This is a genomic window from Marilutibacter maris (assembly GCF_003233695.1).
In the GTDB taxonomy this organism is placed as follows: Bacteria; Pseudomonadota; Gammaproteobacteria; order Xanthomonadales; family Xanthomonadaceae; genus Marilutibacter; species Marilutibacter maris.
Genome location: NZ_CP029843.1, coordinates 3,909,629 through 3,966,244, shown reverse-complemented (window position 1 = coordinate 3,966,244; position 56,616 = coordinate 3,909,629). Strand labels below are relative to the sequence as shown.

At 70.4% G+C, this 56,616-nt stretch carries 49 protein-coding genes (2 of these 49 only partly in view); 32 read left to right on the top strand and 17 right to left on the bottom strand.

All coding sequences use genetic code 11. The features are described from left to right. Both C9I47_RS17110 and C9I47_RS17105 read right to left on the bottom strand, forming a co-directional pair. Positions 1-170: the 5' portion of a hypothetical protein gene (locus C9I47_RS17110; RefSeq protein ID WP_111267824.1), read on the bottom strand. Its footprint begins 106 nt before the window's first position; 170 of the gene's 276 nt are visible here — the first part of the coding sequence; it begins with the start codon at positions 168-170; its stop codon lies off the left edge, out of view. Positions 171-254: 84 nt separating this feature from the next. Next, positions 255-1,916 (bottom strand): hypothetical protein, encoded by a 1,662-nt coding sequence (locus C9I47_RS17105; RefSeq protein WP_111267823.1) that lies wholly within the window; start codon positions 1,914-1,916, stop codon positions 255-257. Positions 1,917-2,164: 248 nt separating this feature from the next. Here C9I47_RS17105 and C9I47_RS17100 point away from each other — a divergent pair, with 248 nt between their 5' ends. The 4 genes from C9I47_RS17100 to C9I47_RS17085 all read left to right on the top strand — a co-directional run bounded on the left by C9I47_RS17100 (position 2,165) and on the right by C9I47_RS17085 (position 3,835). Next, positions 2,165-2,350, top strand: coding sequence for a hypothetical protein (locus tag C9I47_RS17100; RefSeq protein WP_111267822.1), 186 nt, complete (start codon positions 2,165-2,167; stop codon positions 2,348-2,350). Beyond that, positions 2,350-2,841 carry a YfbM family protein gene (locus tag C9I47_RS17095; protein ID WP_111267821.1) on the top strand — a complete coding sequence of 164 codons (492 nt, stop codon included), beginning with the start codon at positions 2,350-2,352 and terminating at the stop codon, positions 2,839-2,841. The genes C9I47_RS17100 and C9I47_RS17095 overlap by 1 nt, the downstream gene beginning before the upstream one ends. Next, on the top strand, positions 2,841-3,311 hold the full coding sequence (locus tag C9I47_RS17090) for an energy transducer TonB (RefSeq protein WP_145985556.1): 471 nt from the start codon (positions 2,841-2,843) through the stop codon (positions 3,309-3,311). Before C9I47_RS17095 ends, C9I47_RS17090 begins: the two co-directional genes overlap by 1 nt. A 308-nt stretch (positions 3,312-3,619) precedes the next feature. Continuing rightward, entirely contained in the window at positions 3,620-3,835 is a 216-nt protein-coding gene (locus C9I47_RS17085; RefSeq protein WP_145985555.1) for a hypothetical protein, read from the top strand. A gap of 304 nt (positions 3,836-4,139) precedes the next feature. Here the strand turns inward: C9I47_RS17085 and nagA are convergent, their stop codons facing one another. The 3 genes from nagA to C9I47_RS17070 all read right to left on the bottom strand — a co-directional run bounded on the left by nagA (position 4,140) and on the right by C9I47_RS17070 (position 7,235). After that, the gene (nagA, locus tag C9I47_RS17080) at positions 4,140-5,273 is read right to left on the bottom strand and encodes an N-acetylglucosamine-6-phosphate deacetylase (RefSeq protein WP_111267818.1); all 1,134 of its coding nucleotides are present in this window, start codon (positions 5,271-5,273) and stop codon (positions 4,140-4,142) included. Between the two features lie 122 nt (positions 5,274-5,395). Then, a complete protein-coding gene (locus tag C9I47_RS17075) occupies positions 5,396-6,409 on the bottom strand; it encodes an SIS domain-containing protein (RefSeq protein WP_111268228.1) in 1,014 nt (337 codons plus the stop codon). 67 nt (positions 6,410-6,476) lie between these two features. Beyond that, a complete protein-coding gene (locus C9I47_RS17070) occupies positions 6,477-7,235 on the bottom strand; it encodes a GntR family transcriptional regulator (protein WP_111267817.1) in 759 nt (252 codons plus the stop codon). A 224-nt stretch (positions 7,236-7,459) separates the two neighbouring features. Between C9I47_RS17070 and zwf the strand changes: the two genes are divergently transcribed. The 5 genes from zwf (at position 7,460) to C9I47_RS17045 (ending at position 12,993) form a co-directional block, all read left to right on the top strand. Continuing rightward, a complete protein-coding gene (gene zwf, locus C9I47_RS17065; protein ID WP_111267816.1) occupies positions 7,460-8,926 on the top strand; it encodes a glucose-6-phosphate dehydrogenase in 1,467 nt (488 codons plus the stop codon). Beyond that, positions 8,916-9,689, top strand: a complete 774-nt coding sequence (gene pgl, locus C9I47_RS17060; RefSeq protein ID WP_223250203.1) for a 6-phosphogluconolactonase — start codon at positions 8,916-8,918, stop codon at positions 9,687-9,689. The genes zwf and pgl overlap by 11 nt, the downstream gene beginning before the upstream one ends. A 166-nt stretch (positions 9,690-9,855) precedes the next feature. Next, on the top strand, positions 9,856-11,715 hold the full coding sequence (gene edd / locus C9I47_RS17055) for a phosphogluconate dehydratase (RefSeq protein WP_111268226.1): 1,860 nt from the start codon (positions 9,856-9,858) through the stop codon (positions 11,713-11,715). Further along, positions 11,712-12,356 (top strand): bifunctional 4-hydroxy-2-oxoglutarate aldolase/2-dehydro-3-deoxy-phosphogluconate aldolase, encoded by a 645-nt coding sequence (eda, locus tag C9I47_RS17050; protein ID WP_111267815.1) that lies wholly within the window; start codon positions 11,712-11,714, stop codon positions 12,354-12,356. Before edd ends, eda begins: the two co-directional genes overlap by 4 nt. Before the next feature lie 340 nt (positions 12,357-12,696). Next, entirely contained in the window at positions 12,697-12,993 is a 297-nt protein-coding gene (locus C9I47_RS17045; RefSeq protein WP_111267814.1) for a hypothetical protein, read from the top strand. A gap of 29 nt (positions 12,994-13,022) precedes the next feature. Here the strand turns inward: C9I47_RS17045 and C9I47_RS17040 are convergent, their stop codons facing one another. Beyond that, the gene (locus tag C9I47_RS17040; RefSeq protein ID WP_111268225.1) at positions 13,023-14,063 is read right to left on the bottom strand and encodes a LacI family DNA-binding transcriptional regulator; all 1,041 of its coding nucleotides are present in this window, start codon (positions 14,061-14,063) and stop codon (positions 13,023-13,025) included. A gap of 73 nt (positions 14,064-14,136) precedes the next feature. Further along, positions 14,137-15,444 carry a sugar MFS transporter gene (locus C9I47_RS17035; protein WP_111267813.1) on the bottom strand — a complete coding sequence of 436 codons (1,308 nt, stop codon included), beginning with the start codon at positions 15,442-15,444 and terminating at the stop codon, positions 14,137-14,139. Between the two features lie 399 nt (positions 15,445-15,843). Here C9I47_RS17035 and C9I47_RS17030 point away from each other — a divergent pair, with 399 nt between their 5' ends. From C9I47_RS17030 to C9I47_RS16985, 8 genes are all read left to right on the top strand, one after another. Continuing rightward, complete coding sequence (locus tag C9I47_RS17030; protein WP_111267812.1) at positions 15,844-16,854, top strand: glucokinase; 1,011 nt, start codon at positions 15,844-15,846, stop codon at positions 16,852-16,854. Between the two features lie 118 nt (positions 16,855-16,972). After that, on the top strand, positions 16,973-19,717 hold the full coding sequence (locus tag C9I47_RS17025; protein ID WP_111267811.1) for a TonB-dependent receptor: 2,745 nt from the start codon (positions 16,973-16,975) through the stop codon (positions 19,715-19,717). Between the two features lie 187 nt (positions 19,718-19,904). Beyond that, entirely contained in the window at positions 19,905-22,313 is a 2,409-nt protein-coding gene (locus C9I47_RS17020; RefSeq protein ID WP_111268224.1) for a beta-N-acetylhexosaminidase, read from the top strand. A 118-nt stretch (positions 22,314-22,431) separates the two neighbouring features. Further along, positions 22,432-23,061, top strand: coding sequence for a tetratricopeptide repeat protein (locus C9I47_RS17015; protein ID WP_223250202.1), 630 nt, complete (start codon positions 22,432-22,434; stop codon positions 23,059-23,061). A 161-nt stretch (positions 23,062-23,222) separates the two neighbouring features. Next, positions 23,223-24,968 (top strand): gamma-glutamyltransferase, encoded by a 1,746-nt coding sequence (gene ggt / locus C9I47_RS17010; RefSeq protein WP_111267810.1) that lies wholly within the window; start codon positions 23,223-23,225, stop codon positions 24,966-24,968. A 31-nt stretch (positions 24,969-24,999) separates the two neighbouring features. Then, positions 25,000-25,716: a 2OG-Fe(II) oxygenase gene (locus C9I47_RS17005; RefSeq protein WP_111267809.1), complete on the top strand. Its 717-nt coding sequence runs from the start codon at positions 25,000-25,002 to the stop codon at positions 25,714-25,716. Continuing rightward, entirely contained in the window at positions 25,713-27,344 is a 1,632-nt protein-coding gene (locus C9I47_RS17785; RefSeq protein WP_190238549.1) for a tetratricopeptide repeat protein, read from the top strand. Before C9I47_RS17005 ends, C9I47_RS17785 begins: the two co-directional genes overlap by 4 nt. Before the next feature lie 153 nt (positions 27,345-27,497). Then, entirely contained in the window at positions 27,498-28,181 is a 684-nt protein-coding gene (locus C9I47_RS16985) for an SEL1-like repeat protein (RefSeq protein ID WP_111267808.1), read from the top strand. Between the two features lie 22 nt (positions 28,182-28,203). Here C9I47_RS16985 and C9I47_RS16980 read toward each other — a convergent pair whose 3' ends face one another. After that, positions 28,204-29,685, bottom strand: coding sequence for an AAA family ATPase (locus C9I47_RS16980; protein ID WP_111267807.1), 1,482 nt, complete (start codon positions 29,683-29,685; stop codon positions 28,204-28,206). A 149-nt stretch (positions 29,686-29,834) separates the two neighbouring features. Here C9I47_RS16980 and C9I47_RS16975 point away from each other — a divergent pair, with 149 nt between their 5' ends. The 5 genes from C9I47_RS16975 to C9I47_RS16955 all read left to right on the top strand — a co-directional run bounded on the left by C9I47_RS16975 (position 29,835) and on the right by C9I47_RS16955 (position 34,825). Beyond that, complete coding sequence (locus tag C9I47_RS16975) at positions 29,835-30,752, top strand: AEC family transporter (RefSeq protein ID WP_111267806.1); 918 nt, start codon at positions 29,835-29,837, stop codon at positions 30,750-30,752. A 236-nt stretch (positions 30,753-30,988) separates the two neighbouring features. Continuing rightward, entirely contained in the window at positions 30,989-31,618 is a 630-nt protein-coding gene (locus C9I47_RS16970; protein WP_111267805.1) for a ParA family protein, read from the top strand. 68 nt (positions 31,619-31,686) lie between these two features. Then, positions 31,687-32,163 (top strand): SixA phosphatase family protein, encoded by a 477-nt coding sequence (locus tag C9I47_RS16965; protein ID WP_111267804.1) that lies wholly within the window; start codon positions 31,687-31,689, stop codon positions 32,161-32,163. Next, complete coding sequence (locus tag C9I47_RS16960; RefSeq protein ID WP_223250201.1) at positions 32,160-32,849, top strand: YceI family protein; 690 nt, start codon at positions 32,160-32,162, stop codon at positions 32,847-32,849. The genes C9I47_RS16965 and C9I47_RS16960 overlap by 4 nt, the downstream gene beginning before the upstream one ends. Further along, positions 32,846-34,825: a phospholipase D family protein gene (locus tag C9I47_RS16955; protein WP_223250200.1), complete on the top strand. Its 1,980-nt coding sequence runs from the start codon at positions 32,846-32,848 to the stop codon at positions 34,823-34,825. The genes C9I47_RS16960 and C9I47_RS16955 overlap by 4 nt, the downstream gene beginning before the upstream one ends. Before the next feature lie 187 nt (positions 34,826-35,012). Here the strand turns inward: C9I47_RS16955 and C9I47_RS16950 are convergent, their stop codons facing one another. Further along, a complete protein-coding gene (locus C9I47_RS16950; RefSeq protein ID WP_111267802.1) occupies positions 35,013-35,582 on the bottom strand; it encodes a hypothetical protein in 570 nt (189 codons plus the stop codon). 313 nt (positions 35,583-35,895) lie between these two features. Here C9I47_RS16950 and C9I47_RS16945 point away from each other — a divergent pair, with 313 nt between their 5' ends. The 5 genes from C9I47_RS16945 (at position 35,896) to C9I47_RS16920 (ending at position 41,589) form a co-directional block, all read left to right on the top strand. Continuing rightward, positions 35,896-36,087, top strand: coding sequence for a hypothetical protein (locus tag C9I47_RS16945; protein ID WP_111267801.1), 192 nt, complete (start codon positions 35,896-35,898; stop codon positions 36,085-36,087). A gap of 326 nt (positions 36,088-36,413) precedes the next feature. Beyond that, the gene (locus C9I47_RS16940) at positions 36,414-36,773 is read left to right on the top strand and encodes a hotdog fold thioesterase (RefSeq protein ID WP_223250398.1); all 360 of its coding nucleotides are present in this window, start codon (positions 36,414-36,416) and stop codon (positions 36,771-36,773) included. Between the two features lie 48 nt (positions 36,774-36,821). Continuing rightward, a complete protein-coding gene (locus tag C9I47_RS16935) occupies positions 36,822-37,637 on the top strand; it encodes a lysophospholipid acyltransferase family protein (RefSeq protein WP_407067488.1) in 816 nt (271 codons plus the stop codon). Between the two features lie 123 nt (positions 37,638-37,760). Then, entirely contained in the window at positions 37,761-38,753 is a 993-nt protein-coding gene (locus tag C9I47_RS16930; RefSeq protein ID WP_111268220.1) for a YheT family hydrolase, read from the top strand. Between the two features lie 2,377 nt (positions 38,754-41,130). Further along, complete coding sequence (locus C9I47_RS16920) at positions 41,131-41,589, top strand: hypothetical protein (RefSeq protein ID WP_111267798.1); 459 nt, start codon at positions 41,131-41,133, stop codon at positions 41,587-41,589. 19 nt (positions 41,590-41,608) lie between these two features. Here the strand turns inward: C9I47_RS16920 and C9I47_RS16915 are convergent, their stop codons facing one another. The 3 genes from C9I47_RS16915 to C9I47_RS16905 are packed head-to-tail and all read right to left on the bottom strand — an operon-like array spanning position 41,609 to position 44,455. Continuing rightward, on the bottom strand, positions 41,609-42,433 hold the full coding sequence (locus C9I47_RS16915; protein ID WP_111267797.1) for a glycosyltransferase family 2 protein: 825 nt from the start codon (positions 42,431-42,433) through the stop codon (positions 41,609-41,611). Next, positions 42,426-43,253: a beta-ketoacyl synthase chain length factor gene (locus tag C9I47_RS16910; protein ID WP_111267796.1), complete on the bottom strand. Its 828-nt coding sequence runs from the start codon at positions 43,251-43,253 to the stop codon at positions 42,426-42,428. Before C9I47_RS16910 ends, C9I47_RS16915 begins: the two co-directional genes overlap by 8 nt. Next, positions 43,250-44,455, bottom strand: coding sequence for a beta-ketoacyl-[acyl-carrier-protein] synthase family protein (locus tag C9I47_RS16905; protein WP_111268219.1), 1,206 nt, complete (start codon positions 44,453-44,455; stop codon positions 43,250-43,252). Before C9I47_RS16905 ends, C9I47_RS16910 begins: the two co-directional genes overlap by 4 nt. A gap of 196 nt (positions 44,456-44,651) precedes the next feature. Between C9I47_RS16905 and C9I47_RS16900 the strand changes: the two genes are divergently transcribed. Further along, positions 44,652-45,389 (top strand): YdcF family protein, encoded by a 738-nt coding sequence (locus tag C9I47_RS16900; RefSeq protein ID WP_111267795.1) that lies wholly within the window; start codon positions 44,652-44,654, stop codon positions 45,387-45,389. Between the two features lie 18 nt (positions 45,390-45,407). On the opposite strand, the gene C9I47_RS16895 is transcribed toward C9I47_RS16900, so the two are convergent. The 3 genes from C9I47_RS16895 to C9I47_RS16885 form a co-directional block, all read right to left on the bottom strand. After that, positions 45,408-47,213, bottom strand: a complete 1,806-nt coding sequence (locus C9I47_RS16895; protein ID WP_111267794.1) for a DUF885 domain-containing protein — start codon at positions 47,211-47,213, stop codon at positions 45,408-45,410. A gap of 80 nt (positions 47,214-47,293) precedes the next feature. After that, on the bottom strand, positions 47,294-49,537 hold the full coding sequence (locus tag C9I47_RS16890) for a S9 family peptidase (RefSeq protein ID WP_111268218.1): 2,244 nt from the start codon (positions 49,535-49,537) through the stop codon (positions 47,294-47,296). A 189-nt stretch (positions 49,538-49,726) separates the two neighbouring features. Continuing rightward, positions 49,727-50,422, bottom strand: a complete 696-nt coding sequence (locus C9I47_RS16885) for a glutathione S-transferase C-terminal domain-containing protein (protein WP_111267793.1) — start codon at positions 50,420-50,422, stop codon at positions 49,727-49,729. A gap of 169 nt (positions 50,423-50,591) precedes the next feature. On the opposite strand from C9I47_RS16885, the gene C9I47_RS16880 reads away from it, so the two are divergent. Next, complete coding sequence (locus tag C9I47_RS16880; RefSeq protein ID WP_111268217.1) at positions 50,592-51,203, top strand: TIGR00645 family protein; 612 nt, start codon at positions 50,592-50,594, stop codon at positions 51,201-51,203. A 63-nt stretch (positions 51,204-51,266) separates the two neighbouring features. On the opposite strand, the gene C9I47_RS16875 is transcribed toward C9I47_RS16880, so the two are convergent. Continuing rightward, positions 51,267-52,190 carry a M61 family metallopeptidase gene (locus C9I47_RS16875; RefSeq protein WP_145985553.1) on the bottom strand — a complete coding sequence of 308 codons (924 nt, stop codon included), beginning with the start codon at positions 52,188-52,190 and terminating at the stop codon, positions 51,267-51,269. Positions 52,191-52,311: 121 nt separating this feature from the next. Between C9I47_RS16875 and uvrD the strand changes: the two genes are divergently transcribed. Then, complete coding sequence (uvrD, locus tag C9I47_RS16870; protein WP_111267791.1) at positions 52,312-54,504, top strand: DNA helicase II; 2,193 nt, start codon at positions 52,312-52,314, stop codon at positions 54,502-54,504. 189 nt (positions 54,505-54,693) lie between these two features. Further along, positions 54,694-55,086, top strand: a complete 393-nt coding sequence (locus C9I47_RS16865; RefSeq protein ID WP_111267790.1) for an HU family DNA-binding protein — start codon at positions 54,694-54,696, stop codon at positions 55,084-55,086. Positions 55,087-55,223: 137 nt separating this feature from the next. Here the strand turns inward: C9I47_RS16865 and C9I47_RS16860 are convergent, their stop codons facing one another. Then, positions 55,224-55,514, bottom strand: a complete 291-nt coding sequence (locus tag C9I47_RS16860; protein WP_111268216.1) for a DUF2782 domain-containing protein — start codon at positions 55,512-55,514, stop codon at positions 55,224-55,226. 142 nt (positions 55,515-55,656) lie between these two features. On the opposite strand from C9I47_RS16860, the gene polA reads away from it, so the two are divergent. Next, positions 55,657-56,616 carry the start of a DNA polymerase I gene (gene polA, locus C9I47_RS16855; protein ID WP_111267789.1) on the top strand. It continues 1,866 nt past the right edge of the window, so only the first 960 of its 2,826 coding nucleotides appear in the window; it begins with the start codon at positions 55,657-55,659; the stop codon falls past the right edge of the window.

Here is a 56,616-nt window from a genome sequence, read left to right as displayed (position 1 = left end):
CCCCAGTGCATGTCCTGGTCGTGCTTGAAGTGATGCCAGTGCCAGTAGATCAGCAGGCTCGCCGCCAGGAATGCCGCCGCGTGCTTCCAGTCGTGCCCGGACAGCAGAAGCGCCAGCTTGGCCGTCGTCGCCAGGACGAAATAGATGTCGAGGATCTTGATCGGCGGCATTGGCTAGCAGGGGCGGGGTGGAAACCGGGAGCAGGGTAGACCCTCCCGAGGGGCCGGGAAAGTCGCAGGCCCATGGTCTTCCGGCTACTGGCTCTGCTGCAGCATCATGAACGGCGGACCGTTGTCCCAGAGCCGGGTCGGGGTGGTGTAGGCGATCCGCATCGAGGCCTGACAGCGGCCGTCGCCGTAGCAGTCGCGGCGCTGCGGCAGCGCGAACTGGAACGACAGCGGCGTGGACTGGTAGCGATCCCACCACGCGCTCCTGGCATTGGCGCGATCGATGCGCGGTATCTGCGAGACATAGCGGACCGGGATGTCCTTGGCCTGGCGATAGGCGACCGGGAGCACCAGTTGCTCGCCCGCCTCGATGCGCTCGATCGGCAGGGTGACCTTCTCGAACAGGCCGGCCGAGTCGCTGACGTGCAGGCCGACCTGCTCGGCGGCGGCGCTGCCGGCATTGCGGACGGTGACCTCGAAATACGGTTCGCTGACGTGGCGCGTGCACCAGCGGGTGGCGGCGGCGCGCTGGCGGGCGATGTCCTGGGCCGCTTCCAGCAGCGCTTCCTTGGTCCTGTCGCGGATCTGCCGGCGCGCCTCGTCGGCCGCCATCTCGGCCAGCGGGCCGGAGGCCGGAGTCGGGATTTGTGCGGCCATCTGTACGGCCAGGTAGTCGGCGCCGCCCTCCATCAGCGCGTCGACGTTGGGGATCGAAGGCGGCAGGCCGGCCGCCGCCAGCGCCGAATCCAGGGCCAGCGACACCACGCTCTCGGGCACGAAGGGCAGCAGCGAGGCCATCACCGAGACGACCATCTTCTTGAGGTCGGAATAGGCTTCCGATGCCCAGTTGACCAGATCGACGACGGCGCCCGGCGCCTCGCCGATCACGTCGAGCGCATCCTTGCCCTCGTCGCGCGGGATCGGTTCGCAACCGGCCGGCCAGTTCTCGGTGGTCACCGACGGCACATAGCGGAACGCGGCGACCCGCAGGTCGAACGGGACGCTGGAGACGACCTCGAAACTCGACATGTCGGTCGCCGGGACCGGGGCCGCGGCCCAGATCACCGGCAGGCCGGGTGAGGGCCGTCCCGACACCGCCCCGCTGGCGTTCACCGGTATCGCACGCACGTAGAAACGCGGCGGATTGAGCAGGCGCAGCGAGGCGAGGGCGCCGCTGACCGCGCCGCGCGAGAGGGCGGGGGTGCCGGCCGACGGCGCATCCGGCGGGGTGCCGGGAACGGCGACCCGGCGTTCCAGCCCGGAGCGACCTGCGACCGCCGCCGCCGGGCTCATCCGTGCCGCGCCGGCCTTGGGGGCGTTGGCGAGTCCGGCCTTGCGCGCGACCTCGGCGAAATCGACCTCGAACACCCGCTGATCGCTGTCGCCGCTGAGCAGCAGCCCGACCGGGTGGTCGACATCGCCATGGAACGGTGCGCGGGCGACCTGCCAGCGCACCCGGGCGATCTTTGCGTCGCGGCCGAGATTGCTTTCGAAGGCGACGCCATGCGCGCGACCGGCCGGGTCGACGTAGACGCTGTCGATCTGGCGACGGATCTCGCCGGATTGATGGAAGGCCAGCGTCGCCTCGGGTACCTGCGCGCGCAGCGCTTCGATCGCGGCCGGAGACAGCCGCAGCGTGGGCGGGCCGGTCGGTCGCGGCGGTGGCGCGGCGATGCCGGCGGAGCACGTCAGTACCAGGGCCAGGGCCGCCCAGGTGCGAGGCCCTGTACGACGGGAGATCGAGCTCACGGTTCCGTGGCGAAATCCATGGCGAAACATCGGCGGCTCCTTCCGGATCCCTTGCGGACGCCTCGTGGCCCCGGGCGCGTGGCGATGGCCGGGGCCGGGCTCGCCAAGGGTAGCGCGCGCTGTCGGCCACCGGCACTGCGGGGCCGTATGCGCCGACGAGCGGTGTTCCGCGACATCGGTGTGCATGGGATGTCTGCGAGGTGCGTGTTCCTTGGCGCTCGCAATCGCCGTCCGGGCGGCGTCGGTTCGTGCTGTCGGCGTGCACCCCCGCGATCGAAACGATCGCCCAGGGCCATCTGCAGTTGCTTGCGATCCATCTGGTCTGGCACCTTCAGCGCCTCGGTGCGCTGTCGGCGGAGGTGGCCAACCGCCGCCTGCGCGAGTGGGGCGCGGCCGGTCCGGACCGGAATGTCTTTCAACAAGGAGAAGTCTGATGGGAATGGCAGGATGCTTTGCCGCGGTCGACACGAAGACGCTTGCCGAGCTGGAGGCCGATCCGGGCCGGATCGAGGGGTATCTCTATCCGGACAATGGCGACGGCGATCCGGACAATTCCATCGACGTCGACAAGGCCTGGCACGGTATCCACTACCTGCTCCACGGCAGCGCCGATCCCGGCGACGGGCCATTGGGCCAGGCGATCCTGGGTGGCGAGCCGATCGGCGATGACATGGGCTACGGTCCGGCACGGCTGCTGCGGGCGGAGCGGGTGAGGACGATCGCCGATGCGCTGATAGACGTGTCGGAGCTGCGCGCGCGCTATGCGCCGCAGGCCATGGAGGCGGCCGGTGTCTACCCGGACAGCATCTGGGTCAGGGACGGCGACGAGGCGCTGGACTATCTGCTCGAACACTACCGCGAGCTGCTGCAGTTCTATCGCGATGCTGCCGGACGCGGCGACGGGGTGCTGCTGTGGATCTGTTGATGTCCGCAACGAAGCGACCCATCCGGGCGTCGGGCATGGCCTTCGCCGTGTTGTGCAGCGTGTCGCTAGCGGCCTTCGACAGCGACGCGCAGGCGCTGTCGGAGAGCGGATGCAAGGATTACGTCGGCCCCGAACTGCTTGAGCTGGACACCTCGGCGATCGAAGCGGCCGAACGCCAGTGGCCTGCGGCGCCCAAAGCGGTGACCCTGCTCGAGGTCGTGGTGACGCCGGATTCTGCGCCCGGGTTCCAGGCGGTCAGGGTCGCGCGTTCCAGCGGCTCCAGGAGCCTGGACAGGGACGCACTGCGGATTGCAGGCAGTTCGACCTATGTGCAGGCGACCTGTGGCGGCAAACCGGTCGATGGGCGTTTCACTCTGTCGGTCGCGCTGCCGTACCGGGGTTGCGAGGACGTGGTGAACGGGGTGGTCGTGAAAGGCACCGGCTGCCGGCCCGAGGCAAGCGCGGATTGAGCACGCCCGCGATAGGTAGGAGCGGCGTGAGCCGCGACCGGGCGTTCAATGAAAGCCTCATCGCGGCTTACGCCGCTCCTACGAAGAGCGTTTGCCTTCGCCATGAACCCATCCCCCTGAGTCAGGGGGCGATTCGTGCCGCAGGCGCGAATGGGGGAGTGGAAGCGCAACGGCGGGGCCCATGGTTTGCGCAGCAAACTTTGGGGATTTCCGGGCGCCGCCCGGGGATCGCGGCTTACGCTGCTCCTACGGGAGCCGTGTCCGGGTTGTTGTTCGGCTAGGATCGGATCCGATACCCCGTTGATGACATGGAACGTATGGCTCTCGATGACCTGTTCGATCTGGGCGACCTGCTGCTGCAATGGCGGCTCTATCTGGGGTTGGCGATCACCTTCGGGGTGTGCTGGGGCATCTATACGCTGATTCCTGAAGAACCTGTGTGCTGGATCCTGATCGTGCCGGTCGGCCTGGTCGGCCTGTGGTTGAGTTTGAAATGGGAGCACCGGGCCAGTCTGGGCCGGTAGCCGCGATGTCGGCGAAGGTCGCAGAGGCGTGGGGTCTGTAGGGGACCGTAGGAGCGGCGTAAGCCGCGACCGGCCTTCCCATGAAAGCTCCATCGCGGCTTACGCCGCTCCTACGAAGAGCATTTGCCTTCGCCATGAACCCATCCCCCTGAGTCAGCGGGTGATTCGCATCGCAGGCGCGAATGGGGGTGTGGAAGCGCAACGGCGGGGCCCATGCTTTGCGCAGCGAACTTTGGGGATTCCCGGGCGCGGCCCGGGGATCGGGGCTCTCGCCGCTCCTACGAAGAGGTGCGTCCGGTGGCGTTCAGGCCTGGCCGCCGATCCAGGTGCCCTGCACGGTGATGTCGTCGTCCAGCATCGCCAGGTCGGCGCGACAGCCGACCGCGATGCGGCCGTGGTCGGCATCGAGGCCGAGGAAATCGGCCGGGTATTGCGAGGCCATCCGGCAGGCCTCGTCCAGCGGCAGGCCGAGGCGTCTGACCGTGTTGCGTACGGCGCTGGCCATGTCCAGCGCGGAGCCGGCGAGGGTGCCGTCGGCGGTGCTGCACAGGCCGTCGCGGCAGGTCATGGTCTCGCCGTAGAGCTCGAAGGTGTCGCGTTCGCCGCCGACCGGGGGCATCGCGTCGGTGACCAGGATCATCTTGCCGCGCGGACGGGCGGCGATCGCGATCCGCAGGCTGGCGTCGTGGACGTGGTGGCCGTCGACGATCAGCCCGCACCAGGCGTTGGGGTCGTCGAGCGCGGCGCCGACGCCGCCGGGCTCGCGGCTGTTCATCGGCGTCATCGCGTTGAACAGGTGGGTCACGCCGCGGATGCCGGCGTCCAGGCCGGCGCGCATCGTCGCGTAGTCGGCGGCGGTGTGGCCGGCGCTGAGGATCACCCCGCGCGCGCTCAGTGCGCGCAGGGTGGCCGCGTCGAAGCGTTCCGGGGCCACGGTCAGCACGGTACGGCCGTTGTCGAGCGAGGCGATCCGGTCGAGTTCGGCCGGGTCGGGAGTATGGAACTTTTCCGGGTCGTGCACGCCCTTGCGCGCCTCGGCCAGGTACGGGCCTTCCAGGTGGATGCCGAGTATCCCCGGGACGCCGGCCTGGATCGCCCCGCGCACCGCGGCGATCGCCTCGACCATCACCGCCACGTCGTCGCTGATCAGGGTCGGCAACATGCCGGTGGTGCCGAAACGCCGGTGCGCTTCGGCGATCCGGCGCACGCCGTCGACGGTCGGTGTGTCGTTCAACAGCACGTCGCCGCCGCCGTTGACCTGGGTGTCGATGAAGCCCGGCACCAGGTGCCGGCCCCGCAGGTCGACCGCCTCGCTGCCACGAGGGGCGCCGCCCGGCAGGATCGCGGCGATCCGGCCGTCTTCGACGATCACGCACAGGCCGTCGGCGAATCCGCGTTCGGTGAGGATCGGACCGTTGTGGAAGGCGAGGGTGGACATGGCGGTGTCGTCGTGGTGAGTGTCGTACGCAGAAGCGACCTGTAGGAGCGGCGTAAGCCGCGATATGGCTTTCATGGGAAGGCCCGGTCGCGGCTTACGCCGCTCCCACGTGTCCAATGGCTTCAGACCGTCTCGGTGACCTTGTTCAGATGCGGCGGCAGGTCGGGATTGTGGCCGCGCGCGACCGCCAGGGCGTTCACCGCGCGGTAGAACGACTGCACGGTCAGCAGCGGGGTCACCGCCGGATGCGGCGAGGCGGCCAGCGGCAGGTGCCCGTCGCCGGCGGCCTGGCCGGGCGCGGCCAGCCACACCGGCGCGCCACGACCGCGGAACTCTTCGGCGACCGCGGCGGTGCCGGCGCCGGTGTCGTCGTCCTGGGCGAAGGCCAGCACCGGGAAGCCGGGGCCGACGATCGCCATCGGACCGTGCTTGACCTCGGCCGAGGAGAACGCCTCCGCGTGCAGGCCGCTGGTTTCCTTGAACTTGAGCGCGGCTTCCTGGGCCGCGCCCAGGCCCAGCCCGCGACCGAGTACGAACAGGTTGCGCGCGTCCCGGAGGCCGTCGACCAGCGCCGACCAGTCCTGCGCCCAGGCCTGGCGCAGCGCCGCGGGCAGGCCGCGTTCGGCCTCGCGCAGGGCCGTATCGCCGCTCCAGCGCGCGGTCAGCTGCAACAGTGCGGCCAGCGAGCACAGATAGCTCTTGGTCGCGGCGACGCTGCGTTCGGGGCCGGCGTGCAGCGGCACCACGGTGTCGGCCAGCGTCGCCAGCGGCGAGTCGGCGACGTTGACCAGGGCGACCACGTGGGCACCGGCGGCCTTGGCGATCTCGGCGTTGCGCAGCAGGTCCGGACTCTTGCCCGACTGCGAGATCGCCACGAACAGCGCGCCCTCCATCTTCGGCCGGATCGCGTAGACCGAGCCGATCGACGGCGAGGCCGAGGCGGTGACCAGGCCCAGGGTGGTCTCGAACAGGTACTTGCCGTAGGTCGCGGCGTGGTCGGAACTGCCGCGCGCGCAGGTGACGATGAAGCGCGGCGGATCGGCGCGCAGGCGTTCGGCCAGGGCATCGAGGGTGTCGGCGTTGGCGGCGAACTGGCGCGCGACCGCGTCGGCGGTCTCGGCGGCCTCGGCGAACATCAGGGTGTCCTCGGCGCGCAGCGGCCGGGCGGACAGGGCGGTCGGATCGGCGGCGGCGTTCAAGGCATCACTCCGTATGCAGTTCGGCGACGAAGTCGTAGGCATCGCCGCGGTAGAAGGACCGGGTGAACTCGGCGACGCGGCCGTCGTCGAGGAAGGTGCGGCGTTCGATGAACAGTCCCGGGCTGCCCTCGGGCAGGCGCATCAGCCGCGCCTGCTCGGCGTCGAAGGCGATCGCGCGCAACCGTTGCAGCGCGCGCACCGGGCGCAGGCCGAGCTTGTCGAAGGCGGCGTACAGCGAATTCTCGACCAGGGCCGGGTCGGACAGCACCTCGGCCGGCACCACCGTGCGCTCCAGCGCCAGCGCGGTACGGTTTTCGCCGGAGCCGCCGGCGGTGCGCAGCCGGTAGTAGCGGATCACCTGGGCCCCGGGGGAGAGGTTCAACGCCATCGCCTCCTCGGGGGTGACCTCGCCGGTGCCGCGCTCCAGGAACTCCGAACGCGGGTCCAGCCCGCGCGCGCGCAGGTCGTCGGTGAAGCTGGTCAGCGCCGAGAACGACTTGACGATGCGCTCGGCGACGAAGGTGCCGGCGCCCTGGCGCTGGGTCACCAGGCCGTCGGCGACCAGGCCGGCGATCGCCTTGCGCACGGTCACCCGCGACAGCGCCAGCAGGCGCGCCAGTTCGCGCTCGCCCGGCAGGGCCTGGCCAGCGGTCAGCGAGCCGTTCTCGATCGCGTGCTGGAGGGTCCGGCGCAGGTGCTGGTAGGCCGGCGCGCGACGCGCGGCGACCTGGCGCTGGTATTCGTTGAGCAGATAGTCCTGCATACCTGAAAGATACCAGTAACAAACCAGTTGGGGCAACAAAGCCCCTGCTCTGGCTTGTGAAGGGCGTTTCCAGGCCGGATTTGCTGGATTGGTATCGCAGTGGTATTGTCGATCGCACGACAGATTCCATGACCATCACCAGACCAGTCGGTCCGCCCGCGCGGCGGCACCCCACGAGCCCGAACATGACCCTGCACGCCTCGCCCCCCGTTCCGGTTGTCCCGATGGCCCCGTTCGACCTGGTGATCTTCGGCGGCACCGGCGACCTGGCCATGCGCAAGCTGCTGCCGGCGCTGCTGCACCGCTTCGTCGACGGCCAGATCGGCACCGGCACGCGCATCTACGGCGTCGCCCGCGACGCCCGCAGCGATGAGGCGTACCGCGGGCGGGTGCGCGAGGCGGTCGCCGGCATCGCCGCCGCCGATCCGCGCGTGGCCGAAGCGGTCGACGCCTTCCTGGCCCTGTTGCACTACCGCCAGCTCGACCTCGCCAGCGAGGACGGCTGGCCGGCGTTCGCCGAGGAGATCGGCCACGGCCCGGACCGGGTGCGGGTGTTCTACCTCGCGGTCGGCCCGTCGTTGTTCGCCAACGTCGCCGACCGCCTGGCTTCGGTCGGACTGGCCGGCGGCGGCACCCGGGTGGTGGTGGAAAAGCCGATCGGCAAGGACGGCGCCAGCGCGCAGGTGATCAACGAGGCGCTGGGCCGGGTGTTCGAGGAGTCGCAGGTATTCCGCATCGACCACTACCTGGGCAAGGAGACGGTGCAGAACCTGACCGCGCTGCGCTTCGGCAACGCGCTGTTCGAACCGCTGTGGAAGGCCGAGCACATCGACCACGTGCAGATCACCGTCGCCGAGACCGTCGGCGTCGAGGGCCGCGCCGCCTACTACGACAAGTCCGGCGCGCTGCGCGACATGGTCCAGAACCACCTGTTGCAGCTGTTGTGCCTGGTGGCGATGGAGCCGCCGGCCTCGCTCGCCGCCGACGCGATCCGCGACGAGAAGCTGAAGGTGCTGCGCGCGCTGCGCCCGATCGGCAACGGCAACGCCTCCCAGATGACCGTGCGCGGCCAGTACCGCGCCGGCGCGGTCGACGGCCAGGCGGTGCCGGGCTACCTGGACGAGCTGGGCGGGCCCTCGCACACCGAGACCTTCGTCGCGATCAAGGCCGAGGTGCAGAACTGGCGCTGGGCCGGGGTGCCGTTCTACCTGCGCACCGGCAAGCGCCTGGCCGAGCGCATGAGCGAGATCGTGGTGACCTTCCGCCGCGTCCCGCACTCGATCTTCGGCGACCCCGCCGACGGCAGTGCCAGTCCGCTGGCGCCGAACAAACTGGTGATCCGGCTGCAGCCCGACGAGGGCGTGAAGCTGTGGCTGATGAACAAGGTGCCGGGGCCGGGCGGCATGCGCATGCGCGAGGTGGCGATGGACCTGAGCTTCGCCGAGACCTTCGGCGGCCGCCAGCCCGACGCCTACGAGCGCCTGCTGATGGACGTGGTGCGCGGCAACCCGATGCTGTTCATGCGCCGCGACGAGGTCGACGCCGCCTGGCAGTGGATCGACCCGATCCGCGCCGCCTGGGAGGCCGGCCACGATGCGCCCAAGCCGTACACCGCCGGCGGCTGGGGCCCCAGCGCCGCGGTGGCGCTGATCGAACGCGACGGGAGGACCTGGCATGAGGATGCGCAGTAACGCCATGGGCGCCGAAACCGGAGCCGGACTGAGGGTGATCGAACCGATGCCATTGCCGATGCATGCACATGAATTCGCCGACGGCGCCGAACTGGCCGCGGCCCTGGCCCGGGCGGTCGCCGCCGACCTGCGCGGTGCGATCGCGCGCCGCGGCAGCGCCCGCATCGCCTTGTCCGGCGGCTCGACCCCGCGCGCGTTCCTGACCGAGCTGTCGAAACAGACCGTGGACTGGCCGCACGTGACCGTGCTGCCGGTCGACGACCGCTGGGTGCACCCGCGCCACGAGCGCTCCAACGAGCGCCTGCTGCGCGAGACCCTGTTGCAGGGCGCGGCGGCGAGTGCGCGTTTCCTGCCCCTGTACCGGCCGGCGCCGAGCCCCGAAGCGGCGCTGCTGCCGGTACTGGGGCGCATCGCCCACGAGGCGCTGCCGCTGGACGTGGTGGTGCTGGGGATGGGCGAGGACGGCCACGTGGCTTCGCTGTTCCCGGACCTGGGCGCGGACCGTCCCGGCCTGCGCGAGATCGGGCTGGACCCGCGCGGCCGCGCGCCGGCGCTGGCGGTGCGCACCGCCAACGCGCCGGAGCCGCGGATGACCCTGACCCTGAGCGCGATCTTCACCGCGCCTTCGCTGTATCTGCACATCGAGGGTGCGAAGAAGCGGGCGGTGCTCGACGCCGCCGCGATGGACCCGCGCTCGCCGCTGCCGGTGCGCGCGGTGCTGGCCGGCGCGCCGAATCCGCCGGAGCTGTACTGGTGTCCGTAGCGCCGTCCGGTCGCAACAATCCCGTAGGAGCGGCGTAAGCCGCGATGAGGCTTTGCCGGCCAACCCGATCGCGGCTTATGCCGCTTCCAGGCAAGCAAGTCCTACGAAGACCAGGGGCGCCAGGCAAGCAAGAGCGCGCGACTCAAGCAACACCCAAGAGACCATGATGAGCCCACTGAATCCGATCGTCGCCGAAGTCACCGAACGCATCCGCGAGCGCAGCCGCGATTCGCGCGCCGCCTACCTGGCGCGCATCGACGGCGCCGCCGGACGCGGCCCGCATCGCGCCCGACTGTCCTGCGGCAACCTCGCCCACGGCTTCGCCGCCTGCGGTCCGAACGACAAGGACGCGCTGCGCGGCGGCGCCTCGCCGAACATCGGCATCGTCAGCGCCTACAACGACATGCTGTCGGCGCACCAGCCGTTCGAGCGCTTCCCGTTCCTGATCAAGAACGCCGCCCGCGGCGTCGGCGCCACCGCCCAGGTCGCCGGCGGAGTGCCGGCGATGTGCGACGGCGTCACCCAGGGCCGCGACGGCATGGAGCTGAGCCTGTTCTCGCGCGACGTGATCGCGCTGTCGACGGCGGTCGCGCTGTCGCACGACATGTTCGATGCCGGGCTGTACCTGGGCGTGTGCGACAAGATCGTGCCGGGCCTGATGATCGGCGCGCTGAGCTTCGGCCATCTGCCGGCGATCTTCGTGCCGGCCGGGCCGATGCCCTCGGGCATCCCCAACGACGAGAAGTCGCGGGTGCGCCAGCGCTACGCCGAGGGCAAGGCGACCCGCGAGGAACTGCTCGAGGCCGAGGCGGCCAGCTACCACGCGCCGGGTACCTGCACTTTCTACGGCACCGCCAACTCCAACCAGATGCTGATGGAGATCATGGGCCTGCACCTGCCGGGCGCCAGCTTCGTCAATCCCAACACCCCGCTGCGCGATGCGCTGACCGCCGAGGCGGCGCGCCGTGCCGCCGCGATCACCGCGCTGGGCGAGGACTACCGGCCGATCGGGCGGATCGTCGACGAGCGCGCGATCGTCAACGGCGTGATCGGCCTGCACGCGACCGGCGGCTCGACCAACCACCTGCTGCACATCGTCGCGATCGCCGCCGCCGCCGGCATCGAGCTGCGGCTGGAGGACTTCGACGCGCTGTCGGCGGTGGTGCCGCTGCTGGCGCGGGTCTACCCCAACGGCAGCGCCGACGTGAACCACTTCCACGCCGCCGGCGGCCTCGCCTTCATGATCGGCGAGCTGCTCGATGCCGGCCTGCTGCACGGCGACGTCGAGACCGTCGCCGGTCCCGGCCTGCAGCGCTACCGGGTCGAGGCCCGCCTCGACGAGGCCGGCGATCTCGTCCATGCGCCGGCCGCACAGATCAGTGGCGATCTCGCGGTGCTGCGCCCGGTCGCCGATCCGTTCCGCCGCGACGGTGGCCTGAGGGTGCTGCGCGGCAACCTCGGCACCGGTGCGATCAAGGTCTCGGCGGTGCCCGACGACCGCCAGGTCATCGAAGCGCCATGCCGGATCTTCAGCGAGCAGGAGGAGGTCAAGCAGGCCTTCGAGCGCGGCGAGCTCGACCGCGACGTGGTGGTGGTGGTGCGCTTCCAGGGCCCGCAGGCCAACGGCATGCCCGAGCTGCACCAGCTGACCCCGACCCTGAGCGTGCTGCAGAAGCGCGGCCACCGTGTCGCTCTGGTCACCGACGGCCGCATGTCCGGCGCGTCGGGGCAGGTACCGGCGGCGATCCACGTCAGTCCCGAAGCCGCCTGCGGCGGTCCGCTGGCGCGGCTGCGCGACGGCGACGTGGTCCGCGTCGATGCCGTCGCCGGCACCTTGCAGGCGCTGGTCGACGCGGCGGACTTCGAGGGCCGCGACCCCGCCGATGCCGATCTGGCCGCCCACCACAGCGGCATGGGCCGCGAGCTGTTCGAGCTGTTCCGCCGCGTCGCCGGCCCGGCCACCCGCGGCGCCAGCGCCTTCGATGCCGGCGCGGCGCCCACCCGCGAGAGCGAAATCCCGTCATGACCCTGATAGAGACCGTGTCGATTGAAAGCCTGTTGCACCTGGCCCCGGTGATCCCGGTGGTCGTCATCGAGGACCCGGCCCACGCGGTGCCGCTGGCGCGCGCCCTGGTCGCCGGCGGCCTGCCGGTGATCGAGGTCACCCTGCGCACCGGTGCCGCGCTGGAGGCGGTGAGGGCGATCGCCGAGGAAGTCCCCGACGCGATCGTCGGCACCGGCACCGTACGCCGTCCGGCCGACCTGGACGCCTCGGCCGAGGCCGGCGCGCGCTTCGCGGTCTCGCCCGGCGCCAGCCCCGACCTGATCGCCGCCGCGCGCGGTCACGCGGTCGGCTGGCTGCCCGGCGCGGCGACCGCGTCGGAGGCAATGACCCTGGCCGAGCACGGCTTCGGTTTCCAGAAGTTCTTTCCGGCCGAGGCCGCCGGCGGTACCGCCCTGTTGCGCAGCCTGCACGGCCCGCTGCCGGAGATCCGCTTCTGCGCGACCGGCGGCATCGGCCTGGGCAACGCCGGCGACTACCTGGCGACCCCGAACGTCGCCTGCGTCGGCGGCTCCTGGGTCACCCCGGCCAAGCGGATGGCCGCCGGCGACTGGGCCGGCATCGAGCGGCTCGCCCGCGAAGCGGCCGCCCTGCGCGCCGGTTGAGGCCCATGAACGCTCTTGTAGGAGCGGCGTAAGCCGCGATGCGATCCCCGGGCTGCGCCCGGGAATCCCCAGAGTTTGCTTCGCAAACCATGGGCCCCGCCGTTGCGCTTCCACACCCCCATTCACGCCTGTGGCGCGAATCGCCCCCTGACTCAGGGGGCTGGGTGACGCGCCTGTATCCCCTGTAGGAGCGGCGTAAGCCGCGATCCCGGGCCATCCCATGGAGGCGCTTCGCGGCGTACGCCGCTCCTGCGGTGGGCGCCCGGATATCGCACCGCTACACCTCCTGCACGCGCGGACTGCATTATCGGCAGACAGACAGCCGATACGGGGAGCGCCCATGCACACGATCCTGATGGTCCTGGCCGGGCTGGCGGTACTGGGCCTGTTTCTGTTGACCGGACGCCTGTGGGCGTTGCGGGCGCCCGGTGCGACCCGGCGCGCGGCGCTGTGGTTCATTCCGGTCTGGCTGGTCGCGGCCCTGGTCAACATGGGCGTCGGCGTGATCGAGGCCGGCTACAGCGTCTCCGACGAGCTGCCGTACCTGCTGATGGTGTTCGGCATTCCGGCGGTTGCCGCAATGCTGGCCTGGTGGCGGATGCGACCGCGCCGCGATCGGGGCGACGACCAGGCCTGAGCGCCCAGGTGGTGCCGCGGGCGCGTCGCTCAGTCGCGCGGGCGTGGTGGCGCGGTCGAGCCGCGCACCACCAGCACCGGGCTGAAGCCCTCGTTGGCCGGGGCGTCGGCCTGCGGATGGGCGTCGCGGCGCAGCTCGGCGATCAGCCGGTAGGCGGCGTGGCGGGCGATCGCCTCGGTGGCCTGGCTGGCGGTGGTCAGCGGCGGCCACGACTGCTTGGAGAACGGGCTGTCCTCGAAGCCGGCGATCGACAGGTCGTAGGGGACGTTGAGTCCGCTCGAACGTGCCGCCGCCAGCACCCCGGCGGCGATCTCGTCGTTGCTGCCGAAGATCGCGGTCGGCGGCTCCGGCAGCGCCAGCAGGCGGCGGGCGCCGCGGAAACCGTCGTCGAAGGAATAGTCGCCCGGCAGCACCAGGTTCTCGTCCTCGACGATGCCGTAGTCGGCCAGTGCCTTGGCATAGCCCTTGTAGCGCTCCCAACTGGAACGGTGGGACGTGCCGCCCCAGAGGAAGCCGATGCGCTGATGGCCGAGCTGGATCAGGTGTTCGGTGATGTCGTAGGCGGCGTCGTGGTCGTCGACCCAGACGCAGGGCGCGCCGTCGTGCGGGTCGGCGGCCGCGGACACGATCCGCACCAGGCGGATGCCCTGTTCGACCAGCTCGTTGACCAGCGGCATCTGCTCGGACATCGGCGGTGCCAGCACCAGGCCGGCCAGGCGCGCGCCCTGGACCAGGTCGATCAGGTCGGCGGCCAGCACCGGCGAGGAGGCGTCGCAGGGATGGATCTGCAGGCCGTAGCCGGTCTCGCGGCAGGCCGACAGCACCCCGTTCTGCACCGCGATGATGTAGTACGGGTTCGGGTTGTCGTAGACCACGCCCAGCGCGTAGGGCTGGGCGCTGCGCAGGCTGCGCGCGGACGGGTCGGGCCGGTAGCCGAGTTCGGCGATCGCCTGGTTGACCCGTTCGCGGGTGCGGGCGCGAACGCCCGGCTCGTCGTTGATCACCCGCGAGACGGTCTTCAGCGAGACCTCGGCACGCTCGGCGACGTCTTTGATCGTGGGTCGGCGCACCGCCACCTCGGTCATGTCATCGGCCTGCTAGCGTAACCCCGCGGCGGCGGCGCGCAAGCATCGAGCACCCGGCTCAATCCCGTCCCTGGCTGGCGGGGGCCTGGCCGGCACGATAGCCGCGGGTGGCGAAGAACAGGATGTACAGGTAGCACGGCACCATCAGCAGCAGGAACACCCACTGGAAGTCGTGGCTCTGCTTGAAGTGGGCGAACAACTGCGGGATCACCGCGCCGCCGGCGATGCCCATGATCATGATCGCCGAGCCGTACTCGGTCAGCCGGCCCAGGCCACGGATCGCCAGCGGGAAGATCGCCGGCCACATCATCGCGTTGGCGAAGCCCAGCAGGGCGACGAAGCCGACCGACACGTAGCCGCGGGTCAGGAAGGCGCCGATCGTGAACGCCACGCCCAGCACCGCCGACACCGACAGGTAGCGCTCCTGCGAGATGAAGCGCGGGATCGTGACCAGGCCGACCAGGTAGCCGGCGAGCATGCCGCCGAGGGTCAGCGAGGTGAAGAACTTGGTGTGGTCCAGCGGCAGGCCCAGCGACTCGCCGTAGACGCCGATCGCGTCGCCGGCCATCACCTCCACGCCGACGTAGGCGAACAGGCAGGCCGCGCCCAGCCACAGGTGCGGGTACTGGAACAGGCTGCGGCCGCCGCCGCGGGACTCGGCATTGGCCTCCTCGGCGCGGATTTCCGGCAGCGGCGAGAACAGGATGCCGACCGCGATCACCGCCATCAGTCCGGCCATCGCCATGTACGGGTCGTGGATGCGCGAGGCGAACTCGTTGAGCAGCGCCTCCTTGCCGGCCGGGTCGGCGGCCGCGACCTGGGCGGCGAGGTCGCCCATTCCATGCAGCACCAATGCGCCCAGCACCAGCGGCGCGAGGATGCCGGCGAGCTTGTTGCAGATGCCCATCACCGCGATCCGCTGGGCCGCGCTCTCGATCGGGCCGAGGATGGAGATGTACGGGTTCACCGCAGTCTGCAGGATCGCCAGGCCGGTGCCGATCACGAAGATGCCGGTCACCGCGCCGGGGTAGTAGCGCTGGGTGGTGAACTGGCCGAACACCACCGCGCCGATCGCCATCGCGAACAGGCCCAGCGCCATGCCCTTCTTCATGCCGGTCCTCTTCAGGATCAGCGACGAGGGCAGGGCGAGGAAGAAGTAGGAGATGTAGAACGCGAACGGAATCAGGAACGCGGCCGATTCGCTGACGTCGAAGGCGAGCTTGGCGAAGCCGATCAGCGGTCCGTTGAGCCAGGTCACGAAGCCGAACATGAAGAACAGCAGGCCGACGATCGCGATCGAGCCCAGCTGGCTGCGCGCGGGGGCGTTGCCGGCGACGGCGGGTGTTGCGGGCGTGGTGGACGACATGGAACGGACTCCCCTCCGATTCGACCGGCATGGCGCCGGCAGTAAGCCATGGTTGCGCGCGACCCGGGTGGGTGGCGGCAGGCGTTGACCGCACGGTGTCACAACTTTGTCCGGCAGGCCAGTGAATAGATAAAACCTTGATACAGCGCCATTTCGCGCGCTGTTTTGGCTGTTGCGATGCAGCAAATCCGCCGGTTTGTGACGCTATTTCGGGCGGATCGAGGGTTTTTTGTCGCGCCTCTTGACATCGTTGTCAATAGCGTTGCAGTCTCGGCCGACCCAATCGGTGGGGACCGACGGAGGCAGGATGGAAGGGGAGTGTCTGGACAGGTCGTGGCTGCTGCGTGCGATGCGCGCGTCGACCTGCGGTGTGTGTATCCATGCGCAGGGGGCAACGGCATGACCGTCGCCCAGCGCCAGGTGTCCGGCGCCCGGGCCCGCTTCATCGCGGCCGATGTCGGCGGTACCCATACCCGCGTCGGCCTGGTCCGCGCCGGCGGTCCGGGCGAGTCGCCGATCGCGGTGCTGGCGCATCGCAAGTACGTCTGCGCCGACTACCCGGACCTGGCCGCGATCCTGGCCGACTTCATCGCCCGGATGCCCGGCGGCGGCGATCTGCACAGCGTCGCGATCGCCTGCGCCGGGGTGATGCTCGACGACGTGGTGGTCAACGCCAACCTCAGCTGGCGGGTGTCCGGCGCCGACCTGCGCGAGGCCCTGGGCCTGCAGCACGTGCATTTCATCAACGACTTCCAGGCCGCCGCTCATGCCGCGCAGTGCATGGACCCGGCCGAGTCGACCCTGCTGACCCCGGACGTGGCCGTCGGCGAGGCCGGCCCGGTGCTGGTGGTGGGGCCGGGTACCGGCCTGGGCGCGGCGGTGCGGGTGCCGCACCGTGGCGGCACCGTGGTGCTGCCGACCGAGGCCGGCCACGCCGCGTTCGCGCCGGGCTCGGCGCGCGAGATCGAGATCCTGCGCTGGCTGCAGCGCCGCAACGGACACCTGCCGACCGAGAACCTGGTGTCCGGCCCCGGCCTGGCCAACCTGTACCGGGCGCTGTGCGCGCTCGACGGCCGCGAAGCGGCGAGCGCCGACCCGGCCGCGATCAGCGCCGCCGCCCGCGCCGGCGACGCGACCGCGCGCGAGGCGGTGCTGACCTTCTGCGGCCTGCTCGGCAGCGTGATCGGCGACCTCGCCCTGGTCAGCAGCGCCAAGGCGGTGTTCATCGCCGGCGGCATCGTGCCGCAGCTGAAGGATTTCCTCGCCGACAGCCGGTTCCTGGCGCGGCTGCGCGACAAGGGCGCGATGCGGCCGGTGCTGGAGCGGCTGCCGGTGCGCCTGATCGAGAACGACCGGCTCGGCGTGATCGGCGCCGCCAACTGGTACCTGGAGCACGCAGATGTCGACTGAACCGATCGCCTGAACCGTACCGCCGCCGCCTACCGCGTCGGCGGGCCTGATGAATCAGGCGGAACGAGCCCTGCGCAGAAAGGGCCGGACCGCCGGATACGACCCGAGGGAGAGAGAAATGGCCATTGCACTTCGCAACACCCAACTACGTAGAACCCTGTTGTCGGCGAGCATCCTCGCCGCGCTGAGCTTCAGCGGCGCCGCGTTCGCCCAGGACGCCGTCCCCGCCGACGACGACGCGACCGATCTGGACGCGATCGTGGTGGTCGGCATCCGTGGCAGCCTGGAGAAATCGCTCGACACCAAGCGCGAGGCCGCGACCCATGTCGAGGCGGTCAGCGCCGAGGACATCGGCAAGCTGCCGGCCAAGAACGTCGCCGACGCGCTGCAGCAGCTGCCGGGCGTGAACATCAGCTCGTCCAGCGCCAGCGAAGGCGGCTTCGACGAGGCCGACCGGGTCAGCCTGCGCGGCACCAACCCGAGCCTGACCCAGACCCTGGTCAACGGCCACAACGTCGGTACCGGCGACTGGTTCGTGCTCAGCCAGGTCGCCAACGTCGGCCGCAGCGTCAGCTACTCGCTGTTCCCGGCCGAGATCGTCGACCAGGTGGTCGTGCACAAGTCCTCCGAGGCCAAGCTGGTCGAGGGCGGCAGCGCCGGCTCGGTCGACATCATCACCCGCAAGCCGCTGCAGTACGCCGATCCGTTGACCATCAGCGGCTCGGTTGGCGCGGTGCATTCCGATCTCGCCGGCGAGAGCGACCCGCAGGTCAGCGCGCTGCTGAACTGGAAGAACGACGCCGACAACCTCGGCGTGCTGGTGCAGGCCTTCTACCAGAAGCGCCACCTGCGCCGCGACGGCCAGGAAGTGGTCGGCGGCTACGGCCAGATCGGCCGCGATCCGGCGACCACGCCGGTGCTGGCCACCAATCCCGACCTTGCAGGCGTGCTGTACCCGAACCTGCTGGGCGCGGTGCTGTTCGAGCAGGAGCGCGAGCGCAAGGGTGGCGTGATCGACGTGCAGTTCCGCCCCAACGACAACCTCGAGCTGGGGCTGAGCGGCTTCTACTCCAAGCTGGAGGCCGACAACTACAACCGCAACTACATGATGTGGACCAGCCAGTTCGCCAACTCACGCGCACCGGAGCCGGGCTACGTGATCAAGAACGGCGTGCTGACGCACGCGGTCTATCCGGCGGTGAACGACCCGAACAACGTCGTGCCCTACGGCGTCTACGACATGATCTCGCGTCCGGACGCCAGCTCGGAGTCCAAGTACCTGACCCTGAACGCCGACTGGAAGGCGACCGACAACCTGGAATTCAGCTTCCAGGCCGGCACCACCAAGGGCAACGGCCGCAGCGAGACCCAGGACGTGCTGGAGACCGGCATCGCCCCGAACGGCGGCGCCAGCTGGTCGATGCACGGCATCGACAACGCGATCGACTGGAACCTGGGCGGCAACAACACCGCGTCGACCCACCGTCCGGACTTCGGCTGGATCTTCGGCGGCCAGGGCATCGACGTGCTCGACAAGGAGGACTGGTTCGCGGTCGACGGTTCGCTATTCCGCACCGACGGCATCCTCGCCTCGCTGGACTTCGGTCTGCGCTACGCCGAGCACGAGCGCAGCAACGACTACGAGATCGCCCAGGGCCCGAACTGGGCCACCGACTGGACCAACATCGCCAACTACCCGACCACCGGCGGACGTTATCCGGGCGACTTCGGCAACGGGCTGGGCGGCCACTTCCCCGGCGGCATCTGGTACTACACGCCTGAGCAGCTGGCCCAGATCAACGCCGACTTCGCCAACCGCAATTATCCCGAGCGCTTCTACTTCTCCGATGTCTACGGAGTCGAGGAGAAGAACGCCGCGGCCTACATCCAGGCCAACTTCGACGGCGACGGCTGGAGCGGCAACGTCGGTCTGCGCTATGTCAGGACCGACAGCGACATCAGCTACACCCAGGCGCTGCCGATCGGTTCCGGGGTCCCGGGCGCGATCACCGGTTCGGCGTTCGGCGACTACCTGCCGGTCAGCGAGAGCAACGACTACAGCAAGCTGCTGCCCAGCGCCAACGTCAAGTTCGACCTGCGCGACGACCTGATCCTGCGCTTCGCCGCGTCGCGGACGATGACCCGCCCGGACTACTCGGCGCTGGCCGGTTCGCTGTCGCTGGACGATCTGACCCACACCGGCAGCGGCGGCAACCCCAAGCTCGACCCGCTGTTGTCGACCAACCTGGACGGTTCGATCGAGTGGTACTTCGCGCCGCGCGCGCTGCTGGCCTTCAGCGTGTTCCACATGGACCTGAAGGACTACATCACCTTCGGCAACCAGACCATCCAGTACAAGGACCAGCAGGCCAGCCAGGACGCCGGCATGGACGTCTATTCCGACTACCTGGTCTCGGTCCCGGTCAACACCGACGGCACCCTGAAGGGCTATGAGATCACCTACCAGCAGCCGATCGGCGAATGGTTCGGCGTCTCCGCCAACTACACCTTCGCCGACGGCGAGACCGACGATGGCAAGCCGCTCAACGGCGCTTCGCGCAATACCTACAACCTGTCGGCGTATTTCGAGAACGACAGGTTCAGCGCGCGCGTGGCGTACACCTTCCGCGAGGCCTTCTATGCCGGCGTGAGCCGCACCGACGCGTTCTACCAGGACGACTTCGGCACCCTCTCGGCCTCGTTCGGCTGGAAGATCAACGACGCGATGTCGCTGAGCCTGGACGGCTTGAACCTCAACGACCCGACCTACTCCTACTACACCGAAAGCGCGGTCGGCGTGCTGCCCTACGCGATGTACTCCAACGGCCGCCAGTACTACCTGAACTTCCGCTTCAACTATTGATGCACGGTGTGTGACGGCGCGCGAAGGATCGCGCGCAGCAGTTGGTGTTTGACCCCTGGCGGGCCCGTATGCGGCGGGCCCGCCTCTTTCTTTCCGGCGGCCGGCGCGACGGCTGCATCGATAGCTGCATCGACGGCCAATTGACCCGAAGATGTCGGCACGGCAGATGAACGAAGGACGCGAGCGGATGACCCGAACCCGATCGAACGCGCGGCAGCGGTGGCTGGCGCATACCCGGTTGCCGATCATCGCACTTGCCGGCGCGGCGGCGATCGCGCTGGCCGCCTGCGGCGACCGCGACGCGTCCCGGCCCGGAACATCGGCGGCGGTCGCGGCCCCCATCGCCGACGGCGCGCTGGTCCCGAAGCCGGCGCGGCTGCAACCGGCGCAGGGCGTGTTCCAGCTTTCCGCCGCGACCCCGCTACTGGCGGCCGATGGCGACGCCGAGACGGTGGCACGGCAGTTCGCGGATTTCCTCCAGGCCAGCGGCGGACCGGCGCTGGACAGCGCGGTCGGTGGGCCGGCGGACGGTGCGATCCACTTCCGCATCGATCCGGACTTCGACGCCGCCTCGGCGGAGGCCTACACCCTCGATGTGGGGCCCGACGGGGTGCGGGTGGTCGCCGGCGACCCCGCCGGCCTGTTCTATGGCGCGGTCACCCTGTGGCAGCTGGCGACGGCCCGGGTCGGGGACGCCGGAACCGGTACGGACATCGCGATCGCGGCGATGCGCATCGAGGACGCGCCGCGCTTCGGCTGGCGCGGCTTCATGCTCGACTCGGCGCGGCACTTCCAGAGCGTGGAGGAGATCAAAAAGCTGCTCGACGCGATGGCCCTGCACAAGCTCAACGTCTTCCACTGGCACCTGACCGACGATCAGGGCTGGCGGATCGAGATCAAGCGCTACCCGAAGCTGACCGAGGTCGGCGCCTGCCGCGTCCCGGCCGGCGACGGCGGCATCGATCCGGCCACCGGCGCCGAGCTTCGCTATTGCGGCTTCTACACCCAGGCACAGATCCGCGAGGTGGTCGCCTACGCCGCCGAGCGCCACATCACGGTGATGCCGGAGCTGGACATCCCCGGCCACGCCACCGCGGCGATCGCCGCCTATCCCGAGCTGGGCACGACCGCCCGCCCGCTGCGGCCGGTCGGCGAGTGGGGGGTGTTCGAGAACCTGTTCAATACCGAGGAGGCCACCATGGTCTTCCTCGAGAACGTGCTGACCGAGATGGTCGAGCTGTTCCCCGGCCCCTACGTGCACATCGGCGGCGACGAGGCGGTCAAGGACCAGTGGCAGGCCTCGGCGCGGGTGCAGGCGCACATGCGCGAGCTCGGCGTCGCCGACGAGATGGCGATGCAGGGGCTGATGGTCGAGCGGCTGGAGAAGTTCCTCGCCGGCCACGACAAGCGCCTGATCGGCTGGGACGAGATCCTCGAGGCGGAGCTGCCGCAAACCGCGACGGTGATGTCCTGGCGCGGCATCGACGGCGGCATCGAGGCCGCCCGCAAGGGGCACGATGTGGTGATGTCGCCGTCCTCGGACCTGTACCTGGACTACCTGCAGACCGATTCGCCGGACGAGCCGCCGGGCCGGCCGGCGACGATCACCGTCGACGAGGTGTACGCGTTCGAGCCGGTGCCCGAGGCGCTGGAGGCCGGACAGCGCGGCCACATCCTCGGCCTGCAGGCAAACATGTGGACCGAGCACACCCGCTTCGACGCGCGCCTGGAGCACAACCTGTTCCCGCGCCTGGCCGCGGTCGCCGAGACCGGCTGGACCCCGGCCGCGGACAAGGACTGGGACGACTTCCGCCGCCGCCTGCCGGTGCAGCTGCAGCGCTATCGCCGCCTCGGCATCGCCTATGCGCGGACGCCGTTCCAGGTGCTGGCCACCGCCGAGGACGCGCGTGCCGCCGGCACCGTGACCATCGAGCTGGCCAACCCGCTGGACTACGAGATCCGCTACAGCACCGACGGCAGCGTGCCGGACGCGGATTCGCCGCGGTACCGCGAGCCGCTGCGGCAGCCGTTGCCGGCGAGCGTGGTCGCGGCCGCGTTCGCCGACGGCCGCGCGCTGGCCGAGCCGCAGACCTTCGCCTTCGACGCCGCCTCGCTGCTGAGCCGGACCGATGAGCAGTTGGTGACCTGTCCCGACCTGGGCAGCCTGCTGCTGCGGCTGGAGGACGACGGTCCGGTCGAGGGCGAGCGCGCGATCTTCAACGTCACCATCTTCTACCCGTGCTGGCAGTGGAACCGCGCCGACCTCGACGGCATCGCTGCGTTGAAGGTACGGCTGGGGCGGATTCCGTACTACTTCCAGCTCGCCCACGACGAACCCAGGCGCCGCTTCGAACCCGCGCGCAGCGCCCACGGCGAGCTGTTGGTGCACGGCGGCGGCTGCGACGGCGCGTTGCTGGCGAGCGTGCCGATGCCGGCCGAACCGGACACCGACGGTTTCCTCGAGCTGGAGGCGCCGCTGGCGGCGAACGGCCGCCAGGATCTGTGCATCCGGGTCAGCGGCGATACCCGGCCGACGATGTGGGTGCTCGACCGGGTCGAGCTGGTGGCGCAGGAACCGCCGGGCGACAGGCGATGAGCCGGCGGCGATGTGAACGACGGGAGCAGGGAAACCGGTCGTGGGCGAAACGCGCCGCGCATCACGGCAGGCCTGTGACATGCGTTACCATCGCGGCCTGCTTCAGGGGGATACGCGGATGACGCCTCGAAACTTGCTGCTCGCGGCCCTGCTGGCCGTGCCCGGTGCCGCCATCGCGCAGGCCATGCCGCCGCCGGCGGAGTTCTACTTCGATACCGACAGCCACGCGACCCGGCCGATCCTGGTGCTCGAAGAGACCGGCGAGCCGGCGATGCAGAAGCTGCTGGCGATCATCGAGCGCGATCCGCGCGCCCGCGCCGAGGCCGCCCAGCTTGCCCACATGGCGATGCAGGCCGGCCGCGCCGAGATCGGCCGCAATCTGTACCAGCGCGCACTGGACGGTCTGAGCCAGAACAACGTGCTGTGGCGGCCGGTGATGTGGAACTACGGCTGGGACCTGTACCGCGCCGGCGACGCCCAGGGCGCGCTGACCCAGTGGCATGCGCTGCTGACCTCGCGCGGCCTTACCGCGACCTGGATGCCGCAGACCCTGGCGCTGGCGCTGTGGTCGGTCGACCGCAAGGACGAGGCGGTCAAGTGGTACGCCGCCGCGGTGCGCAGCGAGCCCGACCAGTGGCGCACCAGCTCGCGCTACGCCCAGCTGCTGCCGGACTGGCGCGAGTCCGAGCGCGCGACCCTGGATGAAGTGCGCGCCGCCTGGGCCGAGAATCCGCCCAGCTGGCCGTAGTCCGCGGGTCCGGACCCATCCGACAGGACCGCCGGCCGGCGGTCCTGTCGTTTCCGCGACGGGAAATGCCGCCACCGCGCGTCACCGGGCCGGGCGGCCCGGTATCGCGTCGGGGGCATCGCGTTAGGATGGGGATTCCGTCCCTGCCGCCCGCTGCCGCCATGCGACGTCCGACCGCCTTGCCCCGCCTCGCCCTGACCGCGCTCGTGCTGGCGCTGCCGTTGACCGCGACATTCGCGGCGGTCGCCGCCGACCGCATCACCGGCGCGACCTTCGCCACCCGCAGCGAGGTCTATGCTCCGCACGCGATGGCCGCCACCTCGCACCCGCTGGCGACCCAGATCGCGCTGGACACGATGAAGGACGGCGGCAGCGCGGTCGATGCCGCGATCGCCGCCAATGCCGCGCTCGGGCTGATGGAGCCGACCGGCAACGGTGTCGGCGGCGACCTGTTCGCGATCGTCTGGGACCCGAAGACCTCGAAGCTGTACGGCTACAACGGCTCCGGCCGCTCGCCGAAATCGCTGACCCTGGCCGAGTTCCAGCGCCGCGGGCTGAGCGCGGTGCCGCCGCACGGTCCGTTGCCGGTCAGCGTGCCCGGCGCGGTCGACGGCTGGTTCGCCCTGCACGAGCGCTTCGGCCGTCGCCCGATCGCCGACGACCTGGCGCCGGCGATCCGCTACGCCCGCGAAGGGCACCCGGTGCACGAGACCATCGCCTACTACTGGGACCGCAGCGTGCCGGTACTGTCGAAGTGGCCGGGCTTCGCCGAGCAGTTCACCGTCGACGACGGCGCCGGCGGCCGGCGTGCGCCGCGCACCGGCGAGATGTGGCGCAACCCCAATCTGGCCGACACCTTGCAGAAGATCGCCGACGGCGGCCGCGACGCGTTCTACAAGGGCGAGATCGCGCGCAGCATCGATGCCTATTTCAAGGCCAATGGCGGCTATCTGTCCTACGACGACCTGGCCGCGCACCACGGCGAGTGGGTCGAGCCGGTCGGCACCAACTACCGCGGCTACGACGTCTGGGAGCTGCCGCCGAACGGGCAGGGCATCGCCGCGCTGCAGATCCTCAACATCCTCGAAGGCTACGATCTGAAGGGCTACGGCTTCGGCAGCCCCGAGCACGTGCACCTGTTCACCGAGGCCAAGAAGCTGGCCTTCGCCGACCGCGCCGCCTCCTATGCCGATCCGGACTACTACCGGACCCCGGTCGAGCGGCTGGTCTCCAAGGGCTACGCCGCCGAGCGCCGCAAGCTGATCTCGATGGAGCGGGCGATGAAGGCCGCCGAGCCGGGGGTGATCCCGCAGCTCGACGAGGGCGACACCATCTACATGACCGTCGCCGATCCGGACGGGATGATGGTCTCGCTGATCCAGTCCAACTACCGCGGCATGGGCAGCGGCATGGCGCCGCCGGGGCTGGGCTTCATCCTGCAGGACCGCGGCGAGCAGTTCGTGCTGAAGGAAGGCCACCCCAACAGCTACGCACCGGGCAAGCGCCCGTTCCACACCATCATCCCGGCCTTCGTCACCCGCGACGGCAAGCCCTGGCTGTCGTTCGGGGTGATGGGCGGCGGCATGCAGCCGCAGGGCCATGCGCAGATCCTGATCAACCTGATCGACTTCGGCATGAATCTGCAGGAGGCCGGCGACGCGCCGCGCATCCAGCACGACGGTTCGACCGAGCCGGCCGGGCAGAACGTGGCGATGAGCGATGGCGGCGAACTCGACCTGGAGACCGGCTACCCGTATGCGACCGTGCGCGAGCTGATGCGCCGCGGCCACAGCGTGCGCTTCGCGCACGGGCCCTACGGCGGCTACCAGGCGATCATGGTCAATCCCGAGGGCGGCTATATCGGCGCCAGCGAGTCGCGCAAGGACGGCCAGGCGGCTGGCTACTGAATCCAGCGGTCCCGGCGCCGATGTTCCCAGCATGATCAACGAAGCCCTCGACATCGCCCACTGGCGCGACGCGCTGCGCCGCGACGGCCGGGTCCAGATCGCCGATTTCCTGCAGCCGGACGCGGCGGCACGGCTGCGCCAGTGCCTGCAGCAGGAGGTGCCGTGGACACTCGCGCTGAAGGACGCCGGCGCGGCCCGCACCCTCGACGCCGCCGCCTACGCGGCGATGGACGACGACGCGCGCCGGCGCCTGTATGCCGCGACCGCGGCGTCGGCGCTCGGACAGCCGGGCAATGCCGCGTTCCGCTTCGCCTACGACAGCTACATGATGGTCAGCGCCTATCGCGAAGGACGCGACCCCGACCTGCTGCTGCACCGGGTGCTGGAGCTGTTCAACTCGCCGCCCTACATCGCCTTCGCGCGCGCGCTCAGCGGCGATGCGCGGGTGCGCCGGGTCGACGCCCAGGCCACCCGCTACCGGCCCGGCCAGTTCCTGCGCTACCACACCGACATCGACAGCCACGAAGGCCGGATGTACGCCTACGTGCTGAACCTGACCGCGCACTGGCAGGCGGACTGGGGCGGCCTGCTGCAGTTCGTCGGCGAGGACGGCGGCGTCGAGGCCAGCTTCCTGCCGCGCTACAACAGCCTGTCGCTGTTCGCGGTGCCGGCCGGCCATGCGGTCAGCCTGGTCGCACCGTATGCCGGCGAGGACCGGCTGGCGATCACCGGCTGGTGGCTGTCGTGAGCGTTCCCGCCTCGCCGGCGCTCGCGGCCCTGCTGGGGCAGGCCTGGTCCGCGCTCCAGCAAGGCCGGTGGCCGCAGGCGCTCGATCCCGCGCGCCGGGCGACGGAGCTGGAGCCCGGAAGCTTCGACGGTTGGCGCATGCGCGGTATCGCCGCCCTGCAGTCGGGCCGGCTCGACGAGGCCAGGGCGGCCCTGCAGCACGCCCATGCGTTGCGCCCGGACGACGTCGGCACGGTGATGGACCTGGGCAGCGTCCTGCTCGACAGCGAGGAGGTCGATACCGCCCTGCCGCTGCTGCGCCGCGCCACCGAATTGCTTGCCGACGACCCCAGGTCGTGGTTCCGCCTCGGCGCGGCCGCGTATCGCGCCGGCCGCTTCGACGAGGCGGTGCGCGGGTTCGAGGGCGCGACCCGGCGGCGTCCCGACTGGCTGGCGGCCTGGAACAATCTGGCCGCGACCCGTGGCCGCCTGGGCGAATACGAAGCGGCCGTCGCCGCTGCGCGCAACGCGCTGGCGATCGATCCGCAGGCCGCCGAGGGCCACTACGCGCTGGCGGCGCTGCTGAGCAACTTCTTCGACCGTCCGTCGTTGCAGCAGGGGCTGCAGGCCGCCGAACAGGCGCTGCGGCTCGCGCCGGCCTCGGCCGACGCCCACCGCATCGCCGCGATCCTGCTGCGCAAGCTCGACGAACCGGTCCGCGCCGAACGGCATGCGCGCGAGGCGGTACGGCTGGCGCCGGCCGACGCCGCCAATGTCGACATCCTCGGCGAGCAGCTGCTGACCAATGCCCGGCCGGCGGACGCGGTCGCCACCTACGAGGCCGCGTTCGACCGCGGCGTCGACGGCACCGCGCTGCGGCGCCAGCACGGCATCGCCCTGCTGCAGGACGGCCGCCCCGGCCCGGCCCGCGAGGCGCTGGAACGGGCGCTGCGGCAGGCGCCCGACGACCAGCGCGCGATCGCCCATCTCGGCGTCGCGACCCGGATCGAACGCGGTGCGCAGGCCGCCGCCGAGCTGCTCGGGCTGCACCGGCACGTGCGCCGGATCGCGCTGCCGACCCCGCCGGGGTTCGCCGATGCCGACGCCTTCCACCGTGCGATGGCCGGCGACATCCGCCAGCACAGCCGGCAGCGCTGGGAACCGGTCGGCCTCGCCGCGCGCAACGCCTACCTCAGCGGCGACCTGCTGGCCGATCGCAGTGCCGCGATCGTCGGTTTCGAGCAGCGCCTGCGCGAGGCGATCGACGCCTTCATCGCCGCCTGCCGGCACGACCCCGACGACCTGTTCCTGCGCAACGTCCCACGCGACTACGTGCTGCACGTGTGGGCCACCCAGGCCGCCGAGACCGGTTATATCGACACCCACATCCACGAGGAGTCGTGGCTGTCGGGCGCCTACTACGTGAGCCTGCCCGACGCGATCGGTCCCGACGATCCCGGGCACGCCGGCTGGATCGAGTTCGGCCGCCCCTACGGCCATCTGCCGGCCCCCGACCCGGCCTCGTTGCACCTGGAATGCCCGCGCGTCGGCGACCTGCTGCTGTTCCCGTCCTACCTGTTTCACCGCACCCTGCCGTACCGCGGCGGCGGTGAACGGATCAGCATCTCGTTCGATCTGGCGGCGGTATGACCGGTCGCCAGGAGCTTTGACTTGGCCATTCGGCGGGTATAAACCGGAGTCCCCGGCGATTGTGGAGGCTCCATGCGGCGGCGGCTGATCCGAGGCCCCCTGGTTTGGGAAATTTGCCTGGAAGCGGGCCTGGCGATCGTCCTGGCAGCACCGTTGCCGCCGGCCGCTGCCAGCGAGGCCGCGAGCAGCCCGGAGGCGGCCATCGTGCCGCAGGTGCGGACGCTGAGCTTCATCGAACTGGAACGCGCCGAAGGCCTGGCCGCGGCGCACCTGAACGAGTTGTGGCGGGTACGGGCGCTGCGCGCGCTGAAGCTCGACGATGCCGGACGTGCGCTGGACGAGTTCCGCATGGCCGCGCGCTATGCGGACAAGTTCTCGCAGCATTCGCTGAGCCTGATGTACTGGCACGGGGTCGGCACCGCGAGCGACCGTGCGCTGGCCTATGCCTGGAGCGATGTGGCCGCCGAGCGCGGCTACCGCGACCTGCTGCTGGTGCGTGAGAAGATGTGGTCGCAGTTGAATGCCGAAGAACGGCGGCGCGCGCTGGAGATCGGCCCGGCCCTGTATGCCGACTACGGCGACGCGGTCGCGCAGCCACGGATGGAATGGGCGCTGCGGCAGGCGCGCGCGAACGTCACCGGCAGCCGGCTCGGGGCGACACTGGACCGGGTCAAGTTCGCGCGCAGCCGCGGCGAAGTCGCCCCGCGCGACTTCTTTGCCGGGGAGCGCTGGCAGCCGGAGCGCTATTGGCGCGCCGAGGACCGCCAGTGGGAGGGCCAGGTCATCGTGCTGCCGGCGGAGAAGGTCGAGGACCCCGGGAGCGCCGACGGGCGCTGAGGCGAGGTCGTGCCGGACCGGCTCAGTCCGCCGGCACCGTCCGCCCGGCGGCCCAGGCGCGCAGCGCGTCGACCTGCTCGGCCATCAGCACCGACAACGGCCGGGTCTGCTTGAGTTCGGCGCGCAACGCGAAGTCGTTCAACGGCACCTTGGCGGCATGGGCGGCGTACATCGCCGACACGATCGCCTGTTCGATCTCGGCGCCGGAAAAACCGTCGCTGGCGGCGACCAGGCCGGCCAGGTCGAAGTCCTCCGCGCGCAGCGTGCGCCGGGCCAGGTGCAGCGCGAACAGCTGTTCGCGGGTGGCGGCGTCGGGCAGGTCGACGAAGAACACCTCGTCGAAGCGGCCCTTGCGCAGCAACTCCGGCGGCAGCGCGTCGATCTGGTTGGCGGTCGCGACCAGGAACACCCGCGGGCGGCGCTCGGCCATCCAGGTCAGCAGGTGGCCGAGCACCCGCCGCGACACCCCGCCGTCGTTGTCGTCGCCGGACAGGCCCTTCTCGATCTCGTCGATCCACAGCACGCAGGGCGCCAGCTGCTCGGCCGCGGCCAGCGCCTCGCGCAGGTTGCGCTCGGTCTCGCCGTGGTACTTGTTGTAGAGGGTGCCGAAATCCAGCCGCACCAGCGGTACTCCGAAGCCGGCCGCGACCGCCTTGGCGATCATCGACTTGCCGCAGCCCTGCACGCCGAGCAGCAGCAGGCCCTTGGGGATGTCCAGCCCGGGCGGGGCGACGCCGCTGACGAACACCTCGCGGCGCTGCCCGATCCAGCGCTTGACCCGGCGCGCGCCGGCGACGTCGTCCAGGCGCGCGGTGTCGTATTCGAAATGCAGGTGGCCGCTCTGGTTCAGCAGCTCGAACTTCAGCCGCGCCAGCTCCGGCAGGTCGTCGGCGTCGAGCGCGCCGTCGCGGAAGATCAGGTGGCGGGCGATCCGGCGCGCATCGACCGGGTCGAGCCCGTTGAGGTTGCGCACGATCTGCTTGACCGCCTCGCCGTCGGCCTCGACCCGCTTGCCGCCGTGCTCGCGGGCATAGTCCTCGGCCTGCTGGCGGACCAGCTTGAGCAGGGCGTTGGCGTCGGGCAGTCGCGGCCGGTAACGCACCGCGCGCGAGTCCAGTTCCGGCGGCAGCTCGACCTTGTGGCCGACCATCACCAGCACGTGCGGCTGGCTGTCGCGACGGTCGATCAGTTCGCGCAGCTGGCGCTGGGTCATCGCCGCGCCGAGGAAGGGGTGGACGTCGAACAGCAGGTAGACGCCGCGCTGGCCGGCCTCGCGGATCGTCGCCAGGGTGCTGGACACGTCCGGCGGCGATTCGGCCGGGTCCTCGCGGTCGATGTCGATCCGGCGCAGGCCCTCGGTGATCGACCAGCGGAACATCGCCCGCCAGACCTGCATCAGCGCCTGCCGGAACAGCTCGACCACCCGGGCCTCGTCGCGGGTCTCGATGACGATCAGCGGGGTGTTGGCGCGGATCAGCGCGATCAGGTCCTGCAATTCACTCATGCTGCGTACGGGACTCCCGTGTCCAGAGCGCATGATACCGACTGCCGTAGCGGCTGCGCCCGGGTGTCGGAGGGTGGCGGACCTTCGTCTACTTGAGGGCGGTCCGCGCCGGGCCGAGGATGGGCCACTCCCCGCTCACGACGCGACCGATGGCTTTCGATGCCTTCGCCCTGGTGCTGGCGATGCTGGCCCTGGGCTACCTGTTCCAGCGCCTGCGGGTGCTGCCGGACGACGCCCCGCAGGTGCTGAACCTGGTGGTGCTGTACGTGTGCCTGCCGGCGGCGGTGCTGCGCTATGCGCCGCGGCTGGACCTGGAACCGGCGCTGCTGGGCGTGGTCGCGGTGCCGTGGCTGCTGCTGGTGGCGACCGTGCTGCTGGTCGGCCTGTGCGCGCGCTGGCTCCACTTGCGCCGCGACGAGCACGCGGTGCTGCTGCTGACCGTGGCGCTGGGCAACACCAGCTATCTGGGCTATCCGCTGGTGCGCGCCCTGGTCGGCGAGGACGCGTTGCCCTATGCGGTGGTCTACGACCAGTTCGGCGCCTTCATGATCCTGTCGACCTTCGGGTTGTGGGTGCTGGCGCGCTACGGCGGCGAACACCCCCCGGAGGCGCGCACGATCCTGCTGCGGATCCTGCGCTTTCCGCCGTTGTGGGCGTTGCTGGCCGGTTTCACGGTGATGCCGGCGGAACCGCCGCACTGGATCGCCGGCGGCCTGCAGCGGCTGTCGGATGCGCTGCTGCCGTTGGCGATGCTGACCATCGGCCTGTCGGTGCGGCTGGCCCTGCCGCGCGACGAGCTCAGGCCACTGGCCGCCGGGCTGCTGCTGAAGCTGGCGTTGATGCCGGCGCTGGCAGTGGCGCTGGTGCCGCTGCTGGGACTGCACGGGACGATGGCGCGGGCGACCGTGCTGGAATCGGCGATGCCGTCGATGGTCACCGCCGGCGCGCTGGCGATCGCCCACGGTCTGGCGCCGCGGCTGGCGGCGGCGATGGTCGGCTACGGCGTGCTGCTGTCGATGGCGACCCTGCCGCTGTGGGCATGGTTGGCGCGTGCCATGCTCGACTGATTGCAAGGGAGCGGGCCTGCCAGGCTGGCGGTGCGAATGGCTGGAGTGGCGCCTGGCCCGTGCGGGAATATCGGAGCCGCCCCCGGCTGGCTGCCGACCCGCCCGCGTCAGCGCGCCCTGGTGACCGCCGGCCGGTTGCCGCCGGGCGACTGAATGGATTACCGCCCGCGCGCCGGCTCGATGGCCCGGTCACCGCCGCCGGTGTAGGCTGCGGGTTCCGTCCGGAGGGAGCTCGCATGAAGACCGTGCTGGTAGCCAGTTCCAAGGGAGGCGTCGGCAAGACCACCATCGCCACCCACCTTGCCGCCCACGCGGCCCTCGATGGCTTGAACACCGCCCTGCTCGACGCCGATCCGCAGCGCTCCTCGACGCGCTGGGCCGAGCGCCGCGCCGGCACCGAAAGTGCGGTGCTGCCGCTGGACGGCACCCGCCGCAAGGCCTGGCGCAAGCACCTGCCCGACGACACCCAGCGGCTGGTGATCGATGCCCCGGCCGGGGCGATGGGCGGGGACCTGGAACACCTGCTGGAGTTCACCGAGCACGTGGTGGTGCCGGTGCAGGCCTCGACCCTCGATATCGAGGCGACCGTGCCGTTCCTGGATTCGCTGGCCCGCCACCCGCGGGTGCGCAAGGGCGAGCTGCGGGTCGGCCTGGTCGGCAACAAGCTGCGGCCGTGGACCAATGCCTCGCAGCAACTGGTGGAGCTGCTCAAGCAATGGCCGTACCCGCTGGTGGCGCAGTTGCGCGACAGCCAGGCCTACGTGCTGCTGACCGGCCTGGGCCGGAGCCTGTTCGACTACCACTCCGCCAAGGTCCGCGAACACCAGCAGGACTGGCAGCCGCTGCTGAGGTGGCTGCGCCGCTAGACCCGGACCGCAAAGGGAAGGTATCGGTTACGCTTGCCCAAGCCCCTCCGCTCTCATCTATCTGCCCGATGCGCGAACTGATCCTGTTGCGTCATGCCCACGCCGAGCCGGCGTCGATCGGCCAGGCCGATCTCGATCGCCCGCTGTCGGCGGAAGGACTGGCCGAGGCGGAAGCCGCCGGCCGCTGGATCGCCGAACAACGGCTGATCCCCGACTGCGTGTTGTGCTCACCGGCACGGCGCACCCGCGAGACGCTGGAAGCGGTGCTGTCGGTGGTCGGCTACGTCGACCAGCGCATCGAGCCGGCGATCTACGAAGCGACCCCGGGCAACCTGATCGCGGTCGCCGAGGCCCATGCCGATGTCGGGCGACTGATGCTGGTCGGCCACAACCCGGGCTTCGAACGGCTGTCGGCGCTGCTGCACAGCGGCCAGTCCAGCGAGTACCGGGGGATGCCGCCGGGCGGCATCGCGGTGCTGTCGCTGCCCGGCGACGCCGTGCTGGAACCCGGCGCCGCCCAGCTCAACGCGTTCTGGTGGCCGTGACCGCTGCTTCGGTGGCGTTCGATCGACCGCGGCCCGGACGGTATTTCCTGGCGGACTCGGCGCCGGCGGCGTGGTTGTCGGCGGTCGCGCCGCGGCCGGGTCGCCGTTGCTTCAGGCTGTTGTCCGGGCTGCTGCCCGGGCTGCTGCTGCTGGGCTCGCCGCTGCCGGCTTCGGCACAGCAGAAGATCGGTGCGTTCGATCCCGAGCACACCCGCTTCGGGGTCGAACTGCGGACCCGTTGGGGACAGCGCGTGGTCGGCCGGTTTCCGCGCTACCAGGGCGAGCTGGTCGCGGTCGACGAGGACCGCCGCCAGGTCCGGGTCCGGCTGGCCACCGCCGCGGTCCGGATCGGCGATTCCGAGCGCTACACCGCGATGGCGCGCGGCAAGGCGTTCTTCGATGCCGAGCATTACCCCGAGGTCGAGTTCGTGTCCGATCCGGTCAGCGAGGAGGACGTTCGCCGCGGCGGCACCTTGCGTGGGCGGCTGACGATCCGCGGGGTGACCCGCTACGAGACCTTCCAGCTGCAGCCGGCGACCTGCGCGCGACCGGGACGCGACTGCGATGTCATCGCCAGCGGCCGCATCGACCGTTACGACTACGGTCTGGATGCATGGAAGCTCGCGCTCGACAACCACGTCCGCTTCATCATGCAGGTGCGCCTGGACAAGGACAGCGAGTCGTGAGCGCCGGCGGATTCCGCACGGTCCGGCTGCTCGCCGTGGCCTGGGTGGCGCTGTGGCTGGGCGCCTGCGCCAGTCTGTCCGGCGCGCAGCGCGACCGTGCCCAGGCGATCGCCGTGCAGGGGCGCTCCATCGAGATCGAGTGCCAGCAGGCGGACGCCTGCGCGGAGCCGTCGCCGTTGCGGGAGCTGGCCGCCGAGGCCTTCGCCGAGTCCACCCCCGAGGCGCCGCGTCACTACGCGCTGATCCTCGACCGCGGCCCGGACGCGCTGATGGCGCGGTTGAACCTGATCCGCAGCGCGACCACCGCGATCGACCTGCAGACCTTCATCTTCGACGAGGACGACGCCGGCCATCTGGTGCTGGACGAACTGCTGGCGGCGGCGCGTCGCGGGGTCCGGGTGCGGGTGCTGATGGACCAGCTGTCGGCCTTGCGGCATGTCGAAACCCTGGCCGCGCTGGCCGGCGCCCATGCCAATTTCGACGTGCGCCTGTACAACCCGGTGATGGGACAGGCGCTGATCAGCTATCCCGAGTACGCGCTGGCGGCGTTGTGCTGCTGGAACAAGCTCAACCAGCGCATGCACACCAAGTTGCTGCTGGTCGACGGCGCGGTCGGCATCTCCGGCGGCCGCAACTACCAGGACGACTACTACGACTGGGACGAGAGCTACAACTTCCGCGACCGCGACGTGATGGTCGCCGGCCCGGTCGCGCACGTGATGGCGACCGACTTCGAGCTGTTCTGGAACGACAAGCGCAGCGTGCCGGTGGCGCGCCTGGACGATGTCGGCCGCTACCTGCTCGATGCCGGGGTGCCGCCATTGCAGTTGGCCGACTACCGTCATCCCGAGCGTGCCCAGGCGATGCGCCGCGACGCCTCCGATCCGCAACGGATCGACGAGGCGCTGGTGGCGCAGGCGATCGCGGTGGGCGAGGTCCGCTACATCTCCGACAGCCCGGACAAGCACGCCGGGATCGTGAGCGGGCAGGGCGCCAGCGGCAGCCTGCGCGAACTGATCGAGTCGGCCGACGACGAGGTGCTGATGCAGACCCCGTACCTGGTGCTGTCCTCGTCGGCGCAGGACATGTTCCGGCAGATGCAGGAGCGCGAGCATCCGCCCCGGGTGGTGGTCTCGACCAACAGCCTGGCGGCCACCGACGCCTTCATCGTCTACGCGCTCTCGCACAAGTACAAACGCCGCTACCTGCGCGAGTTCGGCTTCAATATCTACGAGTACAAGCCGTTCCCGGCCGATGCGCCGATCGACCTGGCCGCGACCAGGGCCGAGCCCGAAGTGCCGGATGAGGACGCGCTGCCGGCGAATGCGGTGAGCTTTCCGAACGGCGTCAGCCGCAGCGAGCTGCACCGCGAGCTGCGCGACCAGTACGACCGCCGCAGCGCGATCGGCCGCGCCCAGTACCGCCGCGCGCTGTCGCGCGAATACTCGGCGCTGCGCTTCTCCTCGCGCGGCGCCTACTCGCCGGTGCCGCTCAAGGGCGCCGGCGTGCGCATCGGCATGCACGCCAAGTCGCTGGTGATCGACGGTCGGATCGGCGTGGTCGGCACCCACAACTTCGACCCGCGCGGCGACCACTACAACACCGAGGCGGCGGTGGTGATCGAGGACCCGGCATTCGCACAGGCACTGGCGGACAGCATCCGCCGCGACATCCTGCCGGCCAACTCCTGGACCATCGCCCGCCGCGACAAGCCGCCGGTGTTCTCCGGGCTGGACTACTCGCTGGGCAAGGCGTTCGAATACCTGCCGCTGTTCGATATCTGGCCGCTGCGCTATGCGACCAGCTACGAGTTCGTGCCCGGTCCCGACTGCCCAGAGCCGCTGCCGCCGGATGCCCCGGGGTTCCGCGCCTGTTACCGGCCGGTCGGCGATTTTCCCGAGGTCGACTTCGGCCTGAAGGGCTTCACCACCCGGATCTTCACCGCGTTCGGCGCCGGCCTGGCCCCGATCCTGTAGGCCGGGCGCCGGCTTCCACGGACGGCTCCCGCAGCCGGAGCCGCGCGGCGCCAATCGCGGCTTACGCCCCGCTCCACGGGTGGATGCAGAGGCCTCCGCTGCTTTTCGTAGGAGCGGCGTAAGCCGCGATGGGCTTTGGTGGGATGACTCGGTCGCAGCGCCGCGCCCGCGGGCGGGATGCAGGCGGTCAGTGGCCGGCCTGCCGGTCGCGCAGGTCCAGGATCATGAAGCGATGCCCGGGGCTGCACTGGCTCGCGTCCCAGTTGCACATGATGGCCCAGCGCATGGGGCCGGCATGTTCGTCGGTCTTCTCGAAGACGAACACCCGCACGCCCTGCTGGCGGGTGTTGCCCAGACTCAGGACCCGGGCGCTGTCCCAGGGGTCGGGCTCCGCCGCCAGGCCTTCGGAGAGCGCCTTGGCCGCATTCAGGGTCAGCGGATGTTCGAGCGGCGCGTCGTTGATCCTGGCGGCGACGAAGTAGGCTGCCGGCGCCTGCCCGTCGTCCTGGCCGAAGTTCGCCGGCAGGCCGAAGTCCTTCATCGTGTCGACGAACTTCCAGGCCCAGCCGGGGCGGGCCGCGAGCATGTGGCCGGTTTCGGGCGAGCATGCCAGTACGCCCCACTCCGACACGGGGGCCGGCAAGGTCGTCACCGCGCCTTCCGGCGCCCCACCGCAATCGCCGAGCACATCGCTGGCGCTGGCCGCGCCCAGCGGCAGGCCACACAGCAGCAGTGATGCTGCGAATCGTCCGATCATCGTTTTCCCCCGGTTCTATGCCTGGTCGCGGCGGCGTCCCCGGCCGCGGCCGGCCGATCATAGCGCGGGCGCCGGCGGCGTCTGGGCCATCAGTCATGGCAACGGTTTGCCGGCGGCCCTCATCCCATAAGGCAGACCTCGCGCTGCGGGTGCCGACACCCTCCCGGAAGCTGAACGAAACGGAAGCGAAGCGGCAACCATGACTTCCGGCATATGGTCATCGAGTCTAGGTGTTATACATTACCAGCACACCGATTCACTACATCGGCAGACACCCACCCCGACCGCACCACCGCCCCCCAAGGAAACCGCCATGAACGTCCAGACCAACGCCCAGACCCAGAACCGCCGTCACGACGACAACCGCAACCGCGACAACGTCACCTCGATCCGCGCCTACCGCGAGCGCGACTTCGGTATCGGCTACGGCCGCAGCAGCGGCTACGCCGCCGAGCGTCGCTACACCGCCCGCACCTACAACACCTCGCTGTATCGCTGTGCGTAAGCAGTCGCCGGCATTGCCGGCGCCCCGGACAACGACAACAAGACAACACGATCTTTCCCCTGGCCGACAGGTGTGTCCCGCCCTCCCCATCTCTCCGGGACACGCCTGTCGGTAATTTCTTGTCCGCCTGCCGGCGCGACATCTGCACGATCCGGCCCGATGCGGGTTGCCTCCCGCGACCATGGCTCGGCTATCGTGGCGGCATGAGCACCGAACCCCACGCCGCTTCCAGCCCCGCCTCCGGCGACCGCGCCAACGCCGCGCCGTCCCCGTTCCGGCCCGACGTCAGCCTCGACCAGTTGAACGCGCTCTCGCGCGGCACCGCGATGGAGCCGCTGGGCATCGTGTTCACCGAGATCGGCCACGACCACCTGCGCGGCACGATGCCGGTCGACGGCCGCACCCGCCAACCCTACGGTCTGCTGCACGGCGGCGCCTCGGTGCTGCTGGCCGAGACCCTCGGCTCCAGTGCCGGTGGCCTGTGCGTGCCCGAAGGCAAGGGCGTGGTCGGGATCGAGATCAACGCCAACCACGTGCGTGGTGTGCGCGAGGGCCTGGTGACCGGTACCGCCCGCCCGCTGCACATCGGCAGCAGCACCCAGGTCTGGGACATCCGCATCGAGGACGAGGCCGGCCGCCTGGTCTGCGTCTCGCGGCTGACTCTGGCGGTGGTCGGCCGTCGCTGAGCGGCGATTCCGATCGATGCGGGCTCCGTGCCTGCCCCGCGCTTGGGTATGATTCCCCGGATGAATGCGTCGCCTCCCCACGGCGTCGCTGGCGCGCGATCGGCGCGGCCGGCGCGTGCCCTGCGTTACCTCTATCGGGTCCCACTGCTGGTGCTGCACCTGCTGGTGTCGCTGCCGGTCGTGCTGCTGCTGACCACCCGCCTCACCGCCGGCCTGCGCTGGGGCGATGAACGCTTCAATCATCGAGTGATCCGGGCCTGGTCGGGCGGGCTGATGTGGATCTTCGGATTCCGCCTGCGCCGGGTCGGCACGCCGCTGCCGGGCGCGGCGATGTACGTGGCCAACCACGTCAGCTGGATCGACATTCCGGCGCTGCACAGCCAGCGCATGATGGGCTTCGTCGCCAAGCGCGAGATCTCGCGCTGGCCGGTGGTCGGCTGGCTGGCCACGCGCGGCGAGACGATCTTCCATTCCCGCGGCAGCGCCGAGTCGCTGGGCGGGGTGCTGCACGAGATGCTGTCGCGGCTTCGCGGCGGCCACTCGGTCGGCGTGTTTCCCGAAGGCGGCACCCGCAACGGTCGCGAGATCGGACCGTTCCACGCCCGTATCTTCCTCGCCGCGGTCGAGGCCGGGGTGCCGGTACAGCCGGTCGCGCTGCGCTACGGCAAGGACGGCGAGGCGCAGCCGGTGGTCGCGTTCGCGCCGAAGGAGAGCTTCCTCGCCAACTTCCTGCGCCTGTTGGGCGAGCCTGCGCGGCCGGGCGAGGTCCACTTCCTGATTCCGATCGCGCCGGGCGCCGAGGAAGGGCGGCGCCGGATCGCCGATCTGGCCCGGCAACGCATCATCGACGCGATGAATGGCTGAGCCGATGCCGGCACCGACCGCCCGGACCGGAGCGCGCGCTGGAGCGAATGCTCCAGGCCCAGCGGCTAACGTCGGGTCATGATGCCGCCTACGGTGCCCACCGCCGCAGTGCCCGCGCTGCGGCTGACCGCCGCCGACTACCGGCCGCCGCGCTGGCTGCGCAGCCCGCACGTGCAGTCGGTGCTGGGCAGCAGCCCGCTGCGCCGGCGTCACGGCGAGCGCAGCCTGGCCGCCTGCGGCGCGGTCACCACCGAACACCTGATCGATGCCGGCGACGGGGTGCGCCTGCAGGGGCTGCACAGCCTGCCCGCGCAGGCAACGGCGCCGTCCAGGGGGATGGTGCTGCTGCTCCACGGCTGGGAGGGCAGCGTCGATTCCAGCTACATGCGCATGACCGCCACCCACCTGCTGCAGGCGGGATTCGAGGTGTTCCGGCTCAACTTCCGCGATCACGGCGGCACCCATCACCTCAACGAGGGCCTGTTCCACTCCAACCGCATCGACGAGGTCGTGCATGCGGCCTGCGAGGTCGCCGGGCGCTTTCCGAACCGGCCGCTGGCGGTGGCCGGCTATTCGCTGGGCGGCAATTTCGCCCTGCGGCTGGCGTTGCGCGCGCCGGCGGCGGGTCTGAACCTGACGCACGTGGCGGCGGTCTGCCCGGTGCTGGACCCGGCGCGGACGATGGATGCGATGGAGCAGGGCTTGCCGCTGTACCTGTGGTACTTCGAGCGCAAATGGCGCGGCTCGTTGGCGCGCAAGCGCGAGTTGTTCCCGCAGCTGCACGCCTTCGACGACCAGGTGCTGAACCTGCGGATGCGGCCGCTGACCCGCTGGATGGTCGAGCGCCATACCGACTTCGGCACCCTGGACAATTACTTCGACGGCTACTCGATCGCCGATGCGCGGCTGCTGGCGCTGCAGACGCCGGCCAGCATCCTGATGGCGGAGGACGATCCGGTGATTCCGATCGAGGGCTTCCGCGCGTTGCAGCTGCCCGCCTCCGCGCGGTTGGAGGTGTCGCCGTGGGGCGGGCACTGCGGTTTCCTGGAGAGCCATCGCCTGGACGGCTTCGCCGAGCGTTGGATCGCGGCGAGGATGCTCGACGCGATCGGTTGATCGATGCCGCTGCGCGGCGTGCCGCCGAAGGCGGAAGCCTTTGATCTCGATCGAGAAGACCTCCGGTCAGGAAGGGGGCTTCCTGGCCTGCTTCGGATGAGCGGCCGGATCGGCCAGATCAAGATCAACGGCTTCCGCCACCCAGGGCGGCGGGTAACTTTTCTTTGCTGGCCCAAAGAAAAGTCACCAAAAGAAAGGGCCTCCCCCGACAGGGCTCAATCGTAATCGGTGAGCGTGCTGGGATTTTTCGACACGACATCCTGTCGTGACCGAAAAACGGCGCGCGTCCTTGCGCGCCGCCCTCCGGGTCTGCGGGCGATGCGGGCTGCTCGCTTTCAGGAAGATCAAACGCAGGGCTGTTGACCTTGACCTTCAGCGACTTGAAGCCCGCCGCGCACCGCAGAGGGCGGCGGCCGTAGAGGCGCCCATGTTTGAGCGCAGCGAGTTTGGGCGCCGTGCCGCCGGCCTCGAGGCGCACAGGGGACCGGGGCGGCGCAGCCGTCCCGGCGGGCGTCAGGAGCGGGCGGTTTTGGTTCCTTTTGCCAAGACAAAAGGAACCCGCCGAAGGCGGAAGCCTTTGATCTCGATCGAGAAGACCTCCGGTCAGGAAGGCGGCTTCCTGGCCTGCTCCGGATGAGCGGCTAGATCAAGATCAACGGCTTCCGCCCCGAGGCGGCGGGTAACTTTTCTTTGCTGGCCCAAAGAAAAGTCACCAAAAGAAAGGGCCGCCCCGACGGAGCACAATCGTGAGCGGTGGGCGTTCCGGGATTTTTCGACACGACATCCTGTCGTGACCGAAAAACGGCGCGCGTCCTTGCGCGCCGCCCTCCGGGTCTGCGCCGGGTACGGGCTGTCCGAGTGCCAGCAAGGTCAAGAGCGACCGATGCTGTTGACCCTGACCTTGACCTTGACCTTCAGCGACTTAGAGCCCGCCGTGCACCGCAGGGGGTGGCGGCCGTAGAGGCGCCCATGTCTGAGCGCAGCGAGTTTGGGCGCCGTGCCGCCGGCCTTGAGGCGCACAGGGGACCGGGGCGGCGCAGCCGTCCCGGCGGGCGTCAGGAGCGAGCGGTTTGGGTTCCTTTTGCCAAGACAAAAGGAACCCGCCGAAGGCGGAAGCCTTTGATCTCGATCGAGAAGACCTCCGGTCAGGAAGGGGGCTTCCTGGCCTGCTCCGGATGGGTGGCCGGATCGCCAAGATCAAGATCAACAGCTTCCGCCACCCAGGCGGCGGGTAACTTTTCTTTGCTGGCCCAAAGAAAAGTCACCAAAAGAAAGGGCCGTCCCGACAAGGCTCAATCGTGAGTGGTGAGCGTCCCAGGATTTTTCGACTCGCCATCCTGGCTCGACCGAAAAACGGCGCGCGTCCTTGCGCGCCGCCCTCCGGGTCTGCGCCGGGTACGGGCTGTCCGAGTGCCAGCAAGGTCAAGAGCGACCGATGCTGTCGGCTGTTGACCTTGACCTTCAGCGACTTAAAGCCCGCCGAGCACCGCAGGGGACGGCGGCCGTAGAGGCGCCCATGTCTGAGCGCAGCGAGTTTGGGCGCCGTGCCGCCGGCCTCGAGGCGCGCAGGGGACCGGGGCGGCGCAGCCGACCCGGCGGGCGTCAGGAGCGAGCGGTTTTGGTTCCTTTTGCCAAGACAAAAGGAACCCGCCGAAGGCGGAAGCCTTTGATCTCGATCGAGAAGACCTCCGGTCAGAAAGGGGGCTTCCTGGCCTGCTCCGGATGAGCGGCTGGATCGCCAAGATCAAGATCAACGGCTTCCGCCACCCAGGGCGGCGGGTAACTTTTCTTTGCTGGCCCAAAGAAAAGTCACCAAAAGAAAGGGCCTCCCCCGACAGGGCTCAATCGTAATCGGTGAGCGTGCTGGGATTTTTCGACACGACATCCTGTCGTGACCGAAAAACGGCGCGCGTCCTTGCGCGCCGCCCTCCGGGTCTGCGGGCGATGCGGGCTGCTCGCTTTCAGGAAGATCAAACGCAGGGCTGTTGACCTTGACCTTCAGCGACTTGAAGCCCGCCGCGCACCGCAGAGGGCGGCGGCCGTAGAGGCGCCCATGTTTGAGCGCAGCGAGTTTGGGCGCCGTGCCGCCGGCCTCGAGGCGCACAGGGGACCGGGGCGGCGCAGCCGTCCCGGCGGGCGTCAGGAGCGGGCGGTTTTGGTTCCTTTTGCCAAGACAAAAGGAACCCGCCGAAGGCGGAAGCCTTTGCTCTGGGTTTCCAGAGTAGGAACGATCGAATCGATATCAGGCTCGCAAGCCAAGCCGCCACGTCCGCCAAGGACCGAGCACCCACCCAATCCACAGTGTGTGGCACGGTTCACCCGCCACACCACGCGCCGGGCGCATACTGTCGCCGAAGGCCAATCAGGGAGAACCGCGATGATCCGTGCGATCGTCCTTGCCGCAACCACCGTGCTGCTGTCCGCATGCGCGACCTCGCACATGCTGGTCGGCCAGCCGCGTCCGCCGATCGACGTTGCCCAGGTGCGCGTCTACCATGCGCCGCCGCCGGGCGGCTTCGAGCAGATCGCGGTGATCGAGACCGCCAGCGGGCCGGTCACCTACGGCGAGCAGAACAAGCTCAATGCGGTGCTCAACAACCTGCGCAAGGAGGCCGCCAAGCTCGGCGCCAACGGCGTGCTGCTGCAGGGCACCGCCGACGGCTACGGCGGCACCAGCGTCGGTGTCGGCACCGGCGTCGGCCGTTATGGCGGGCATTCCTACAGCAGCGGCGGCATCGGGGTCAGCATCTCGCCGCGGACCAAGCACGCGACCGGGATCGCGATCCACGTGCCGAATCCGCCGCCGCCCCGCCCGGCACCGGCACCAACGCCCTGAGCGCATACCGGTTACCGCGTCAGCGGGACAGCCCGCGCGCCGCCGCCGCGATCTCCCCGGCGATGCCGTCGGGGTCGTGGATCCGCGGCGGGTGGGCGCGGGTACGGCGGTATTCGGCGACCACATCGCCGTGGCGCCAGACCTGGGCGACCACGTGCGAGGTGATCCGATACAGGTCGTGCAGCGGCCGGAAGTGGCTGCGCCGGAACGCCGGTCCGCCGGAGCCGGCGTCGTCGGCTCCGATCCCGTAGCGCGATTCCACCGGCACCGAGACCACGCCGACGCCGAGCCGGCGCGCGGCCGAGATCAGGATCTGTGCCTCGAACACGAAGTCCTCGCCGGGCACGTCGTCCAACGCGCATACCGGCGCCGGGTAGTAGCGTTGTCCGCTCTGGCTGTCGGCGATGCGGAAGCCGCAGCCCCAGGCGATGCCCCAGTCGCCGAACTCGTTGGCCAGTCGCCGGTAGCCGGGCTGGCGTGCGCGCTTGCGCAGGCGCGCGCCGATCACGATGTCGCCGGGATGATGGCGGGCGGCGTCGAGCAGGCGCGGTATGTCGGACGCGCAATGCTGACCGTCGCCGTCCATGCTCAGCACGCCCTCGAAGCCGCGCCGCAGCGCTTCGGCGAAGCCATCGCGCAGGCTCGCGCCCTTGCCCATGCGGGTGCTGTGGCGCAGCAGGGTGACCGGCAGATCGGCGATGCACGCGGCGGTGCCGTCGTCGGAGCCGTCGTCGACCACGATCACGTTGGGGCACTCGGCCAGCGCCGCCACGACCACGTCGCGGATGCGCAGGGCCTCGTTGAGCGCCGGGATCACCACGGCGATGCGCTTGGGATCAGGCATCCACCGACTCCATCGCCGCCGCGCCCGGCAGCAACGCGATCGACAACACCCGCCCGGCACCGGCGTCGAGCCTGACCGGGGCCGCCTGGCCGCTTGCCGTGGTGCCGCGGGCCAGCGCGTCGAACAGCGGCAGCATCGGCGCCATCGCATTGCCGGCGGCATGCAGGGCCAGTGGCCCGTCCGCCGGCGAGGGGTCGCCATCGGCCAGGGTGGCCTGCAGCACCGGACCGGTTTCCGGTCCGCCCTCGGACAGCACCAGCGCGCCGCCGAGCAGGCCGACGCTGGGCGCCTGCTCACCGAGCGGGCCCGACGCGCCGGCGTCGTAGGCGACCAGCAAAACGGCCTCCTCGCCGCCGGCCAGCAGCACCAGCGCTTCCAGCAGGCCCTGGGCGAAACTCGCGTCCATCGCGCTGATCGCGGTGGCCGCTTGCATCGCGCCGGTGCCGATCGTCCAGTAGCCGGCGGCGGCGTTGTGGACCGAGTTGTGGAAGCGGGTCGGCGACAGTGAACGCGGCTGGCTGGCCAGGGTGCTGCACATGTAGTCGGTGATGGCGAGGTCGCCATGGGTGGAGACGAACACCGACGGCAGCGTCGCCGGATCGCGCCCGGCCGCGGTGCAGGCGGCCAGGCCCGCCTCCAGCGCCACCGCGACCGTCTGCGGTGCGCGTCGGCGCTCGTTGGCGGCCAGCAGCTGCGGCGAGGGGCGCGTGGCGGTCGCGGGCAGGGCACCGCCGCGGGCGAATGCGCGCGCCAGTTCCCAGGACGGCAGACGGTCGGCCCAGAAGCCGATGCCTTCGATGCGTGCGGCCAGGGTCTTCATCGGCGTGCGAATACCAGCGAGGCGTTGTTGCCGCCGAAGCCGAAGGAGTTGTTCATCGCGTAGCGGATCGGTCGCTGGCTGGCATCGAAGCGGATCTGCGGGCCGCAGGCCGGGTCCGGCATGGTGCTGTTGAGCGTGCCCGGCAGCAACCCGCGTTCCAGTGCGATCAGGGCGAACACCGATTCGACGATGCCGGCCGCGCCCAGGGTATGCCCGGTCCAGCCCTTGGTCGAACTGGCGTGCAGGGTGGCGGGGAACAGCGCCGCCACGGTCGCGGCCTCGACGCTGTCGTTGGCGGGCGTGGCGGTGCCGTGCAGATTCAGATAGTCGAGTTCGCTGGCGTCGATACCGGCGCGGGCCAGCGCGTCGCCCATCGCTAGGCGCGCACCCAGGCCCTCGGGGTGCGGGGCCGACATGTGGTGGGCGTCGCTGGATTCGCCGTAGCCGCACAGGCGCAGTGCGGTGTCGTCGTCGTCGCGTTCCAGCAGCGCGAAGCCGCCGGCCTCACCCAGCGACAGACCGTCGCGGCGGGCGTCGAACGGGCGGCACGGTTCGACGGAGACGAGCTGGAGCGCGTTGAAACCGAACAGCACGCTGCCGCACAGGGTGTCGACGCCGCCGACCAGGGCGGCATCGACCACGCCGGTCTGGATCAGGCGTGCGGCCTGGGCGAACACCTTGGCGCTGGAGGAGCAGGCGGTGGCGACGGTCAGGCATGGCCCGCGTGCGCCGGTCGCCTCCTGCAGGAACCCGCCCAGCGAATGCGGTGTGTGGATCTGCGGGCGGGCGAGGTCGTCGGGAAAGTGCAACGCGCCGTCGGCATCGGGCTGCAGCCGCGCGTAGGCCTCCTCGCTGGCGCCGATGCTCGCGGTCGAGGTGCCGACCACCAGCGCGACGCGCTCGGCGCCATGCCGCCGGATCGCCGCCGCGACCGCGGCGTCGACGCCGTCCTGTTGCAGCGCCAGCCACGCCAGGCGGTTGTTGCGGCATTCCCAGTGCGCAAGCGCCGCCGGCAGCGGCGCCGATTCCAGGCCCTCGACCCGTCCGATCCAGCAGTCCAGCGGCGGCTCGCCGGGGGCGGTGGTCGGAAAGTCGTTGCGGCGCAGTCCGCCGCGGCCGGCGGCCAGCGCCTCGGCCTGGGCGTCGCGTCCGCGCCCTAGCGCGGTGGTGGCGGTATGGCAGCGGATCGCCAGGGGCGCGATGGGGTGGGGCGGACGGTGCAAGGGCAGATACGGCAAACAGGTCAGCCGCGAGTATAGCCAGCATCCCCCGCGGCAAGGCCTGAACGACACGCCTCGTGTCAGCCGCGGCGCGCGCCTATATCCTGAGCGCCCTCCGCTCGCCGCCGCCCAGCCGGGTGCCGGGTCGACGGCGCCTCCTCCCGCGATCCCTCTGCCGATGCCGACTGCGCCACCCCCGGTCAGGAACCCGCCCGCGCCGCCGCGGGACAGCCGTGGCGCCCATCGCCGCAGGCTGCTGGCCGATCCGGACGTGCTGCATGGCCTGGCGGTCGCGGCGGTCGCGATGTTGGCCTCGGGCGGCCTGGTCTACCTCGTCTACCTGGCCCATGTGTGGCGGACGGCGCGGCGGGCACCGGTTTCGGCGCCGGATGGGCGGGTGGTGCTGGTGTTCGGCAAGCACGCGCCCGGCGGACGGCCCGATGCGGACTTCCAGGTCCGCCTGGACCGGGCGATGGCGCTGTGGCGCGAAGGTGCGCGCGAGTTCGTCCTGCTCGGCGGCGGCGCATCCGGCCAGCCCAGCGAAGCGGCACTGGCGCGGGCGGGGCTGCGGGCGCGGGGCATGCCGGCCGATGCGGTCCTGCGCCTGGAGGACCGGTCCCGCGATACCCTGCAGAACCTGCGCAACGCGCGCGCGCTGCTGGATGCGGAGGGCGGCGGCGAGGCCGCCCATCGGGTGGTCCTGCTGAGCAGTCGCTACCACCTGGCGCGGTGCCTGTGGTTCGCGCGCCGGATGGGGTTCGACGCGCGGCCCTGCGCCGCGGAAGCGCATCTGCCTGCCGCGCCGGGCACGGCCTGGCGGCTGGCCGGCGAGGCCGCCTATGTCGCCCTGGTCGACCTGGGCACCCGCTGGGCCCGGCTCATCGGCAGCCGCCGCCTGCTGGCGCGCACGCAGTGAGCGGCGCGCCGGCCGCCATCATTTCTCCGCCTGCGCCGGGATGAAGGTCTCCTCGACGGCCTGGGCCAGCAGGTCCGGCGGCAGCAGGCCCTGATCGAGCAGGAAGTTGTTGAAGGCGAGGCGGTCGAAACGCTCGCCGAGCTCGAGCTCGGTCGCCATCCGCAGTTCCAGGATCCGGGTGTAACCGTAGAAATAGCTGCCGGCCTGGCCGGGGGCGTTGAAGGTGTAGCGGTCCAGCTCCTGCTTGGTCATCGCCTCCGACAGGCCGACCTTGTCGCGCAGCACCCGGCCGGCGCGTTCGCGATCGATCAGGCCCAGGTTCAGCATCGGGTCGAGGATCGCGCGCGCGGCCCGCAACAGGCGGAACTGCAGGGCGATCAGCTGGCCGTCGACCGGCTCGTACGGCACCATCTCGGCCTCGGCGTACAGCGCCCAGCCCTCGACGTTGACCGAGTTGAAGGCGAACATCGTGCGCGCCAGCGACACGCCGCGCTCGACCATCGCGGTGAACTGCAGCTCGTGGCCGGGACGGCCCTCGTGCGCGGACAGCGTCCAGCGCACCGCGTCGAAATTGAAGTCGTCGTAGGACAGGCCCTTGCCGTCGGCGGTCGGCACCGTCACCGGCAACACGAACTGGCCCTGCTGTCCGGTGTTGCCGACCAGCGGCGCGGGCTTGAAGTGCGGCGCCGGCTGGGCCGCGGACTCGGCCTCGGTGCCCAGGCGCATCACCATCGGCCGGTTCGGCACGTCGACGATGGCTTCCTCGCGGATGATCGGGTCGATCGCATCGATCACCGTGCGGTAGCGCGCCTCCAACTGGTCGTTCGGAATCACGTCGCGCTTGAGCGCGGCGATCACCGCCACGTAATCGTTCGGATCGGCGACCTCCAGGCCGCGGACCTCGGCCACCCGCGGCGCCAGTGCCTGCATCGCCGCGCGGGTCTCCATGAACTCCAGCTGCGCGCGCTGGATCAGCACCTTCGGGTCGATGTCGATGCCGACCTGCTTGAGATTGAGCGCGTACAGTTCCGGCGGCAGCACGGTGTCGGTGCGCGCTTCCGGCAGCACGGTGGTGCGGACCCAGTCGGCATAGGCGTCGAGCTGGCGCTCCATCTCGTCCAGCGCCGGGCCGGCGCCGGCGATCTCGTACTTGGCGAACAGCTTGCGGATGCCATCGACATAGGTCCGGCTGTTGCCCAATGCCTGCTCGACCTCCAGCCTGGTCGGCCGCAGCAGGGCCTTGTCGCCGGCGCGCTCGCTGTAGCGCGCGATCGCCTGCTCGGTGATCGGGGTGCTGCCTTCGTTCATCCCGACATAGGCCTTCAACCGCCCCAGCGCGTGCTGGCGGCGCTGCGGCTGCACTTGGTCGGACAGCAGGCTCTGCAGGCCGCTGAACTGCAACTGGGCGACATCGCTCCAGGGCAGGGTCATGGCCTCGTAGACGCGCGAGGATTCGGCGGCCTCGTCGGCGGCCTTGATCAGCAGTTCGAGGTCCTGGCGGACCCGCGGGTCGCGTTCGACCTGCAGCTTGGCCTGCAGTCGCGAACGCGCCTCGGCCATCGCCTTGCGGAAGCGTTCGCCGACCTCGGGGCCGAGGTCGGACACCTTCTCGTCGTAGCCGGGAATGCCCATGTACGAGAAGCCTTCCGGCGAGAAGTCGGCCTGCGCCTCGACCAGGATCTGCGCCAGTTCGTTGCTGCGCGCCACCCAGGCCGGGGCGGACGCCTGCGTGGCGCTGGCGGTGGGGGCGTCCTGGGCCAGCGCCAATGCCGGCGTGGATGCGGCGAGAGCGAGGGCGACGGCGAGTGCGAGCGGCTTGGTCATGTTGGGGTCTCGTTCGGGCTTCGGGTTCGCAGCATCGCCCCGGAGGCGCTCCGGGCCATCGGCCGGAGGTCACGCTGCACTCAGGTGCCCGGCTTCAGGCAACGGGCGAAGAAGTTCTCGGTGATCCGCAACCGGTGCAGCAGGTCGGCGCCCTTCAGGCCGTGCTTGGCGCCGGGGTAGGTCATCAGCTCGAACGGCTGGCCGCGCTTCTGCAGCGCGCTCATCAGCGCGGTGGAGTTGCTGAACAGCACGTTGTCGTCGGCCATGCCGTGGATCAGCAGCAGCGGCGAGGCGTTCTCTCCGACCAGGCCGTCGATGTGCTCGATCACCCGCGCCTGGCGGTAGCCGTCGGGATTGGCGCCGGGCAGGTTCATGTAGCGCTCGGTGTAGTGGGTGTCGTACAGCGCCCAGTCGGTGACCGGCGCGCCGGCGACGCCGCAGGCATAGGCGTCGGACGCCTTGGCCAGCAGCATCAGGGTCATGTAGCCGCCGTTGGACCAGCCATAGACGCCGATGCGATCGCCATCGACCCAGGGCTGGGCCTTCAGCCAGTCCACGCCGGCGAGCTGGTCGTCGACCTCGACCGTGCCCTGGCGGCCGTACAGGGCGCCGCCGAAGTCGGCGCCGCGGCGCGGGGTGCCGCGGTTGTCGATCGAAAACACCACGTAGCCATGCTGGGCCAGGTACTGGTTGAAGTCCGGCGCCCAGGTCTGTTTGACCGTCTGCGCGGCGGGGCCGCCGTAGACGTAGACCACGACCGGGTAGCGCTTGCCGGGGTCGAAGCCGGCCGGCTTGAGCACGCTGTAGTGCAGGGGGGTGGCGCCGTCGGCGGCGCGCAGGGTGCCGTACTCGATCGGCCGGTGCGCGGCGCGGTACGGGGCATAGGGATGCTCGGCATCGGCCAGGTCGTTCTCGACCAGGTCGGCGATGCGGCTGCCGTCGTTGCGGTGCAGGCTCAGCTGCGGCGGCGTGGCCGGGTTCGACCAGTTGTCGACATAGACGCTGGCATTGCCGGCGAAGGTCGCCGAATGCCAGCCGTCGATGTCGGACAGGCGCTCGATCGCGCCGCCGGCCAGCGGCACCCGGTAGACCGCGCTCTGGGTCGGCGAATCCTTGCCCGCGGCGAAGTAGACCAGGCCGGCGTCCTCGTCGACCGCCAGCACGCTGTCGACCGGCCAGTCGCCGGAGGTCAGCGCGGTGGCCGTGCCGTCGGCGTCGATCAGGTACAGGTGCTCGTAGCCGCTGCGTTCGCTCGACCACAGCAGGCGGCCGTCGTCGAGGAAGCGCAGGTTGTCGTGCAGCGGCACCCAGGTCTTCGAGGTCTCGGTGACCAGCACCCGTTCGCGGCCGCTGTTGAGGTCGGCCTCGACCAGCTCCAGGATCTTCTGGTCGCGCGACTGGCGCTGGAAGCTCAGGTGGCGGGCGTCGCGCCAGTCGACCCGGGCGAGGTAGATGTCCTGCTCCGGGCCGAGGTCGATCCAGCGCGCGGCGGTGCCGGCCCTGGGTGCGATCACGCCGAGCTGGATCCGCACGTTGTCGTCGCCGGCGGCCGGATAGCGCTGTTCGACCACTTCGGTGCGGTCCGGGTAGACCTCGTAGCGCTTCTGCACCGGCACCGGCGACTCGTCGATGCGGGCGAAGGCGATCGCCGAATCGTCGGGCGCCCACCAGTAGCCGGTATGGCGCGCCATTTCCTCGTCGGCGACGAATTCGGCGACGCCGTTGCCGATCGCGCCGTCATTGAGCGTGCTGCTGCCGTCGCGGGTCAGCTGCGCGGCCTTGCCGGTGGCCAGCTCGATCACCCACAGGTTGCGCTCGCGGATGAAGCTGACGAAGCCGCCCGCGGGCGAGATCTTCGGATCGGTGGCGAAGCCCTCGCCATGGGTCAGCTGGCGTACCGCGGCCTTGCCCGACTTGCCCAGGTCGTAGAGGTAGAGCTCGCCGCCGAGCGGGAACAGCAACTGACGGCCGTCAGGCGACCACTGGTAGTCGACGATGCCGCTCAGCGCGGCGATGCGCTGGCGCTCGCGGCGCGCCTTTTCCTCGTCGCTGAGCACTTCCTGTCCCGGCGGCAGCACGTCGTCGGCGTCGACCAGGCGCGTGGTCTTGCCGCTGGCGACGTCGTAGGCCCACAGGTCGAGCCGGTTGCGGTCGTCGGGCTTGCCGCGCAGGAAGGTCACCTTAGAGCCGTCCGGCGCGATCTTGGGCTTGGTCAGACTCGGTCCCGACAACGGCGCGTCGCCGGCCAGGGCCTCCAGGCTGAGCCGCTGTCCGGCAGCGGGCGTCAATGCGGAGGCGATGGGCGGAGCGGTGGTCAGGGTCATGGCGAGCAGGCAGCCTGCGAGCGTCTTGTTCATGCGGTCTCGTGTCGGGCTTGGTTATACGGAGGCGGCGATGGCCGTCGCGTGACGGCGGGTGTGATCTTGGCCTTCGTAGGAGCGGCGTGAGCCGCGATCGGGCCTTCCCATGAAAACCCCATCGCGGCTCACGCCGCTCCTACGAGGAACACCCGCTCAGTCGACCTTCGCCGGCGTGCCGAACAGGTTGCGGCGCATCTCTTCGGTCATCTCGCGTTGCACCCGGTGGCGGTCGGCGACCTCGTAGGCGCGCACGGTGCCCGGACGCTCGGCGATCGCCGAGCGCCAGCGGCGCAGGTTCGGGTAGTCGGACAGGTCCATCGGCGCCTTGTCGTAGGGGTCGATCCACGGGTAGCAGGCCATGTCGGCGATGGTGTACTGGGGCCCGGCGATGAAGTCGCGGCCGTCCAGGCGCTTGTCGAGCACGCCGAGCAGGCGCTGGACCTCGCGGGTGTAGCGGTCGATCGCGTAGGGGATCGGCTCCGGGGCGTAGACGTTGAAGTGGCCGTACTGCCCGGTCATCGGCCCCAGCCCGGCCATCTGCCACATCAGCCACTGGTTGACCTCGACTTTCTGGCGCACGTCGGCGCCGAAGAACTTGCCGGTCTTGTTGGCCAGGTAGACCAGGATCGCGCCGGACTCGAACACGGTGATCGGCAGACCGCCGTCGGCCGGGGCGTTGTCGATGATCGCCGGCATCTTGTTGTTCGGCGAGAACGCCAGGAACTCGGGCTTGAACTGGTCGCCGGCGCCGATGTCGACCGGATGCACGGTGTAGTCCAGGCCGGCCTCCTCCAGGAACAGGGTGATCTTGTGGCCGTTGGGCGTGGGCCAGTAGTACAGGTCGATCATGGTGGCTTCCTTTACCGCGGGCGGGGGGAGTGGAGGGCCAGTGTACGGCGCCGACGGCTCGACCGCGCCCTGCCGCCAGGGCCGGCCCGGCCATCGCGCCCGACCGCGCACTTGAGGCTGTCACCGCCGCTGGCTACCCTTCGCCGACTCCATTTGGACCATGACCCGCATGTCCGATTCGCAACCCGCACGCCAGGGCGTGCCGCGCCTGGGCCCGTTGCCGCACCTGATCTTCTCCTCGCGCTGGCTGCAGCTGCCGCTGTACCTGGGCCTGATCGTCGCCCAGGGCGTCTACGTGTTCCTGTTCCTGAAGGAGCTGTGGCACCTGATCCACGACGCCAACGCGCTGACCGAGCAGGGCATCATGCTGATCGTGCTGGGCCTGATCGACGTGGTGATGATCTCCAACCTGCTGGTGATGGTGATCGTCGGCGGCTACGAGACCTTCGTTTCGCGGCTTAACCTGCAGGGCCATCCGGATCAGCCGGAGTGGCTGAGCCACGTCAACGCCAGCGTGCTGAAGGTCAAGCTGGCGATGGCGATCATCGGCATCTCCTCGATCCACCTGCTCAAGACCTTCATCGAGGCCGGTTCGCTGGGCCTGCCGCCGTGCACTCCGGAGCTGGCCGCGGGCGTGCTGTGCTCCAAGGCGACCTCGACCGGGGTGATGTGGCAGACCATCATCCACTGCGTGTTCATCCTGTCGGCGATCGGCATCGCCTACACCGACCGGCTGATGGGCGCGGCGATCAAGCCGCACAAGCCGGCCGCGCCGCACTGACCGCGGCGGCCGTCGCCAGTCCGTTCCGCGGGGCCCGCGCCGTCAGGTGCGGGCCCTGTCGCATCAGCGTGCCGGCACGCCGCCGCTTCGCGCGCCCATGATCCGCGCACGCAGCGCGGCGCCGTCCTCGTCGAAATGCAGGCCGTCGCCGTCGCGGCGAAGGCCCAGCCGGGCATAGCTCGCGGCCAGGTCCGGAAACGTGCGCGCGGCGGCGTAGCGGCGGAACCGCGCCGCGAACACCTGCGCGCCGGCGACGCGATCGAGCGCGGCGATGAAGCCTTCGGCATCGCCGAAGCGTGCGTCGGCCAGGCAGCAGTCGGCATAGTCGGCGAGTACCGCGTCCAGCGATGTCCCGCGTGCGCGCAGGGCCAGGTCGGCCTCCAGCCAGAACGCGGCGCCGGCCCAGTACACCCGCATGGTCTCGCCGCGCCGGGCCCGCGCCAGCGGACCGGCGCCGGTGGCGCGGCGGCCGCGCTCGAAACCGGCGTCGAGCGCGCGCCAGGCCGCCTCGGCCTCCATCATCCCGGCGCGGGCGCGCGCCACGTTCTGGTAGTAGCTGGCCAGGCCTTCGGCCAGCCAGCGTCCCTCGCGGCCGAGATAGGGATGGTAGAGGTGGGCCAGCTCGTGGGCGGCGGTCCAGTCCGCGCGCAGCGCGTCGATGTCGGCATCGCGACGCACGAACAACAGCACCGCGACCCGGCCGTCGCGGCGCGAGGTCTGCCCCCACGGCACCGGGCTGCGGCCACTGCCACGGTCGGTCTCGGTGATGCGGATGCGCGAGTGGGCCAACGGCCAGCGCCCGAAGGTCGCCTCGACCGCGTCGGCGACCCCGGCGATCCAGCCGTACAGTGCATCGGCGCGCGCCGGGTCCGTGTCGACGATCTCAACGCGCACCCGCGCCTCGCCGAAGCGCAGGGTCCGTGCCGACGGTTCCGGCGTCGCCGCGGAAGCGCTGGCGACGGCCAGCAGCAGGGCGGATGCGGCCATCAGGACAAGCGCGGTGGCGGCCCGCGGGCGGGTCGGGGCCGGCGCCGCAGGGGCGATCCGGGCGGAAACGGTCCGGGCGGGGGCCGCGGGAGTGCGCATGCGCGCAGCGTACAATGGCGCGATGGATGTTTCCCACCTGCTCGACGGGCTGAACCCGGCCCAGCGCGAGGCCGTCAGCGCGCCTCCCGGTCACTATCTCGTCCTCGCCGGCGCCGGCTCCGGCAAGACCCGCGTGCTGACCCATCGCATCGCCTGGCTCAATGAAGTGTTCGGGGTGCCGACCCACGGCATCCTCGCGGTGACCTTCACCAACAAGGCCGCCGGCGAGATGCGTGCGCGCGTCGACGACCAGCTCGAGCGCGGCGCGCGCGGCATGTGGATCGGCACCTTCCACGGCCTCGCCCACCGCCTGCTGCGCCTGCACTGGCAGGAAGCGAAGCTGCCGGAAGGCTTCCAGGTGCTGGATTCGGACGACCAGCAGCGCCTGGTCAAGCGCGTCGTGCAGGCGCTGGAGATCGACGATTCGCGTTTCCCGCCGCGGCAGATCGCGTGGTGGATCAACGCCCAGAAGGACGAGGGCCGGCGCCCGCAGCACCTGCAGGGCGGGCAGGACGAGTGGACCGACGTGATGCGCCGGGTCTACGCCGCCTACCAGGAACGCTGCGACCGCGCCGGCCTGGTCGACTTCGCCGAGCTGCTGCTGCGCGCGCACGAGCTGCTGCGCGACAACCCGGCGCTGCTGGCGCACTACCGCCACCGTTTCCGCCAGATCCTGGTCGACGAGTTCCAGGACACCAATGCGATCCAGTACGCGTTCGTGCGGGTGCTGGCCGGCGACGAGGGCCAGGTGTTCGTGGTCGGCGACGACGACCAGTCGATCTACGGCTGGCGCGGGGCCAAGGTCGAGAACATGCAGCGCTTCCTCAAGGACTTCGGCGGCAGCGACGGCAGCGGCGCGCAGACCATCCGCCTGGAGCAGAACTACCGCTCCAGCGCCAACATCCTCGACGCCGCCAACGCGGTGATCGCGCACAACCCCGACCGCCTCGGCAAGAAGCTGTGGACCGACACCGGCCAGGGCGAGCCGATCGACCTGTACGCGGCCTACAACGAGATCGACGAGGCGCGCTTCGTGGTCGAGCGGATCAAGCAGTGGGTGCGCGACGGCGGCAGCCATGGCGAGATCGCCGTGCTCTACCGCAGCAACGCGCAGTCGCGGGTGTTCGAGGAGTCGCTGCTGGCCGAGCAGGTGCCGTACCGGGTGTACGGGGGGCTGCGCTTCTTCGAGCGCGCCGAGATCAGGGACACCCTGGCCTACCTGCGCCTGGTCGCCAATCGCTCCGACGATGCCGCGTTCGAGCGTTCAGTCAACACGCCGGCACGCGGCATCGGCGAGCGCACCCTCGACGAGGTCCGCCGCCGCGCCCGCGCCGATCGCATCCCGCTGTGGGACGCGGCCCAGCGGATCAGCGTCGAGACCGGCCTGGCGGCGCGCGCGCGCAACGCGCTGGCGGGCTTCGTCCAGCTGGTCGATGGCCTCGATCGCGAGCTGGCCGAGATGCCGCTGCCGGAGAAGATCGACCACGTGCTGGCGCGCTCGGGTCTGCGTGAGCACTACGCCAACGAGTCGCGCGGGCAACTGGATTCGCGCACCGAGAACCTCGACGAGCTGGTCTCGGTAGCCTCGCGCTTCAGCCGCAACGACGACGAGGATGTCGAAGCGATGCCCGAGCTGGTCGCCTTCCTCAGCTATGCCTCGCTGGAGGCCGGCGAGGGCCAGGCCCAGGCCGGCGAGGACGGGGTGCAGCTGATGACCCTGCACAGCGCCAAGGGCCTGGAGTTTCCGCTGGTGTTCCTCGGCGGACTGGAGGAGGGCCTGTTCCCCAGCGGCAAGTCGACCGAGGAGCACGGCCGGCTGGAGGAGGAGCGCCGGCTGGCCTACGTGGGCATCACCCGTGCGCGCCAGAAGCTGGTGCTCAGCTATGCCGAGAGCCGCCGCATCCACGGCATGGACATGTACGGGATGCCGTCGCGGTTCCTGCGCGAGATCCCGCCGGCGCTGCTGCACGAGGTGCGGCCGAAGGTGCAGGTGTCGCGGCCGATGGCCGCGGGCGGTGCGCGTCGCAACTCCGGCCATGCCGCGATCGAGTCGCCGTCGATCCCGCTGGGCTCGGCGGTCAGCCACCCCAAGTTCGGCTTCGGCACGGTCACCGACTACGAGGGCAGCGGCGCCCACGCCCGGGTCCAGGTCAACTTCGAGGGCGCCGGCAGCAAGTGGCTGGTGCTGGCCTACGCGAACCTGCAGCCGGCGTGATCGCGTGATCGGTGAGTGAAAACCCCCGGCCGCGAGCGGGATTTTTCAGACTTTTTCGCGATTGGACCCTGTTTTCAGGCTTTTTTTGCCCCTGACCGCTTGGCGAAGCCGCGGGCATGCCCTACATTCCGAGTGCCGGCTCTGCAGGCACACATCAGAAATCCAACGACGACCCATCAGGGGACACGCATGGCCACCAAGAAAACCGCAAAGAAAGCTGCAAAGAAAGCTGCACCGAAGAAGGCCGCCGCCAAGCCGGCCGCGCCGAAGCCGATCAAGGAGGTCCTGAGCAAGTCGGCCCTGGTCGCGCACATCGCCGAGGCCACCGGCGTTGCCGCCAAGGACGTCCGCGCCGTGTTCGCGTCGCTGGAGAATGCCGTGCACGGTTCGATCAGCAAGAAGGGCGCCGGCGCGTTCACCCTGCCGGGCCTGCTGAAGATCACCTCGGTCAAGGTGCCGGCCAAGCCCCGGCGCAAGGGCATCAACCCGTTCACCAAGGAAGAGCAGTGGTTCGCCGCCAAGCCGGCTTCGGTCAAGGTGAAGGTGCGTCCGCTGAAGAAGCTCAAGGACGCCGCGCTGTAAGGTGTCCCGCGATGCCGCCGGCGATGCCGGCGGCCGCATGAAAAATGCCGGCGCATCGCGTCGGCATTTTTTGTGGGCACGCGCCTCATCGGCACGCTCCCCGACGGCGCATCGCGGCGGGTTTCAGGCGATGCGCTTCAATCCCACTCGAACAGCTTCCACAGCACCGGCGAGACCGGTGCGCCGTCGTCCGGCCGGCCGTCGCCGTCGCGGTCCTGCAGGTAGTAGACCGGGCCGCGCGCCGGGGTCACCTTGACCACCTGCAGGCGGCCGTTGACGCGGTATTCCTCGATGACGTCGCCGTTGGGTTGTTCGCTGCGGATCACCTGCGGGTCGACCAGGCCGGCGGTCGGGTCGGCGGCGGCGGGGCCGAGGCTGGCGCAGGCGGTCATCGACAGGGCGAGAAGCAGGGGCAGGGCGGGGCGCATGGCGGGCTCCAGGTGCATTGCTGGGTTTCGGGCGGGACGGTCGCGCACGGTTCGCGGCTGCGTCCAGCATACGCCGCCCGCCGCGCAGGCGAAGTGACGCACTCGCCCGTCGCCGCCACGGCCGCAGCGTAGAATCGACGCCATGAACGATACCGCCCGCCGCCTGGTCCTGATCGACGGATCGAGCTACCTCTACCGAGCCTTCCACGCCCTGCCGCCGCTGAGCAACGACGACGGCGAGCCGACCGGCGCCCTGTTCGGCGTGGTCAACATGCTGCGCGCGACGCTGAAGGAGAAACCCGACTACGTCGCCTTCGTCGTCGACGCGCCCGGCAAGACCTTCCGCGACGAGCTGTACCCCGAGTACAAGGCCAACCGGCCGCCGATGCCGGACGAGCTGCGCGCCCAGGTGCAGCCGATGTGCGAGATCGTCGAGGCGCTGGGCATGCCGATCCTGCGGGTGCCGGGGGTGGAGGCCGACGACGTGATCGGCACCCTCGCGGTGCAGGCCGCCGGCGACGGCATCGACGTGACCATCTCCACCAGCGACAAGGACTTCGCCCAGCTGGTGCGTCCGAACGGCGACGGCGACGGCGGCGGCATCGCCCTGGTCAACACCATGAGCGGCAGCCGGATGGACTCCGAGCAGGCGGTGATCGACAAGTTCGGGGTCCGCCCCGGCCAGATCGTCGACTACCTCGCGCTGATGGGCGATACGGTCGACAACGTGCCCGGCGTGCACAAGTGCGGCCCCAAGACCGCGGCCAAATGGCTGGCCGAGTACGACAGCCTCGATGGCGTGATCGCGCATGCCGGCGCGATCAAGGGCAAGATCGGCGACAACCTGCGCGAGGCGCTCGACCGCCTGCCGCTGAACCGCACCCTGGTCACGATCAGGACCGACGTCGAGCTGGAGCAGGGTCCGGCCGCGCTGGCGTTGCGCGAGGCCCACAACGACGCCCTGCGCGCGCTGTACACCCGCTACGGTTTCAAGCAGGCGCTGAAGGAGATCGGCGGGACCGGTCCGGAGCAGGACGGTGCGCAGCAGGCGCGCGCCGAGCAGGCCGGCATGCGCAATACCGCGGCCGGCTACGCCAGGACG

What these genes read in the sequence shown, in the direction of transcription:
- C9I47_RS17095 (WP_111267821.1), top strand. Translation starts at nt 2,350, where the DNA reads ATGGGAATGGCAGGATGCTTTGCCGCGGTCGACACGAAGACGCTTGCC.
- C9I47_RS17090 (WP_145985556.1), top strand. Translation starts at nt 2,841, where the DNA reads ATGTCCGCAACGAAGCGACCCATCCGGGCGTCGGGCATGGCCTTCGCC.
- C9I47_RS17085 (WP_145985555.1), top strand. Translation starts at nt 3,620, where the DNA reads ATGGAACGTATGGCTCTCGATGACCTGTTCGATCTGGGCGACCTGCTG.
- nagA (WP_111267818.1), bottom strand. Translation starts at nt 5,273, where the DNA reads ATGTCCACCCTCGCCTTCCACAACGGTCCGATCCTCACCGAACGCGGA.
- C9I47_RS17075 (WP_111268228.1), bottom strand. Translation starts at nt 6,409, where the DNA reads ATGTTCGCCGAGGCCGCCGAGACCGCCGACGCGGTCGCGCGCCAGTTC.
- C9I47_RS17070 (WP_111267817.1), bottom strand. Translation starts at nt 7,235, where the DNA reads ATGCAGGACTATCTGCTCAACGAATACCAGCGCCAGGTCGCCGCGCGT.
- zwf (WP_111267816.1), top strand. Translation starts at nt 7,460, where the DNA reads ATGGCCCCGTTCGACCTGGTGATCTTCGGCGGCACCGGCGACCTGGCC.
- pgl (WP_223250203.1), top strand. Translation starts at nt 8,916, where the DNA reads ATGCGCAGTAACGCCATGGGCGCCGAAACCGGAGCCGGACTGAGGGTG.
- edd (WP_111268226.1), top strand. Translation starts at nt 9,856, where the DNA reads ATGAGCCCACTGAATCCGATCGTCGCCGAAGTCACCGAACGCATCCGC.
- eda (WP_111267815.1), top strand. Translation starts at nt 11,712, where the DNA reads ATGACCCTGATAGAGACCGTGTCGATTGAAAGCCTGTTGCACCTGGCC.
- C9I47_RS17045 (WP_111267814.1), top strand. Translation starts at nt 12,697, where the DNA reads ATGCACACGATCCTGATGGTCCTGGCCGGGCTGGCGGTACTGGGCCTG.
- C9I47_RS17035 (WP_111267813.1), bottom strand. Translation starts at nt 15,444, where the DNA reads ATGTCGTCCACCACGCCCGCAACACCCGCCGTCGCCGGCAACGCCCCC.
- C9I47_RS17030 (WP_111267812.1), top strand. Translation starts at nt 15,844, where the DNA reads ATGACCGTCGCCCAGCGCCAGGTGTCCGGCGCCCGGGCCCGCTTCATC.
- C9I47_RS17025 (WP_111267811.1), top strand. Translation starts at nt 16,973, where the DNA reads ATGGCCATTGCACTTCGCAACACCCAACTACGTAGAACCCTGTTGTCG.
- C9I47_RS17020 (WP_111268224.1), top strand. Translation starts at nt 19,905, where the DNA reads ATGACCCGAACCCGATCGAACGCGCGGCAGCGGTGGCTGGCGCATACC.
- C9I47_RS17015 (WP_223250202.1), top strand. Translation starts at nt 22,432, where the DNA reads ATGACGCCTCGAAACTTGCTGCTCGCGGCCCTGCTGGCCGTGCCCGGT.
- ggt (WP_111267810.1), top strand. Translation starts at nt 23,223, where the DNA reads ATGCGACGTCCGACCGCCTTGCCCCGCCTCGCCCTGACCGCGCTCGTG.
- C9I47_RS17005 (WP_111267809.1), top strand. Translation starts at nt 25,000, where the DNA reads ATGATCAACGAAGCCCTCGACATCGCCCACTGGCGCGACGCGCTGCGC.
- C9I47_RS16980 (WP_111267807.1), bottom strand. Translation starts at nt 29,685, where the DNA reads ATGAGTGAATTGCAGGACCTGATCGCGCTGATCCGCGCCAACACCCCG.
- C9I47_RS16975 (WP_111267806.1), top strand. Translation starts at nt 29,835, where the DNA reads ATGGCTTTCGATGCCTTCGCCCTGGTGCTGGCGATGCTGGCCCTGGGC.
- C9I47_RS16970 (WP_111267805.1), top strand. Translation starts at nt 30,989, where the DNA reads ATGAAGACCGTGCTGGTAGCCAGTTCCAAGGGAGGCGTCGGCAAGACC.
- C9I47_RS16965 (WP_111267804.1), top strand. Translation starts at nt 31,687, where the DNA reads ATGCGCGAACTGATCCTGTTGCGTCATGCCCACGCCGAGCCGGCGTCG.
- C9I47_RS16950 (WP_111267802.1), bottom strand. Translation starts at nt 35,582, where the DNA reads ATGATCGGACGATTCGCAGCATCACTGCTGCTGTGTGGCCTGCCGCTG.
- C9I47_RS16945 (WP_111267801.1), top strand. Translation starts at nt 35,896, where the DNA reads ATGAACGTCCAGACCAACGCCCAGACCCAGAACCGCCGTCACGACGAC.
- C9I47_RS16940 (WP_223250398.1), top strand. Translation starts at nt 36,414, where the DNA reads ATGGAGCCGCTGGGCATCGTGTTCACCGAGATCGGCCACGACCACCTG.
- C9I47_RS16935 (WP_407067488.1), top strand. Translation starts at nt 36,822, where the DNA reads ATGATTCCCCGGATGAATGCGTCGCCTCCCCACGGCGTCGCTGGCGCG.
- C9I47_RS16920 (WP_111267798.1), top strand. Translation starts at nt 41,131, where the DNA reads ATGATCCGTGCGATCGTCCTTGCCGCAACCACCGTGCTGCTGTCCGCA.
- C9I47_RS16915 (WP_111267797.1), bottom strand. Translation starts at nt 42,433, where the DNA reads ATGCCTGATCCCAAGCGCATCGCCGTGGTGATCCCGGCGCTCAACGAG.
- C9I47_RS16910 (WP_111267796.1), bottom strand. Translation starts at nt 43,253, where the DNA reads ATGAAGACCCTGGCCGCACGCATCGAAGGCATCGGCTTCTGGGCCGAC.
- C9I47_RS16900 (WP_111267795.1), top strand. Translation starts at nt 44,652, where the DNA reads ATGCCGACTGCGCCACCCCCGGTCAGGAACCCGCCCGCGCCGCCGCGG.
- C9I47_RS16895 (WP_111267794.1), bottom strand. Translation starts at nt 47,213, where the DNA reads ATGACCAAGCCGCTCGCACTCGCCGTCGCCCTCGCTCTCGCCGCATCC.
- C9I47_RS16890 (WP_111268218.1), bottom strand. Translation starts at nt 49,537, where the DNA reads ATGACCCTGACCACCGCTCCGCCCATCGCCTCCGCATTGACGCCCGCT.
- C9I47_RS16885 (WP_111267793.1), bottom strand. Translation starts at nt 50,422, where the DNA reads ATGATCGACCTGTACTACTGGCCCACGCCCAACGGCCACAAGATCACC.
- C9I47_RS16880 (WP_111268217.1), top strand. Translation starts at nt 50,592, where the DNA reads ATGTCCGATTCGCAACCCGCACGCCAGGGCGTGCCGCGCCTGGGCCCG.
- C9I47_RS16875 (WP_145985553.1), bottom strand. Translation starts at nt 52,190, where the DNA reads ATGGCCGCATCCGCCCTGCTGCTGGCCGTCGCCAGCGCTTCCGCGGCG.
- uvrD (WP_111267791.1), top strand. Translation starts at nt 52,312, where the DNA reads ATGGATGTTTCCCACCTGCTCGACGGGCTGAACCCGGCCCAGCGCGAG.
- C9I47_RS16865 (WP_111267790.1), top strand. Translation starts at nt 54,694, where the DNA reads ATGGCCACCAAGAAAACCGCAAAGAAAGCTGCAAAGAAAGCTGCACCG.
- C9I47_RS16860 (WP_111268216.1), bottom strand. Translation starts at nt 55,514, where the DNA reads ATGCGCCCCGCCCTGCCCCTGCTTCTCGCCCTGTCGATGACCGCCTGC.